Source organism: Arthrobacter jinronghuae (assembly GCF_025244825.1).
Lineage (GTDB): Bacteria > Actinomycetota > Actinomycetes > Actinomycetales > Micrococcaceae > Arthrobacter_B > Arthrobacter_B jinronghuae.
On record NZ_CP104263.1, the window covers coordinates 2,689,616 to 2,745,093 of the forward strand.

Consider the following 55,478-nt stretch of genomic DNA (forward strand, 5'->3'; position numbering starts at 1 on the left):
CACTGGTGAAGACCACCCAGGCGAACCGGCCGGCCTTCAGCGAATTGAGTGCGCGGTCCAGCAGGGCGGTGTCCGCCGGGAACTGGAAATCGATCAGGGGCATCAGCGTCACCGATGCCCCGCAGTCCTGCAGCTCCCGGACCATGGCCGAAGCCCGGTCCGGGGTGCGTGGAAGGACAACGTTCAGTCCGGCGAGGTCCGGACCCTGGTGTCTGGCTGCCATTTCAGCAGCTCCGGAAGCCGGGCATCAGCTGGCAGGAAGATCCGTGAGCTGCGCGGCGCCGGCCGCCAGCAGCTCCTCGGCAACCTGCACGCCCAAGGCGCGGGCGGCATCTTCGTTGCGTTCGCTGACGACGCCGGTGCGGCGCATCAGCCGGGTGCCGTCGTCGCTGCAGACCACGGCTTCGAGCGTGATGCCGTCGGCTCCGACGCTGGCCAGCGCACCGACCGGAGCCGTGCACCCGGCCTCAAGCCTGCCGAGCATGGCCCGTTCGGCTGCCACCGTGAGGCGGCTGTCGAGGTGGTCATACGCGGCAAGTGCGGCCGCGAGCTGCCCTTCGGCGGCGTCGGCCGTGCGGCATTCCACTGCCAGCGCTCCCTGCCCGGGGGCGGGAAGCATCACGGCGGGATCAATGAATTCGGTGACCATGTTCAGCCGGCCCAGCCGGGCCAGGCCGGCGGCCGCCAGCACCACGGCGTCGAGGTCACCGGGCGCGCCTTCCACCAGGCCGGCAACCCGGCCGAGGCGGGTATCCACGTTGCCGCGGATGTCCACGATCTCCAGATCCGGGCGGGCGGCCCGCAGCTGGGCTGCCCGGCGCGGGGAGCCGGTGCCGATCTTCGCACCGGCAGGAAGCTGTGCCAGGGTCAGCCCGTCACGGGCACACAGCACGTCGCGCACATCCACCCGTTCCGGAATGGCGCCCAGGACAAGGCCGTCCGCCGGGGAGGTGGGCAGGTCCTTGAGTGAGTGCACGGCGACGTCGCAGTCTCCGCGCAGCAGCGAGTCGCGCAGCGCGGCAACGAACACGCCGGTTCCGCCGATCTGCGACAGGGCGGCACGGTTGATGTCACCCTCGGTCCGCACGCGGACCAGTTCGACGTCGAAACCGCCGAGCCCGGACAGCGCCTCGGCCACGGTGGTGGTTTGGGTAACGGCCAGGGCGCTGCCGCGGGTGCCGATGAGGACGGGCGACTGCGCCACTACTCGACGCCCACGGTGGAGTCGGCGCCCGCGATGGTCGGCTTTTCGCCGCGCAGGTTCGCGCAGCAGCCGGGGCGGCAGACGTCGTACCACGGACCGAGGTCGGTCATGGCGGGGCGGATGGCAATGTTGTTTTCCAGGGTGCGTTCCTGCAGCAGGTCCACCAGGCCGGACACGAAGGTCTCGTGGATGCCGGGGGTCGGCGTGCGGTCCGCCGCCAGGCCCAGTTCCGTGCAGGTGTCCATGGCCTCGGTGTCGAGGTCCCAGATCACTTCCATGTGGTCGCTGACGAAGCCCAGCGGAACAATGACCACGCCGTTGACGCCCTTGGCGGGCAGTTCGGCGATCGCGTCGTTGATGTCCGGTTCCAGCCAGGGGATGTGCGGTGCACCGGAGCGGGACTGGTAGACCAGCTGCCAGTCCATGCCTGCGGCTTCGGGGACGCGCTCCATGATGGCGCGGGCGTTGGCCAGGTGCTGGGCGACGTAGGCGCTGCCTTCTTCGAACTCGCGGTCGCGCGGGCCGGAGGCTTCGGCGTCGGCGGTGGGAATGGAGTGGGTGGAGAAGAGGATCTCGATCTTCTCGTTGTCCACGCCCTTGGCGGCCAGCTGTGCGCGGACCTTGGCCACGGACTCGCGGACGCCTTCGACGAAGGGCTCCACGAAGCCGGGGTGGTCGAAGTACTGGCGGACCTTGTCCACGTGCAGCTTCTTGTCCAGCCCGGTCTTCAGGAGGTTCATGCCCAGGTCTTCGCGGTACTGGCGGCAGCTCGAGTACGAGGAGTAGACGCTGGTGGTGACCATCAGGATGCGGCGGTAGCCGGTGTCGTACGCCTCCTGGAGGACGTCCTTGATGTAGGGCGCCCAGTTGCGGTTGCCCCAGAGGACGGGCAGTTCGACGCCGCGGCGTGCCAGCTCTGCTTCCAGTGCGGCCTTCAGCGCGCGGTTCTGCTCGTTGATGGGGCTGATGCCGCCGTTGGCGCGGTAGTGGGTGGCCACTTCCTCCAGCCGCTCATCGGGGATGCCGCGGCCGGCGGTGACGTTGCGCAGGAAGGGAATGACGTCTTCCTGGCCTTCCGGGCCGCCGAAGGAGGCCAGCAGGATGGCGTCGTAGTGCTTCGGGGCCATGCGGCCGTTTTCATCGACGCCCTCAAAGGGGTCGAAGGCAGGCTCGTGGGAAACAGCGGATGTCATTTGAGTACCTCGGCAACTTCTGCGGCCGGGATACGCCGGCCGGTATAGAACGGGACTTCTTCACGGACGTGGTTGCGTGCCTCGGTGGCGCGCAGGTGGCGCATCATGTCGACAAGGTCAACCAGGTTGGGAGCTTCCAGGCCCAGGATCCATTCCCAGTCACCCAGGGCGAAGGAGGCCACGGTGTTGGCAAGGACCTGGGGGAATTCGCGGCCGAGCATGCCGTGGTCGCGCAGCATCTTGCCGCGTTCCTCGGCGGGCAGCTGGTACCACTCGTAGGAGCGGACAAACGGGTAAACGCAGATCCAGGTCTCGGGATCGATGCCCCGGGCGAAGGACGGCCAGTGGTTCTTGGAGAACTCGGCGTCGCGGTGCACGCCCATGGCGGACCAGGCGATCTCGGTACCGGCGAACAGTTCCGTCCGGCGGATCTGCCGCAGGGCCGCCTGCAGCGCTTCCGGCGCGCTGCCGTGCAGCCACACCATCACGTCGGCGTCCACGCGCATGGCGGACACGTCGTAGAGGCCGCGGAGCGTGACATTGCTGGCAGCCAGGTCCTTGGTCAGGGCCTCGAAGGCATCAACGGCACCGTTCGAGACAGGCGCTTTCGGCATGGAGGACCGCTTGAAAACGGTCCAAAGGGTAAAGAACTGTTCGTCGTTGCCGGCCGTTCCGGCGGCGCTGCGGTCCATCGTCTCACTCATGTTTAACAGTCTGCCCTTTGCATATAGGTAAGTCGAAACACCGCACTTCTACAAAGTGTAGAAAGTGCGGAACATCACAGCAGTGCGTTGGCCAGCGCTGCCATTCGGGTGCGGGTATCGGCGGTGACCGCGGCCAGACCGGTTCCGGCCAGCCAGGCTCCCACCGCTTCCAGTCCGGGCGATTCGGCCACCGCCGCGCGGACGGCGCCCACCCGGTCCTTATGCCCGACGGCGGCGGAGGGCAATGCGCCCACCCACCGGACTACATCCCACCCGACGACGTCGTCGGCCTTGATTTCCACCTGCAGCAGGCCGGACGCGTCGGCCACGGCCTGCCGGAAGAGGTCATCGTCGGCGCGGTCCACGTGCACCGGTTCCGCGGCGGAGTCCTCCGGATTCAGTGCCCGCCCGTAGGAAAGGCGCAGCACATGGGTTCCGGGGCCGGTGGAATCGGCGAGCCACTGCCACTTGGCGGTGGCGTGCGTCATGGCCTTCGCATCGATGCCTTCCACCTCCCGCGACACCAGGACGCCGGTGCCGCGCGGCATGGCATCCAGTTCCGGCAGGTCCACCACCAGGGTTACCAGGGCGACGCCGGGTCCCGGCTGCGGCCGGTAGTCCGCCACCTCGGGGAGCGCGGTAGCCAGGAGGTCAACAGCTGCGGGGCCTTCGGCGGCAACCACCACGGCGTCGGCTGCCAGTTCCTGCCCGCCGCTGCAGCGGATCCGCCACCCTTCGGCACCGCGGGCCAGGGATTCGGCACGGATGCCGGAGCGCAGGCGTGCACCGGAGGTCTCCAGATCGGAGACCAGCGCCTCGGTCAGCCGGCCCATTCCGCCGTCGAGCCCGGCCACTGCCGAACCTGCAGGTGCTGCTGCGCGCATGGCACCGACGGCGGCGCCCAGGGAACCGTGCCTGGAGATGGCAGCGCGCAGGCCCGGTGCCACGGAGTCGACGTCGAGCACGTCGGGGTCGGCGGAATAGACGCCGCCGACCACCGGAGTCACGAGCCGGCGAAGCACCGCTTCACCCATCCGGGCCCGCACCACGTCGCCCAGGCTCATGGACGGGCGGCGGGGCAGGTTACCCACCGGCAGGACCTTGTCCATGGCTGCCCGGGCTGCTCCCGCGCGGCCCAGGGCGCGGACAATGTCCGGGTGCCGGGGGTCTGCGGGGATGCCGAGCAGGCCGCTGCTCGGCATCTGCTGCGCTCCCGACGGCAGGTCCTCGGCGGCCAGCTGCAGCCATGACCCGGCAGGGTTGGGCTGGACCACCGCGTCCGCCAGTCCGAGCTCCCCAATCAGGTCCGGAACGGCCGGTGATCTCGTGGCGAAGGACTCCGCACCGCTGTCCAGCTGCACGCCGGCAACCTCATGCCGGCCGACGCAGCCGCCGAACCGGGCCGAGGCCTCCACCACGGTCACCTGGACACCTGCCCGCTGCAGGTCCCGGGCAGCGATGAGGCCGGAAATTCCGCCGCCTATAACGACGGCGGTGGGACCGCCCGGGGTCTGGCCGCCGGCTTGGTGAGCCGCGCTTTGAGCAGCGTTTTCGGCTTTTGCGGCTTTCTCCGGCTTCGCGAGGAAACGGTGGGGCATGCCTACGGCTCCACCGAGTGAATCAGTTCAACCACCCGCGTCAGGACGGCTGCGTCGGTTTCCGGCGGCACGCCGTGGCCCAGGTTGACCACGTGGCCCGGAGCGGCTGCGCCTGCGGCAAGGACTTCGCGGACATGTGCTTCCAGGATGTCCCACGGCGCGCTCAGCAGTGCGGGGTCGATGTTGCCCTGCAGCGGCGTCGTGCCGCCGAGTCGGCGGTTGGCTTCGTCCAGCGGCAGCCGGTAATCCACGCCGACAACGTCCACGCCGACGTCGCGCATGGCCACCAGCAGCTCGGACGTGCCGGTGCCGAAATGCACCAGCGGGGCACCGAGGCCGCGCACATGGTCCAAGGCACGGGAGGAGGCCGGTGCTACGTGCTTGACGTAGTCGGCCAGGCCGAGGGAACCGGCCCAGGAATCGAAGAGCTGGCCGGCACTGGCGCCCGCTTCCAGCTGCGCGCGCAGGAACATTCCGGACGCGTCGGCCGCCCAGGCGGTCAGCGCCTGCCAGGCATCGGGGTCAGCATGCATCATGGTGCGCGGGCCGAGGTGGTCGCGGGACGGCTTGCCCTCGACCATGTAGGCGGCCAGGGTGAACGGCGCGCCGGCGAATCCGATCAGCGGCTTGGAACCGAGCTCGGCGACCGTCAGCCGCACGGCTTCCCGGATCGGCTCCAATGCCTCTTCGGTCAGCCGCGGCAGGGCGGCGACGTCGGCGGCGGTACGCACCGGGCTGCCCAGCACGGGTCCGACGCCGGGAACGATGTCCACGTCCACGCCGGCCAGTTTCAGCGGAATAACGATGTCGGAAAAGAAGATGCCGGCATCCACGTCGTGGCGGCGCACCGGCTGCAGGGTGATCTCCGCCGCCAGCTCTGGCCGGAGGCAGGATTCCAGCATCCCGATGCCCTGCCTGGCTTTCAGGTACTCGGGCAGGGAACGGCCGGCCTGACGCATAAACCACACGGGGCGGCGGGCGGGGGTTCCGCCGCGGTACGCGGTGATCAGGGGGGAATCGGCCGTGCGGCCGTCCAGCAGCGGGTGCGTGGCGCTAAGAGTCATACCTTGATTCTCCCCAAAATCCGGGACAAGCCATAACCGGGCCCCTCCCGGCGGCCGCCGTGGCGCTTCTCACACCCCTAAAGGCTGAAATCGGGCAGTCCGATTGAAGGTATCCTCCCCGGCGTGGCTAGTATTGACCTACTGTGGTTCTACTTTCCCTCATTGCTACGCACACCGACGTAGACCTGGAGACTGTCGCCCGGCTGAGTGCCGGCGCATCCGAGGTCTCGTCTTCGCTGGTCGATTCCGGAAGCGCCGTCTCCGGCTCCGTTGTCCTCGCTACCTGCAACCGGCTGGAGGTGTATTGCGAGACCGGCTCGGAAGCGGATATTGAAGCCGCCCGCTCCGCTGTTGTTGCAGAAATCAGCCGGCACTCCGGCATGAGCGAAGACCTTGTATCCCGTTCCTTTGCCACGAACACCGGCGAGTCCGTTCCCCAGCACCTGTTCGCGGTCGGCGCGGGACTGGATTCCGCCGTCGTAGGCGAACGCGAAATCGCCGGCCAGGTCCGCCGGGCCCTCATTGAAGCCCAGGAGAGCGGAACCGCCAGCGGCGGCCTCACCCGCTTATTCCAAACCGCTTCCCGCACCGCCAAGGACGTCGGTGCCCTTACAGCCCTCGGTAAACGGGGGCTTTCCATTGTTTCGGTTGCCCTGGGCCTGGCTACGGACCTGTCCGAGAACCGCGACTGGTCAAAGAAGTCAGTGGTGGTTTTCGGCACCGGCGCCTACGCCGGCGCCACCATGGCCCTGCTCAAGGAGCGCGGCTGCACCGACATCAGCGTCTACTCCTCCTCCAACCGCGCAGAGTCCTTTGCCGCCTCCCGGGGCGGGAAGCCCCTGACCCGTTCGTCCCTGCCCGGGGCCCTGACCCGGGCCGACGTCGTCATCGGCTGCAGCGGCAGCGACAGCCAGGTCAGCGCCGATGATGTCCGCCGCGTCCGCGCCGAAGCAGGCAAGCCGCTGATCATCATCGACCTGGCCCTGACGCACGACTTCGATCCGGCCGTCCGCGAGATCGACGGCGTCGAACTGATCACCCTGGAGTCCGTCCGGTTGGCCGCACCGGCCGAGCAGGCCGAGTCGCTGAAGCAGGCGAGCACCATTGTTGCCGATGCCGCGAAGAACTTTTCCAAGCAGCAGCTCAGCCGTGAAATGGACTCAGCCATCGTGGCCCTGCGCCGGCACACCCTGGACGTACTGGAATCGGAGCTGGAGAAGGTCCGCGCCCAGCACGGATGCACCGGCGCCGCCCAGGAAGTGGAGTTCGCCATGCGCCGCATGGTCAAGCAGTTGCTCCACGTTCCCACCGTCCGCGCCCGGGAACTGGCCGCAAGCGGCCAGCAGGAGGACTACATCCGGGGCCTTGAAGCCCTGTACGGGATCACGGTGGAGCGCAGCGAGCCCGCAGCGCCCGCCAAAGATGCCGGTTCGGCTGCGGACGACGGCGCCGCCGAATCCGACGACGCCGAACCGAAGTCCGCGTAGGGCGTTTCAGTAGACCGGTTTCTCCGGTTCCACCCGGCGCACCCATTCCAGGATCCCGCCGGTGACGTTGTAGACCTCGGGATAGCCGGCGCCGCGCAGGTAGGCCGCGACCTCGGCGGACCGCACCCCTGATTTGCAGTGCACGTATACCGGCCGTCCCGGCTCCGGCCGGAACTCCCCCGCCAGCACGGCGCCCCGCGGCGCCAGCCGGGCCCCCTCGATGCGGACAATGTCGTGTTCCCCCGGCTCCCGGACGTCCAGCAGTTCGAAGTCCCGGAACCCGGCCGAGCGTTCGGCCAGCAGGTCCCGCAGCACGGCCACGTCCACTTCCGCCCCGGCGGGTACAGGCTCCGCCGGCGTAATGCCGCAGAACGCCTGGTAATCGCTCAGCTCAGTCACGGGCAGGGCCTCCGGGTCACGCCGGACCCGAAGTTCGCGCCAGCTCATCTCCAGGGCGTTGAAGACCAGGACCCGGCCCAGCAGGGTCCTGCCGGTTCCGGTGATCAGCTTGATGGCCTCATTGACCATGACCGAGCCGATCTGCGCACAGAGCACCCCGAGCACGCCCCCTTCCGCGCAGGAAGGAACGGAGCCGGCCGGCGGCGCCTGCGGGAACAGATCGCGGTAGGTGGGCCCGTGTTTGCCCCAGAAGACGCTCACCTGCCCGTCGTAGCGGAGGATCGAACCCCAGACGTACGGCTTGCCCAGGATTTCGGCGGCGTCGTTGATCAGGTAGCGGGTGGCGAAATTATCAGTGCCGTCCACAATCAGGTCATAACCGGAAAAGATCGCCAGGACGTTGGAGTTGTCCAGCCGCTCCCGGTGCAGGACCACCTCGACCAGCGGATTCAGCTCCGCCACGGAGCGGGCCGCGGACTCCGCTTTGGGGGTACCGACGTCGGATACGCCGTGGATAACCTGGCGCTGAAGGTTGGAGACATCCACGACGTCGTCGTCGACAACGCCGAGCGTGCCCACTCCCGCCGCAGCCAGATACAGCAGCGCCGGAGAGCCCAGCCCGCCGGCCCCGACCACCAGCACCCTGGCGTTCTTCAGCCGGCGCTGCGCCGTGGACCCGAATCCCGGGATGATGAGGTGCCGTGAGTAGCGTTCGGTTTCGTCGCGGGTGAGGTCCGCGCCGGGCGCCACCAAAGCAGGTAGTTCCCCGACCGGGACGGATGCACTTGCTAAGGTCATGAAGTCCAATCTAAGCCACAGGTATGGCGGTGGGACCTGTCGCTTGGAATACCCGCGGGTAAACTAAGGGTCATTGTCCGTGCAGCTCAGGGCTCCGGAACTGTTGAGAGGTCCACCAGTGAGTAACCAGGCAGCCGGTAAACCGGTTCGGCTCCCCCGGGAGGAACGCCGCCGGCAGCTGCTAAGCGCAGCGCAGGAAGTGTTTGTCAGTAACGGCTTCCACGGTGCAGCCATGGACGAGATCGCCGAAGCGGCGCACGTCAGCAAACCCGTGCTCTATCAGCACTTCCCCGGCAAGCGGGAGCTGTACATGGCCCTGCTGGACAACCACCTGAACACGCTGACGGAGTTCCTGCGGACCGCCTTGAACTCCACCACGGACAATAAGCTTCGGGTCCGCGAGACCATGCGGGCCTATTTCCGCTTCGTCGCGCAGGACAGCCAGGGGCACCGGATGGTTTTTGAATCCGACCTCACCAATGACGCCGAGGTCAGCGCCCGCATTGAGGAATTCAATGCCCGCTTCGCGAACAGCATTGCCGGCGTGATTGCCGAAGACACCAAGCTGTCCCATCTCGAGGCCACCCTGCTCGGCCGCGCCCTGGCCGGAATGGCGCAGGTGAGCGCGCGGTATTGGCTGGAAACCGACGGCGGCCTGGACATCGATGCGGCAAGCGAGCTGGTTTACCGTTTAGCTTGGCGCGGAATCAGCCGGTTCCCCAAGGAGATCTAGAGTAGATTTCGATCAGTTCGTAAATCGTTAATCAGGAGGCACCACGGTGGAAGTAAAAATCGGCATTCAGAATGTAGCCCGCGAAATTGTCTTCGAATCCAGCCAGAGCGCTGATGAGGTTGCCGACGCAGTGGAGCAGTCCCTCGCCAACGGCGCCCTGCTCCGGCTCAAGGACGTCAAGGGCCGGCTGATCGTTGTTCCCGGTGCATCCATCGGCTACGTCGAGATCGGTGCCGAGGAAGTCCGCCGCGTCGGTTTCGGCGCCCTCTGACCCGCCGCTTCCATGCTTAGCCTGATCCTGGTCACGCTGACCGCGGTTGCCGCGGGGTTCGCAGTGTGGGCTGCGGACCGCCACCGTGCCCTATACGGCGCGCTGCTGCTCCCTGGCATCGCCGTGTGCGCTGCGCTCATCACGTGGCTGGCACTGCGCGCAGCCGGAGTTACTGCCTTCGAAGCGGACTGGATCGGCTGGGCCGTCCCGGTGGCAGTGTCCATCCTGGCGCCGCTTGTGGCGGCCGTTCCGATCGGACGCAGCCGCGCCAGGGCGGACACGGCGGAGACGGAACGCATCCTGCGTTTGTAGCTCCCGTTGTTCGGTGTCACCCGGAAACGGCAACAGGATAAGAGAAAAGGGCGGTGCTTCGGCACCGCCCTTTCTTCGTGTCCCATAGGGTCCGTTCCTGGGTTACGGCAACGGGGATTAGGGGACCGCATGATATGGCCGCGCCTGCGGGACGGCAGGCGGCATCATCCGGGCCAGTTCGCGTGCGAAGACGCCGGCCGCTACCCGATGTCCTTCCGGGCTCAGGTGCCTTCCGTCCGGCCGCAGTTGGCCGTTCAGTCCGTACCGCGCCCACCAGTCCCCCGGGGTAAGGAAGTCGATTCCCTGTTCCGCGGCCACGGCGGCGAGCACCCCGTCCACCTCGCTACGCCGTCCCGTGCCGTCACCGATGACCCCCACCATGACAATCCGGACGGACGGGTAGCTTTGCCGCAGGTCGCCGATTAGGCGGAGCGCTTCGGTACGGATGTCTGCGGCTGGATGGGCGGTGTCGTTCCCGCCGCCCTGCAGCACGATCAACCGCGGCGTGCCCCACGGGAGCAGCCACTGGTGTGCTTCCAGCGCCCGGGCATATCCGGCCACTGAGCCGTTCCCTTGGACGTAACCGGTTCCGCCTGCACCCCTGATGATTGCGGGGTATCCGGCCTGCTCCAGCCCCTGCCCCACCCAGGTGTCCGGACCGGCCTGCGAGTCGCCGATCACCAGGGCGGAGTCCTCCACTCCCGGAACTACGGACATCGTCCGGCCGGTCTGGGGCATATAAACCAGCGATCCGGCAGCCGGGGCCGCGGGGGGAGCTGTTTCACTGGGCCGGATCACCGCCGGCTCGGGCGAAGCTTCCGCGGAGGCGGCGCCGCCCGCGGGAAGTACCGACGCCGTCCCGCCGGCTCCGGGGTCCGGCCGGACAGCCGGTGCGGCGGCCAGAAGCAGGACCGCAGAAACCGCTGCGGCCAGGGCACCCCGCGCCCACTTCCGTGTTGCTTTCCCCCGCAAAAGATTCTCCCTGCAGCCGTCTCCGGCCGCAGCCAGCGCTTCCGTACGGGGGAAGCGTACCGCAGGGCTAAGCCGTCAGGCCGAGGAGACTCATCCGCTTGGAGTGGTTTCGCGTCAGCTGCGCCGTGAGCGACTTGATTTCGGCGTCGACGGCGTCCTGGCCGCCGTCGTCGAACAGCCCGCCCAGGAAGGCCCGTTCAATGAGGACCCGCTGGGCCTGGGTCAGGGCTTCGCCCACCAGCCGCCTGCCCCAGAGGGCCAGCCGCGAGGCCAGCCGCGGGTCATCCGCAAGGGCCTCCCGCAACCTGCCGAGCAGGATTTCGCCGGGCTGTTCCGTAGCCTTCAGGCCTTGGAACAGGCTGTTTGTTTCCGCATCGAGCCGGGAGGCCACCGCGGAGTAGAAATCGTCGGAAATGGCGTCCGTGACGTAGAACTTCATCAGCGACTCGTACCAGTCGGCCGGCCGGGTGCGGTCGTGGAACGCGTCCACCGAGGGCTGGAAGGGCCGCATGGCTTCTTCGGGGTCCGCTCCCATGGCACTGAGCCGGGCGCAGATCAACTCGAAATGCGCGTATTCATGCACGGCCAGGCGTCCGAGCGTGGCACGGTCATGCAGCGTGGGGGAAAACCGGGCGTCGGAAGACATCCGTTCAAACGCCGACAGTTCGCCGTAGGCGATCGCGCCGAAGAGATCCGTGAGGAACCGCTGATAGGTCTCGCCGGTGTGCTGCGGGGCCGCCCCGGGAGCGGCCGGATGATCCGAATGGTGCCCGTTAGTCATACCCGCCAGCGTACCTGCCGGCGCCGCCCGGGACCGCGCCGGGCCGCCGGATGCGCAGCGATCAGCGGCTGGCGGGTAGACTGGGGAGGTAGAAACTGGATGCCCGGTCGTCTGTCGTATGAATTGTCATGTGAAGTGCATGAGAAGTGTCATTTTGTTGCTGTATTGACCAGACCCGCAAACCCTACGCGATCTTGAATTATCGGCCGCCGCCGTGGCCAATGGAGCACAGGCGGCCCGCAGTTGTTAGCCCGCGATCGGCTTCCGCTGGACGCACCGCGTGCGTGCCATCCGCTCCGTAATGGGCTGTAACAGCCACTCGTCGAGCCTGGCGCCCCCGCGCTGCCTAAACTGAACGGTATTTAATTGAACACTGAACTTTCCCAGGTTGATGACGATCGTCACCTCACTGCCGATGACAGCACCGAAGAACTGACCGTCGCGGATTCCCTGGCCGTTAAGGCCCGGGCCGAGGAAATCCCCGAACTGACCTTCGCCGATTTCGGTGTCCGGTCAGACATTGTCGAGTCCCTCGCCGACGCCGGCATCACGCATCCCTTCCCCATCCAGTCGATGACCCTGCCCGTTGCCCTCAGCGGCCACGACATCATCGGCCAGGCGAAGACCGGCACCGGCAAGACGCTCGGCTTCGGTATTCCCGCGCTGCAGCGCGTGGTGGGCCCGGAAGACAAGGGCTACGCCGAACTCGCCGTCCCCGGCGCACCGCAGGCCCTGATCGTGGTGCCCACCCGTGAACTGGCCGTCCAGGTGGCGGGCGACCTCACCACCGCTGCCCGCCGGCGCGGTGCCCGCATCGTCACCATCTACGGCGGCCGTGCCTACGAGCCGCAGACGGAGGCCCTGGCCGCCGGCGTCGAAATCGTGGTCGGCACCCCGGGCCGCCTGATCGACCTCTACAACAAGAAGCACCTCTCGCTGAAGAATGTGCGGCTGGTGGTCCTTGACGAGGCCGACGAGATGCTGGACCTCGGCTTCCTGCCCGACGTCGAAACTCTGATGGCCGCCACGCCCGCCGTGCGCCAGACCCTGCTGTTCTCGGCCACCATGCCCGGCGCCGTCGTTTCGATGGCCCGCCGCTACATGACCAAGCCCACCCACATCCGGGCCGCGGATCCCGACGACGAAGGCCTGACCAAGAAGGACATCCGCCAGGTGGTCTACCGGGCCCACAACCTCGATAAGAGCGAAGTGGTTTCCCGCATCCTGCAGGCACGCGGCCGCGGCCGCACCATCATCTTCACCAAGACCAAGCGCACTGCCGCCAAGCTGTCCGAAGAACTCGTGGACCGCGGTTTCGCCGTTGCCGCCATGCACGGCGACCTCGGCCAGGGCGCCCGCGAGCAGGCCATGCGCGCTTTCCGCAATGAAAAGGTGGATGTGCTGGTGGCCACCGACGTCGCCGCGCGCGGCATCGACGTCGACGACGTCACCCACGTAATCAACTACCAGTGCCCCGAAGACGAGAAGACCTACCTGCACCGCGTTGGCCGCACCGGCCGTGCCGGCAACAAGGGCACCGCAGTGACGTTCGTGGACTGGGACGATGTCCCCCGCTGGGGCCTGATCAACAAGGCCCTGGGCCTGGACCAGGCGGAGCCGGTGGAAACCTACTCCTCCTCACCGCACCTGTACACGGACCTCGATATCCCCGAAGGCACCAAGGGACGCCTGCCGCGCAACAAACGCACCCATGCAGGCATTGATGCCGAAAAGATCGAGGACCTCGGGGAAACCGGCAAATCCGGCGGCCGCAGCAGCTCCTCCAGCCGCGACGGCAACCGTTCCGGTTCCGACCGGGGTGCCGGATCCCGCGGCGGCGGAGCACGGGACGGATCGCGGCGCGGCAGCGCCCGCTCCGGCGAGGCACGCACCGGCGAGGCGCGGACCGCTGAATCCCGCCCGGCCGAAACCCGGACCGCGGCACCTGCCGCGGACGGCGCAGCCACGGACCGCCCGCGCCGCAGCCGGACCCGCCGCCGCAACGGCGAGGTTGTTCCCAAGACCGGCCCGGCCGCCGAATAGCGCCGACGTAGGCCTGCATGAGCACCCCTTTGTGGACGTCTGACGGCGGGTCGCTGGTGGTACACGCGGATAACGCGGAGTTCCTCCCGACCCTGCCGGACGGCTCCTTCACCATGATTTACGTGGACCCGCCCTTCAACACCGGGCGGTCCCAGCGCCGGCAGCAGACCACCATGGTCCGCAGCGCCGACGGCAGCGGCGACCGGATCGGATTCAAGGGCCGCAGCTACAGCACGGTCAAGGGCCTGCTCTCCAGCTACGACGACGCCTTCGAGGATTACTGGGCGTTCCTGGAACCCCGGCTCGCGCAGGCCTGGCGCCTGCTGGCCGACGACGGCACCTTGTACGTGCACCTGGATTACCGCGAGGTGCACTATGCGAAGGTCATGCTGGACGCCCTGTTCGGCCGGGACTGCTTCCTGAATGAAATCATCTGGGCCTACGACTATGGCGGCCGGGCGAAGAACCGGTGGCCGGCCAAGCACGACAACATCCTGGTCTACGTAAAGAACCCGGATGCGTACCATTTCGACAACGCCGAAGTGGACCGGGAACCGTACATGGCTCCGGGCCTGGTGACACCCGAAAAGGTGGCCCTGGGCAAGCTGCCGACCGACGTCTGGTGGCACACCATCGTTTCCCCCACCGGCCGGGAAAAGACCGGCTATCCCACCCAGAAACCCGAGGGTTTGCTTCGGCGTGCCGTCGCTGCCAGCAGCCGCGAGGGCGACTGGGTCCTGGATTTCTTTGCCGGGTCCGGAACGCTGGGTGCCGTTGCGGCCAAGCTGGGCCGCAAGTTTGTCTGCGTGGACGCCAATCCGCAGGCGATCGAGGTTATGGCCCGGCGGCTGGGTTCCGCGGCCACCGTGGTCTCCGCCGAAACGGGTTCACCGCTTCCCGCTGCCGGTCCCTAAGCCCTGCTTTCGGAGCGGTCCGCCGCCTGCTGGCGGGTCAGCGCGCCGCGTTGGTCCGCCCCCTGGCGCGGCGGCCCGCCCTACTGCGGCAGGGGGCCGACGACGGCGGCACCGGTCCCGAGCTCGGCTATGCGTTCCAGCACTGCCGGCTCCGTGGTGAATTCGCCCAGGAGATTGGGTTTCCCGGTCCCGTGGTAATCGCTGGAGCCGGTGACCAGCAGGTCATTATCCTTCGCCAGCCTGCGCAGCCATTCCCTGCCCTGCTCGGGATTGTCCCGGTGGTTGACTTCCACGCCCAGCAGCCCGGCGTCGATCATTTCGGTGAAGGTTTCCTCCCCCACCACCCGGCCGCGGGAGGACGCCACCGGGTGCGCGAAGACCGGGACTCCGCCGGCCTGCCGGACCAGTTCCACTGCCCGTGCCGGGTCCGGCGCGTAATGCGCCACGAAGTACGGCGACCGCGCGGTCAGGATGCCGCTGAAGGCCGCCGACCGGTTCGGGACCACACCGGCAGCTACCAGTGCGTCGGCAATGTGCGGCCGGCCGATGGTTGCTCCCGGGGCCACCTGTTCCTGCACCGAGTCCCAGTCGATGGGGAAATCCTCCGCCAAACGCTGCACCATCAGTTCTGCCCGGGTAACCCGGGCCGCGCGGGACCGGGCGATCTCCTCGAGCAGTCCCGGATGGGCCGGATCGTGCAGATAGGACAGCACATGGACGCTGATCCCCTCGCGGCTGCGGCAGGACACCTCCATACCCGGAACGAAGGTGATCCCGTGCTCCTGCGCGGCAGCGGCGGCGTCGGCCCAGCCCGCCGTCGTATCGTGATCGGTCAGTGCAATGGCGTCCAGCCCGGCCTTCGCAGCGGAGGCGATAACATCTGCCGGCTGCTCGGTGCCGTCGGAGACGCAGGAGTGGGTATGCAGGTCAATTCTCACGCTTTCAATCTACGCCCCCGGGCGGCCTACGCCCGTCCGGTGGGGCCGGAAGGGAAAGGCCGGGCATCGGAGGGGTGTTTTGCCCCTCCCGGAGGCAGTGAGACGATGGAGTGGTGACTACTGAAGCGAATTCGACGACATCCCTGCCCGAGCCCTCCGAAGGCCAGCCGCTCGAAGACCGGGTCAACAACCGGTCCCAGCGTCCCTCCTCGGAAGCCTTCAAGAAGTTCATGTCTTCCGGCTGGGCCGCGGAATCCGGTGAGCTGCCCGAAGCCGACGCCGTGGCGCCGTTCGCAGCGCGCCGCCGTCGGGCCCTTTCCAAGCGTTTCCCCGGCGAACGGCTGGTCATTCCGGCCGGCCCGCTGAAGGTGCGGTCCAACGACACCGATTACCGTTTCCGCCCGCACTCCGGCTTTGCGCACCTGACCGGCCTCGGCGTGGACCGCGAACCCGATGCCGTGCTCGTGATGGAGCCCACCGAACCCGGCGCGGGAGACGACGGCGGCAACCACACCGCCGTGCTGTACTTCCGCCCGCTCGCCGGCACGGACAGCGACGAGTTCTACTCCAACGCACGCTACGGCTCCTTCTGGATCGGGAACCGGCTCGGCCTGGCGGAGATCAGCGCGCTGATCGGCCTGCCCACCCGGCACCTCGACGAGGCGGAAACCGCCATCACCAACAACGTCGGAGACCCGCAGTTCGGTGGCATCTCCGTACGCCTGCTCCGCAGTGTCGACGAAATGGTCGACGCCCTGGTGGACACCGTCCGCTACAACACCGCCCTGGACCCGGAGAACGCCGACCTCAGCGCCCTGGATGCCCTCGACGGCGAACTGACCGAAGCCCTGTCGGAACTCCGCCTGGTCAAGGACGAATGGGAGATCGAGCAGATGAAGGCTGCCGTGGCCGCCACGGTCAACGGCTTCACCGAAGTGGTCAAGGCACTCCCCCGCGCCATTTCCCACCCCCGCGGCGAACGCGTCGTCGAAGGCGCCTTCTTTGCCCGCGCCCGGGAGGAGGGCAACGACCTCGGCTACGACACCATTGCCGCCTCCGGCAACAATGCCACGGTCCTGCACTGGATCCGCAACAACGGCGCCGTCCACGCCGGGGACCTGCTGCTGCTGGACGGTGGAGTGGAGGCCGAAAGCCTCTACACCGCGGACGTCACCCGCACCCTGCCCGTCAACGGAACCTACACGGAGGTCCAGCGCCGGGTATACCAGGCAGTACTCGACGCCGCAGACGCCGGATTCGAAGCCGCCAAGCCGGGCGCCAAGTTCCGCGACGTCCACGCTGCAGCCGTAAAGGTCCTGGCCGAACGCCTGGACAGCTGGGGCCTGCTGCCCGTGCCGCTCGAGGAAGCACTGTCCCCCGAAGGCCAGCAGCACCGCCGGTGGATGCCGCACGGCGTCAGCCACCACCTGGGCATGGACGTGCACGACTGTGCCCAGGCCCGGGCCGAGCTGTACCTGGACGGCACCATCACCGAGGGCATGGTCTTCACCATCGAACCGGGTCTCTACTTCAAGGACACCGACCTGTCCGTACCCGAGGAATACCGTGGCATCGGCGTGCGGATTGAGGACGACGTCCTCATCACCGCCGACGGGCCCGTGAACCTCAGCGACGCCCTGCCGCGTAACCCGGGCGACGTCGAAGACTGGATGGCAGGCATCTACGCTGCCGAGTAACCTCCGGTTTCCGGTTTAGGTAAAAAGGTCCGCATCCTCGAAAGGATGCGGACCTTTTTGCGTTCCCGCCGACCGCATGGACATACTCCTGCGGTTTGTCAGATCCCCTGCGGTGTGTCCGGACTCCTGCGGTTTGTCGGGATCCCTGCGGTTTGTCCGGATCCCCTCGCCGCGCGGCGCAGGGAACCGGACATAACGAGGGGCTTTACCCAATCCGAAGCGAAGGCACGAAAAAGGCCCGCACCCCTGGGGGTGCGGGCCTCATAGGATACGCCGGGAGACCTACTGGCGGGGCTGCTCTGAACCCTGAGGAGAACCCGAATCCTGTTCCGGAACGGCGGGCTGCGCAGAATCGGGCTGCACGGATTCAGGCTGCACTGCAGGCTGCGCCGGACGCCGGACGCCGTACTGCGGGCGGCCGTCAGGAAGGTCGGGGAACTGGCCGCGCGGCGTCGTGGGCTTGGCTGCGGCGTCTGCTCCTGCAGGCAGCTGCCGCCCGGCATCGGCCGGGGACTGCCCTGCGGGATCGGAGTCCGGAGCGGGCTGGCCGTAAGGGTTGGCCCAGCCGGAGGGACGTTCCGGGGCCTGAGGTCCGCCTGCGGGCGGGCGCTGGGGGTCCTGGCGCTGGCCGGCCGGCGCCTGCGGGTGCCCTGCCTGTCCGACCATCGGCAGCCGGTGCAGCAGCTGCCGGGCGTCGTTGGCCGCCTCGGGGGCCACAATGACGTCGTAGCTGGTGGCAATGACCTGGCTGGTGGAGGTGAAGTCCCTGCGCCCGCGCTGCAGGGCATAGGCCAGGACCCCGAAGAGTACCCAGAACACGGCACCCAGGGCCATGGACGGAAGGAGGGAGATCGCGGCGGCACTGCCCCCGAACAGCATCAGGGCAAGCCCGACAAAGAGGCCGAACCAGGCGCCCGTGAGTGCGCTCGAAAGCGCCACCCGGGGGTAGGTCAGCCGGCCGGTCACCCGTTCAACGGACTTGAGTTCGTTGCCGACAATGGAGACCAGCTGGACCGGGAACTTGCTGTCGGCAAGGTAGTCCACGGCCTTCTGGGCGTCGAGGTAAGCCGTATACCGGCCCACCGTTTCACCCTTGGGCAAGCTGCGGCCCGCATCACGCGGAGGGGTGGCACCAAATAGGTTCGACATTGCTCCATTCTCGCGCATACCTGCCCCGGACGGTGAACGTATCGCTCGCAGTGAACGGACTCACCTCCCTCGTACCCCGTGATAACGCGTTACCGGCGGGCACAAAGTAGCCTTATAAGGTGAGTACAAATCCAACCCGAGTCTTTATTGCGCGCCTGCTCGGCCTTGACGTCTTCGACCCGCTGGGTGACCGTCTCGGCCGGCTGCGCGATGCGGTCGTGCTGGACCGCGGGCCGGGCCTCCCGCCCCAGGCCGTGGGCATCGTGGTGGAGGTTCCCGGCAAGAAGCGGGTCTTCGTCCCCCTCACCCGCATCACCTCCATGGACCCCGGGCAGATCATCTGCACCGGCCTGGTCAACCTGCGCCGCTTCGAACAGCGTGGAGCAGAGATGCTGGTGGTCGCGGAACTCTTCGACCGCCGGGTACAGCTGCGCGACGGCAGCGGCGAGGCCACCATTGAAGACATCGCCATTGAGCAGAACCGCGCCGGGGACTGGTACGTCTCCAACCTCTTCGTCCGCCGCGGCGGCTCTGCCTCCCGCCTGCGCTCCCTGCGCCGGCGCGGGGAACAGATGATCCTGGACTGGAAGGACATTGCCCACTGGGACGCCACCGGCCCGCAGGCCGCCACGTCCTTCGTCGCCCAGAATGATGACCTCAAGGCAGCCGACTTTGCCGATGCCCTGCATGAGATGAGCGGCAAACGCCGGATCGAAGTGGCCAGCGAGCTGCAGGACGAACGCCTCGCCGACGTCCTGCAGGAACTTCCCGACGACGACCAGGTCCAGATCCTGCAGTCCCTCGACGTGGAACGCGCCGCCGACGTGCTGGAGGAAATGGACCCCGACGACGCCGCGGACCTCCTCAACGAACTGCCCGAAGAGCAGAAGGAAGAGCTCCTTGCCCTCATGGAGCCCGAAGACGCCCGCGACGTCCGGCGCCTGCTGAACTACGAGGAAGACACCGCGGGGTCGCTGATGACCCCCGTGCCGGTCATCCTTCCGCCCGAGGCCACCGTGGCGGAGGCACTGGCACACGTGCGCCGCGAAGAGCTCACCCCCGCCCTTGCCTCTTCCATCTACGTCTGCCGGCCGCCGCTGGAAACCCCCACGGGGAAGTACCTCGGCGTGGTGCACATCCAGCAGCTGCTGCGCTCGGCACCGCCCGAGGCACTGGGCAACATCCTGGATACGGACCTGGAACCGGTCCGCGACTACGCCACCATCAGCGAAGTATCGCGGATGCTGGCCACCTATAACTTGAATTCGCTGCCGGTAATCAACGACGCCGGACGCCTGGTGGGTGCGGTCACGGTGGACGATGTGTTGGACCACCTGCTGCCGGACGACTGGCGCATCTCCGACGAAACCGGCCCGATAACGCAGCAGGGAAGGACAAATGGCTGAAAAGATCAAGTCAACAACCACCGGCCTCGACACTCCCCGCTCTGCACGGACCCGATGGCTGCCGCGGCTCTCCCCGAACCCCGACGCCTTCGGCCATGCCACGGAGAATTTCGCCCGGTTCATGGGCACCCCGCAGTTCCTGGTCTACATGACGGTCTTTTGCCTCGTGTGGCTGGCCTGGAACACCTGGGGGCCGGAATCCGCCCGCTTTGACAGTGCCGCCCTGGGCTTCACCGTCCTGACGCTTATGCTCTCGCTGCAGGCCTCCTACGCCGCTCCCCTGCTGCTGCTGGCGCAGAACCGGCAGGACGACCGGGACCGCGTCTCCGTCCGGCAGGACCGCGAACGCGCCGAGCGCAACCTTATGGATACCGAATACCTCACCCGGGAAATCGCCGAACTGCGGATTGCCCTGCGTGAGGTTGCCACCCGTGACTATGTCCGCTCCGAAATCCGCGGGCTGCTGGAGGAACTCCTCGAGGCCAATGACGACCGCGAGGACGGCGGGACGCGGCGCCGCCGCCGCAGTTCGGACAGCACCGACAGCATGCCCAAACTCAATCCCGGCGGGAGGGAACGCTAAAGCCGTGCCAGTATCCGAACCAGCTTCCGCATTGGAAGCACAGGTGCTCCGTGCCCTGGACACTGTCCAGGACCCGGAACTGCGCCGGCCCATCACCGAACTCGGGATGCTCAAGGACGTACGGCTCGACGCCGAAGGCGGCGTGGTAGTCGACGTACTCCTCACGATCGCCGGCTGTCCGCTGCGGGAGACCATCACGGCCGACGTCGAGCGCGCGCTAGCCGCGGTGCCCGGAGTGAACACTGTGGGCGTGAACCTGGACGTGATGACTCCCGAGCAGCGCAACGCGCTCAAGGACCGGCTGCGCGGCGGCGACCCGGTGCGGACCATCCCCTTCAACCGCCCCGATTCGCTGACCCGCGTGTATGCAGTGGCCAGCGGCAAGGGCGGCGTGGGCAAGTCCAGCGTCACCGTCAACCTCGCGGCGGCCATGGCCTCGCTCGGGCTGCGGGTGGGAATTGTCGACGCCGACGTCCACGGATTCTCGGTTCCCGGCCTCCTTGGAATCACCCGGCCGCCCACCCGCGTGGACGAGATGATCCTGCCGCCGGTGGCCTACGGCATCAAGACCATCTCCATTGGCATGTTCGTGGACGGCAACCAGCCGGTGGCCTGGCGCGGACCCATGCTGCACCGTGCCCTGGAGCAGTTCCTGACCGATGTGTATTTCGGGGACCTGGACGTGCTCTTCCTGGACCTGCCTCCCGGTACCGGAGATATCGCCATTTCCGTAGGGCAGCTCCTGCCGGGGTCGGAGATCCTGCTGGTTACCACGCCGCAGAGCGCCGCGGCGGACGTTGCCGAACGCGCCGGCAGCGTTGCCCGGCAGACCGGGCAGAAGGTCGCCGGCGTGATCGAGAACATGTCCTGGCTCGCACTGCCCGGCGGTGAGCGCCTGGAGATCTTCGGCTCCGGCGGAGGCGCCGCGGTGTCCGGCCGGCTGGGCGACACGCTGGGCTATCCGGTTCCGCTGCTGGGCAGCATCCCCCTCGACGTTGCCCTCCGTGAAGGCGGCGACGGCGGCCTGCCGGTAGTGCTGGCCGACGCTGCCGCCACGGTGGCGGATACAGGTGCGGTCAGTGCTGCTGACGGCGGTGTCGGCGCCGAGGGAACCACCCGGGAGGACGCAGAAACGGCCGCAGCCGAACTGCGGCGGATTGCCCGGGAGCTGGCACACCGGCCGCGCGGCCTGGCCGGACGCAGCCTCGGGGTCAGCCCGGTCTAGGCAGCGGGCGTGACGGTTTAGCGGTGGCCGCTACGTTGCTTCGATGTCGAACGGTGCAGGCTGGCCCTCGGCGAGGCGTTCCAGCGGTTTCACCGCAGGCGGCCGGCTCGCTGCTGCTGACGCGGCAGCAGCTGCGGGTGCGGCAGAAGCCGCTGCCGGCTGGGCCGCCGGAACCGGAGGGGCGGGCGCTGCGGACGGCCGTCCGCTCACCGCTTTGGCGGCGTCGTCGAAATCATCCAGCAACGCTTCCTTAATGATGCGTCGCGGGTCGTACTGCCGTGGATCCAGCTTCCGCCAGTCCACTTCGTCAATCTCGGGGCCCACTTCTTCACGCAATTGCTCACGGGCGCCGGAGGCCATCCGACGCACTTCCCGCACCAGCCGGGCCAACTGCGAAGCGTATTCGGGCAGGCGTTCGGGACCTAGTATCACCACGGCGATTATTGCCAGAAGGATGAACTCGTAACCGTTGATTCCTACCACTCTTGAAGACTACCTTTTCCCGGGAGCGGGGAGCCACTCGCTGCTCCCCTAGAGGCTCCAGCCCGTACGTGTGAACATGGAAAGGCCGCGGACAATGCGTTCCATCGGCTCGGAATCGCCGCCGGTGCGGGCGAGGCGGGCGGATTCGAGCAGGGAAAGCTCCTCCACCGCCCGGGGCAGCGATTTCTCCGGCTGGCTGGACTCGAAGGTGTAGGTGACGCTGCCGGCTGCCACGACCTTCTGGCCGGGATGCTCATCGGAACCGAAGACAGCCGGGCCGGCCTGCGACCCCGCAACCGAGAACCCGTCTTCCGAGACGGTCCGGCCGGTCACGCCGTTGATCACGGGCTGGTGGTCCTCTCCCGGCAGCGGATGCTGTTCCACCAGCCGGAGTTGTTCCCCGTCAGCAGCAGCGAAGGTCATTTCGACGGCGGGACGCCCCTGGACCCGGAGGGAGCGGGCGGACTCCAGTTTCAAGCCCAGATCCGCCAGTTCGGGGCAGGTCCAGCCATGCGCACGAAGCAGCTGCAGCTGGTCCGCTCCAAGGTCGCCGCTTTGGGCAACTTCCTCCCAGCCGTCGGCCATGGCGGCACGCGCACCGGTCTGCGCCGGAACCTCGAGGATGCTGCCGGCAAAATAGGCACCGCCGAGCAGCACCGCCCCGGCTGCTGCTACCGCCCCGGCTGCGGCCAAGGCATGGCTGCGCCGGTCAAGGGTCTTGGCCGCCGCCCCGGACTGACGTCCTTCGGGTTCCGGGCAGCCGGACTGCAGTGCCGTCACCCGTCCCGCAATCCGGGCGGAAAGTTCAGGACCGGCATCGGGCACCCGGAAGGCACGCAGGCGGCTGCGCAGCCGGCGTTCCTCCGCGACCGCGGCGCGGCACGAGGCGCAGCGGGACAAGTGAGCGTCAATGGCCTGCTCGCGCTGCGGGGTTGTTTCGCCGTCGATGTAGTTCCGTAAATGCCGTGTGGGGTGTCGCACTATTCAGCTGGCTCCCGCAACTCGGGGCAGTTTGAGCAGTGAACGGGCGGCCGGGGGCACCTGCGGGTCCCGGTGGGCGAGCTTTTCCTTCAGCATTGCCCGGCCGCGGTGGATCCGGGACCGGACGGTGCCCAGCTTGACGTCCAATACGCGGGCAACCTCGTCGTAGGAAAGCCCCTCCAGATCGCACAGGACAACCGCGGCGCGGAAGTCCGGCGGCAGCTCCTCCAGGGCGCGGGCGATGTCCACGTCGAGGTTATTGAATTCGAAGCTTCGTTCGGGGCCTGGCCCGTTGCTGGGCAGCTTGCTGGAGGTTTCCTCGGTCATGCCGTCGAAACGGATCCGGCTGCGCCGCCGGGCCTGGTCCAGGAATAGGTTGGTGGTGATGCGGTGCAGCCAGCCGTCGAGGGTGCCGGGCTGGAAGTTGGCCAGCGAGCGGAAAACCCGGACGAAGACTTCCTGGGTCAGGTCCTCGGCATCATGTTTGTTTCCGGTCAGCCGATAGGCCAGCCGGTATACCTTCGCCGAGTGTGCCTGGACCACTTCCTCCCAAGTGGGACGTACCCACTCCCCAGCCATGTCCGCGGCTGCTGTGTCCGGCGTCGTTGCCATAGTCTTCCTCCTTCCTTCCAACCTGCGTGCCATCAGTGCAGCCGGTGCAGTCCCGGTGTGCCCCGAGCATTTCCCGTAGGGTGCAAGGAATCCGGGTGGGCCCAAAGTTGTCCGGAGGGCCATTTATCACCGATTAACAATGTTTACGCATCAATCTGGGAGTTGGCTGTTAGCACGCCTTTAGTACTGGGACAAGGCAGCACTGCAGTGCGTACCCGGTTATGCCTCCGTTGGCCTTAAGCTTGACTGAGCAGGAATTCCTCCGGACCGAAAGTGAAACCCCATGCGCGCCGACAAGCAGACCAGTTGGTCCTACACGGAGGCCCTGCCTACCGAGGATGAGGTCCTGATCCGTGCGCGCGAACGGTCCTACGAGCTGGGCGTCAGTGCCGTATCCAGCGGCGTAGGCGCCGCGTTGACCGTACTGGCGGCTGCGAGCAAGGCCACCACGGTAGTGGAAGTCGGCACCGGAGCAGGTGTTTCGGGCGTCTGCCTGCTGCGCGGCCTGGGCCGCAACGCGGTGCTCACCACCATCGATTCCGACGTCGACCACCTCCGTGCGGCCCGCGAGGCCTATGCGGAGGCCGGCATTCCGGGCAACCGGACCCGCACCATCTCCGGCCGGGCGGCCGAGGTACTCCCCCGCCTCACGGACGCCGCCTACGACATGGTGTTCATCGACGCAGACAAGCCCTCCTTCCCGCTCTACGTGAACCAGGCGGTGCGGCTCCTCAAGCGCGGCGGCCTGCTGGTGGTCAATGACGCACTGGACCACGGCAAGGTCGCGGATCCGGCTGTCCGGGAAGCCACCACCAACACCATGCGCAAGGTAGGCAAGGCCATCCGGGAGAACGAAGACCTCGCCTCGGCCCTGCTGCCCACCGGTGACGGCCTTCTGCTGGCCGTGAAAACCGCTTAGCCAACCTCACCAAAGCGGCCCGCACCCAGGGCTCCCAGGAAAGGTGCCACATGATCGAGATCCTCAACCCTGACGAGTTGTCCCGTGCAAGGCAGACGGGTGCCCTGGTCGCTGACATCCTGCAGTCGATCAAGGCCCGCAGCACGGTGGGAACCAACCTGTTGGACATCGACAGGTGGGCCAGGGCCATGATCACCGAGGCCGGTGCCAAGTCCTGTTACGTCGACTATGCGCCGTCCTTCGGGCGCGGGCCGTTTGGCCACTACATCTGCACCTCCGTCAACGACGCCGTGCTGCACGGGCTTCCGCACGACTACGCGCTGGCCGACGGCGACCTGCTGACACTGGACCTCGCGGTATCACTCAGGGGAATCGTTGCCGACTCCGCCATCACGTTCATCGTCGGCAATGCCCCGTCCCCGGAGAGCGCCGCGATGATCGCCGTGACCGAACGGGCCCTTGCCGCCGGAATTGCGACGGCCCGTCCCGGCGCCCGCATCGGGGACATTTCCTTTGCCATTGGAACAGTCCTCACCGATGCGGGATATCCGGTCAATACCGAGTTCGGCGGGCACGGCGTCGGTTCCACGATGCACCAGGACCCGCACATCGCGAACTCCGGGCGGCCGGGCCGCGGCTACAAGCTGCGCCCCGGACTGCTGCTGGCCCTGGAACCGTGGGTCATGGCGGACACCGCAGAATTAGTGACCGACGCCGACGGGTGGACCCTGCGCAGCGCAACAGGCTGCCGGACGGCGCACAGCGAGCACACGATCGCCATCACCGATGACGGGGCCGAGATCCTCACACTGCCGAAGTAACGGCTATACCGCTGCTGCTGTCAGGCGGTCCGGCCCAAGCCGGCAAGATAGGACAGCAGCAGACGCACGCCGAAGCCCGTCGCTCCCTTGGTGAGTTCCCGGCTGTCCTTGTTGGCACGTGCAGGTCCGGCGATGTCGATATGTGCCCACGGGACGCCGCCGGTGAATTTCTCCAGGAACAGGGCGGCAACAATCGCACCGGCGCCGAATTTTGCCTGCACCGGCGCAATGTGGGAAACGTCGGCAATGTCGGAGTCCAGCACAAAGCCGTACTCCGCCACCAGCGGCAGCTGCCACACGGCGTCGCCGGAGGCCTTCCCTGCCGCCTCCAACCGGGTGAGCAGCCCCGGCGCGTTGCCGAACAGCGCTGCGTGGTGCATGCCGAGTCCCAGGGCCGCCGCACCGGTAAGGGTGGCGACGTCCACCAGCACGTCCGGGGCCAGCTCGGCGGCGGCATAGGCCATCGCATCGGCCAGGACCATCCGGCCCTCGGCATCGGTGTTGCCCACTTCGACAGTGGTCCCGTTGTAGGTGGTCACGACGTCGGCAGGCCGGTAGGAGGCTGCACCGATGGCGTTCTCAGCCAAAGCCAGCACCACGGTGACCTTTACGGGCAGCTTCAACGCGGCTGCAGCCTCGGCCACGGCCAGGACCGCTGCCGCACCGGCCATGTCCGTCTTCATGGTCATCATGGCATCCCGCGGCTTAAGCGAGATTCCACCGGAATCGAACGTAATGCCCTTGCCCACCAGGACAACGTGCGGCACGTCCCCGCCGTCGGGCTGGTAGGTGGCCTCGACCAGCCGCGGCGGATGCTCGGATCCGCCGCCTACTGCCAGCAGCCCGCCGAATCCTTCGGCGCGCAGCTCGAACTCGCCGCGGACCCGAACCGTGAGCCCGCTGCGCCCGGCAATCGCCCGTGCCTGCTCCGCCATCCAGTCCGGCGTAGCCGTCTCGGCCGGCGTGTTGGTCAGGTCGCGGGCCATCCACACTGCCTGTGCGGTAACCGTGGCACGTTCGGCTGCGGCAGCATCCAGTCCGGTCAGTTCAAGGTGTGCCGCAATCGGTGCCGGCGGTTCGGTGATACCCGCACGCGGCGGCCGGTAACCGCCGAGCAGGAAGCCCTCAAGGAAAGCTTCCTGCGCGGACGGTTTCAGCCCGTCCACCACGCTTCCGCGTACCCGCTTGGCGCCCATGGTGGCACGGGCCAACGCGGCACCGGCACGCCGCAGGGCAGGCTCCGACTCGTCGCCGGCACCCACGTAAATCAGTTTTCCGGGCAGGTCCGCAGCATCGCGGGGCGGCTCGATCACAAGGATCTCCCCTGCCCTGCCGGTAACTTTCGCGCTGCGTGCCCGGTCGGCGATGTCGGCGCCGTACCGCAGCGCCGCTTCGACGGCGCCGCGCCGCGGCTGGGGAACCGGGTTTACTGCCTCGTCGGCGTCTTCGGGACCGGAGCCGGCCGGCGCAGGGGTCATGGCCACTGCCAGGACGTCGACGCCTTCAGCCGGGACCGGATGCAGTCCGCTTCCCGACTCCGCCTTTCCAGTCCGTGCATTCAACGCGGCCAGGGCAGTGACTCCCGGCAGCGTTGCGGTGACGTAAGGCGACGCCGGAGCGGATCCGGTCCGGTCTGATGGCTTCGGAGGCAGCTGCATGAATTAAAGGCTAGCCCGTAACGCCCAGAAGGCAGTCTTTCAGCTTGCCTGCTTCTTCCACATTCAGCTCAACCACCAGGCGTCCGCCGCCGTCTATCGGCACCCTCAAGATGAGGCTGCGCCCCTCCTTTGTAACCTCCATGGGACCGTCGCCCGTCCTTGGTTTCATCGCAGCCATTTCGAGATTCCCCTTTCACAGCGCCCGGTTTAACCGGATCACCTGTAATCCGCTGCCGATGGAAGTAAAATATCCGCCCGGCAATTGCTGTCATTATTCCGTACAAGTACCGGGCAAACGAAATTTCGTGTGTCGCGGGCCACAAATCAGGGTGGATAGTCCCCTCCGCCGGGTAATTGCGTCCACCGCCAAAGCCACACCACCCAGACGATCTGCAGGACTGCGAACGCAACCGCGACGGTCCCCCGGTAGGCCCTGGACCGGCTAAGCCAGGCGGTGGCAAGCGCCAGCGGAAACAGCGGCAGCAGAAGGCGGAACGTGCTGGTCTGCGGGTTCAGGAACACCAGCAGGTAAAGCAGATAGCTTGCACACCACAGCTGCAGTTCCAGCCCGAGCCGCCGGACGGGCGGGGACATCAGGTAGAGCGCGGCGCCTGCCACCAGCACCACCAGCGCCACGGGTCCGAACAGCGGCCCCAGGAGGTGCTGGGACATGGTGAGCCAGGGTTTGAAGGGAACCAGGTCCCCGAAGCGCCAGGCGCTCTCCGTGTCCGTGTAGGCGCGGATGTCCGAGGTGGCAGCCCATGCGATGACCGGCCAGGCCAGCGCGGAGAAACCGGCCGCCGCAGTCAGGACGGTCAGCCGCCACGCCTGACCGGCTGGGAACGGCACCTGCCCGCGTCGCAGGAACCGCACAACCAGCACCAGCCCGACCGCGAGCGCGAAGGGAACGCCCACCGGCCGGGAGAGACACATCAGGGCCACCACCGGGATGGCGGTGAGGTAGCGCCCCGACAGGAAGAGGTACAGGGCCCCGGCAAGAAGCAGCAGGTTCAGTGACTCGGCGTAGGGGATCTGCAGGATCGGGGACACGGGGAAGACCGCCACGAAGAGCACTCCCCACATGGCGGTGCCTTTCCCTGCCCGCAGCCGGAAGAGCCGGTAAATGACAAGTGCTGCGGCAAAGCCCGCCAACGTGGCCGCCACGGGGGCCAGGACGTTCCAGCCCAGGCCCGTTACGGCGTCGAGCGCCCGCACCAGCATCGGGAACAGAGCATAGAAGGCCCACTCGTTCTCCACGGCATTGCCCGCCGCATCCCGCGGAACGCTGTCGGGATAACCGTCGGAGAAGATCCGGAAGTACCACTCGGCGTCCCAGATGTTGATGAAGTCCCAGTACGCCGGCGATGCGTCCCACCACGGGCCCGCCGGCTGGAACCGGGCGGTGGCGGCGAGCACGGCGTAGGAGAAGAGGCGGGCCGCCAACCACAAGGCGAGGACCTGGAGGTACCACGGCCACCGCTGGACGGCGGCAGCGGCACGGCCCGGCGCCGTCTTTGCCCGGAGGTTCACGGAGGACCTTTCAGCTGATTCAGTTTCCATGGCGCACCCAGCAGGAGTCGAGGTGGTCATTGACGTAGCCGGTCGCCTGCATCATCGCGTAGGCGGTGATGGGCCCGACAAACCGGAAGCCCCGTTTTTTCAGCTCCTTGGCCAGCGCGGCGGACTCCGTCGTAGCGGACGGGACCTCGGCCAGTGTCTGCGGCGCGGGCCGGTCGGCCGGAGCGCGGTACCGGTCCAGCAGGCTGCCGAGGCCTTCATTCTCCGGCAGCTTCACCAGTGCACGGGCGTTGTTGATCACCGCATCGATTTTGGCGGCGTTTCGCACAATGCCGGCATCGGACATCAGCCGCGCCCGGTCGGCGTCGTCAAAGGCCGCCACCGCCTCCGGGTCGAAACCGGCGAACGCGGCGCGGAACGCCTCACGCTTGCGCAGGATGGTGATCCAGCTGAGGCCGGATTGGAAGGCTTCCAGGCTCAGGCGCTCGAAGAGGGCAGCCTCGCCCTCCACGGCACGCCCCCATTCCGTGTCGTGATAGTGCTGGTAGTCCTCGCTGGCCAGCGCCCAGCCGCAGCGCAGCCGCCCGTCCGCGCCCAGCACGGCAGTCAATTCCCGTCTCCGTCAGCAATGTTGCTCCGGCCCGCTGCTTCAAGCGTGCGGATCCGGTCATCGCGTTCCTCGAGTGCTTCGGCGAACCGGTCCAGTACCGTGTCCACCTCGTCCATGCGGTAGCCGCGCAGGGCCACGGAGAACCGGAGCCGGGAAACGTCGCCGGCCACAGGGTGCTCAGGCAGCAAAACGGGCGGCAGCCGGGGATCCGGCTCCGGCAGGCCCTGTACGGTCGCCGGCATGGTGCCGGCGGGTCCCGGGCGCAGCCGGCCGATGCCGAATACGGCAGCCAGGCCCAGCACGGCGATGGCGAGGAAAACCAAGAGGAATGTCACAGGACCATGGTGCCAGATGGCGCCGGTCCCGGGCGGGGGCCGGCCGGCTAGGGGGAAACGTGTCCTGCGCTGTCCGCGATCATCAGCCGTACCGCGTCCGCCGGGTCATCCACTACGTGCAGGAGCTTGAGGTCCGCCTCGCCGACCATGCCCTCCGCCAACAGGGTCTCGCGGATCCAGCCCAGCAGCGGATTCCAGAACTCGGTGCCGATCAGCACAATCGGGAAGGAGGTCACCTTCTGCGTCTGCACCAGGGTCATGGCCTCGAAAAGCTCATCCAGGGTGCCGAACCCGCCGGGCAGGACAATGAACCCCTGCGCGTACTTGACGAACATGGTCTTGCGTACGAAGAAGTACCGGAAGTTGACCCCCAGATCCACCCACTCGTTCAGGCCGGTCTCGAAGGGCAGTTCGATCCCGAGGCCCACGGACAGGCCGTCCGCCCCCACGGCCCCCTTGTTGGCAGCCTCCATGGAGCCGGGCCCTCCCCCGGTGATCACGGCGAGGCCCGCTTCAGCCAGCAGCCTGCCCACCTCTTCCCCGAGCTTGTAATAGCGCGATCCGGGAACACTGCGGGCCGAACCAAACACGCTCACGGCAGGACCCAGCTCGGACAGCGTGCCGAAGCCTTCCACGAACTCGCTCTGGATCCGCAGCACCCGCCAGGGGTCGGTATGCGTGAAATGGGTGGCATCCGACGAGTCCAGCAGGAAACGGTCCGACTGCGGGGTCAGGGCAGCGCCCCGGCGCAGCTCCACCGGCCCCCGCTTGCGCGGACGGTCGGACATGGGACTTGAGGCATCGCTGATAGGCATTCTTCTAGGCTAGCCGTGATGGCGCCGCTGGCAACGCGGCGGGCTCCATCGACGAGGTTAGCTCCGGGCAGGTTGCGCTTACGTCACAATTACGTGCCCGAATGGCCCCTGACACACGCCGGCAATAATCAATGGTTAGATTTTCCTTATGACCAGTGACACATCCCCAGGTAAATCCGTGCCTGAATCCGCTGCACCGCTCGTTTCGCTGAAGAACGTGAACAAGCATTTCGGGGACCTCCATGTCCTGCAGAACATCAATCTCGACATTGCCCGCGGCGAGGTAGTGGTGGTGATCGGACCCTCCGGGTCCGGCAAGTCGACCCTGTGCCGTGCCATCAACCGCCTCGAGACCATCGACGACGGCGAAATCACCGTTGACGGCGCCGTCCTGCCGGCCGAAGGCAAGGCCCTTGCCAAGCTGCGCGCCGACGTCGGCATGGTTTTCCAGTCGTTCAACCTTTTCGCGCATAAGTCCATCGTGGACAACGTTTCCCTCGGACCGGTCAAGGTCCGCAAGTCCAAGCCTGCCGAGGCCAAGAAACTGGCCATGGAACTGCTTGAGCGTGTGGGCGTGGCCAACCAGGCGAACAAGCTTCCGGCGCAGCTTTCCGGCGGCCAGCAGCAGCGCGTAGCCATTGCCCGCGCGCTGGCCATGAAGCCGAAGGTCATGCTCTTCGACGAGCCCACCTCCGCCCTCGATCCGGAAATGATCAATGAGGTGCTGGACACCATGGTGGGCCTGGCGAAGGACGGCATGACCATGGTGGTCGTCACCCACGAGATGGGCTTCGCCCGCAAGGCGGCGGACCGGGTGATCTTCATGGCCGACGGACAGATTGTCGAAGAAGCCACTCCCGAGGAGTTCTTCACGAACCCGAAGAGCGACCGCGCCAAGGACTTCCTGGGCAAGATCCTCTCCCACTAGAACCGTTCCAAGCACTACACGCTCCACCAGCAGTACCGGGGTTTCACCAGTTGGGGGCAACCCTTATGAGGCTAGGTCCTCCGCTTTTGCGCGGAGGACCGCAATGCAAGGAGAAAACATGCGCAAGACCCGTTACGCCGCTGCGGCCATCGCCGCCGTGGCAGCACTGACCCTGTCCGCCTGCGGCGGCGATTCCGGTTCCGAATCCGGCAGCAGCGAAGCCGCCACCGAGGGCTCCGGCGAGCAGATCCGTATCGGCATCAAGTTCGACCAGCCCGGCCTGGGCTTCGACGAGGGCGGCAACTACGCCGGCTTCGACGTCGACGTCGCCAAATACGTCGCCAACGAACTGGGCTACCCCGAGGACCAGATCAAGTTCATTTCCAGCCCCTCCGCCCAGCGCGAGAACATGCTGGAAAATGACCAGCTGGACATGATCTTCGCAACCTACTCCATCACCGATGCCCGTAAGGAAAAGGTTGCTTTCGCAGGACCGTACTTCGTGGCCGGCCAGGACCTTCTGGTTCCCGTCGACAGCGACATCAGCGGCCCCGAGGATCTGGACGGCAAGAACCTCTGCTCCGTCACCGGCTCCACCTCGGCACAGAAGATCAAGGACAACTACGCCGCCGGCGTGAACCTGCTGGAGCAGCCGAGCTACGCCGAGTGCGTGACCGCCATGCAGGGCGGCTCCATTGACGCCGTCACCACTGACGACATCATCCTTGCCGGCCTGGCCTCCACTGACGCCAACAAGGGCCAGTTCAAGGTTGTCGGCAACACCTTCTCGGAGGAGAAGTACGGTGTCGGCCTGCCGAAGGAAGGCGGCATCGTCAAGTGCGAGGACATCAACGCAGCCATCACCAAGATGGTCCAGGACGGTGCGTGGGAGGAAGCCATCAAGAAGAACACCGAAGGCGCCGACTACACCTTCAATGAAGACCTGAACCCGCCGACGCCTGACGCCTGCGCCTAGTTCCTGCACGTTCCACCCCCGCGGGGAAGCCGGCGATAACCTCCGGCTTCCCCGTTGCGGGTTTTCTTCCACCGTAAAGAGGTGAAACATGGAGGGTTTTACTGCCCTCTTCGAGCAGTACGACGTCCTCGGCGCTTTCTGGGTCAATATCCAGCTCGCGTTCTGGGCCGCGCTCTGGTCGCTGATACTCGGTACCGTACTGGCACTGATGCGGATCTCACCGATCCCCAGCCTGCAGTGGTTCGGTGCCGCCTACGTCAACATTTTCCGCAACACCCCGCTGACCATCATCATGGTGTTCGGCTCACTGGCGCTGTGGTCGCAGCTGAACGTCAGCCTGTCCAGCGACTTCACCACCAACTTCTTCCGCCTTGCCGTGCTGTCGCTGACCGTCTACCACGCAGCGTTCTTCTGCGAGGCCATCCGCAGCGGCGTCAACACGGTTCCGCTGGGACAGGCTGAGGCCGCCCGCGCCATCGGCCTTGGGTTCCTGGAAGCAGCCCGGCTGGTCATCATGCCGCAGGCCTTCCGCGGCGCCATCGCCCCGATGGGCAATGTGCTGATCGCCCTGGTCAAGAACACCACCGTGGCCGCCACGGCCGGCGTCGCCCTGGAGACCTCGAGCATGATGAAAACCATGATCGAGTTCAATCCGAACCTGATGACGCAGATCTTCCTGACCTTTGCCATCGGCTACGTCATCATCGTTATCCCCATCGGCCTGCTCACCACCTGGGCCTCGAAGAAACTGGCGGTCGCACGATGAGCGCACAGAATGTCCTGTTTGATGCCCCCGGGCCCAAGGCCCGCCGGAACATCATGGTCGGCAACATCCTGGGCGTGCTGCTGATCGCAGCGCTGCTCTGGGTGGCGATCTCCGGGCTGGCGGACAAGGGCCAGTTCGACGCCGCCAAGTGGACGCCCTTCCTGGAGTGGCGGACCTGGGAGTACTTCATGCTCCCGGGACTGCTCTCCACGCTGAAGGCTGCCGCCGTGGCCGTGGTGACGTCGATTGTCTTCGGCCTGCTCTTCGGCATCGGGCGCCTTTCGGCTTTCAAGCCGATCAGCTGGGTCTGCGGGCTCGTGGTGGAGTTCTTCCGCGCGGTTCCCGTGCTGCTGATGATGGTGTTCTTCTACCAGTTCCTCTCCAAGTCCACTTCGGTGAATCCGGAACAGGTCCCCTTCTACGCCGTTGTCATAGCCCTCACCCTGTACAACGGTTCGGTGATCGCGGAACTGGTCCGCTCCGGCGTCTTCGGTCTCCCGAAGGGCCAGCGCGAGGCCGGCCTCGCCATCGGCCTGACACCGGGCCAGTCGCTCCGCAGCATCGAGATGCCGCAGGCGCTGGTGGCCATGCTGCCGGCGCTGCTGAGCCAGTTCGTGGTCATCCTGAAGGACTCCGCGCTGGGTACCTTCATCGGCTATACCGAACTGCTGGACTACGCACGCCGCCTGGCCGCGGGTGAAGGCAACATCCTGCCCGCACTGCTGGTTACCGCCGCGATCTTCATCGCCCTGAACTGGCTGCTCACGTTTGCCGCGCAGCGCCTCTCCCGGCGCCTAGGCGCACGTGCCGGCAAGGTGCTGAAGATCGAAGACACGATCGAGCCCGAGGGCATCGAAGCTCCGGTTCCGGCTGCTGCGCCGGCAAAGGGCGCGGCCAAATAGGCGCACCAGCCCCGGACAGCTAACGAAAAAAGGAGAGGACCGGCACTATGCCTGTCCTCTCCTTTTTTGCTGCCCTTAGGCTCTTGTCGACGCGGGAACCGCGGCCGGCCTAGCTCAGCCAGGACCTCAGCGCCGCCAAGCAGTCCCGGATGGCGGCGGCGTGTACATGTTCGTCATCGGTGTGCGCCAGCAGGGCGTCCCCGGGGCCGAAGTTCACGGCGGGAATCCCCAGCGCACTGAACCGGGCGACGTCGGTCCAGCCGTATTTCGGTTTCGGTTCGGCGCCCACGGCGGCCACGAAGGACGCGGCAGCCGGCAGGGTCAGTCCCGGCCGGGCGCCGGCCGCGGCATCGGTCCGCACGACGTCGAACCCTGAAAGCAGCTTCCGGACGTAGGCTTCGGCTTCCTCGATGCCTTTGTCCGGGGCAAAGCGGTAGTTGATTTCGACGGTGGCGGCATCCGGAATTACATTGCCCGCTGTCCCGCCCCAGATCCGGACGGCGTTCAGGGACTCACGGAAATCCAGGCCCTCAACGTTCACCGTGGCCGGTGAGTGGTCCCGCAGCCGCACCAGGATGTCCGCCGCTGCGTGGATGGCGTTCTCCCCCATCCAGGCCCGCGCGGAGTGCGCGGCGCGGCCGGTGGTGGTGGCGTGGAAGCGCATGGTGCCGTTGCAGCCGCCCTCCACGGTCCCGTTGGTCGGCTCCAGGAGGACGGCGAAGTCCGCCTTCAGCCAGTCCGGATGGCTGCGCTCCAACCGGCCGAGTCCGCTGAGGGAAGCGTCGACCTCTTCGTGGTCGTAGAAAACGTAGGTGATGTCCCGGGCGGGCTCGGTGAGAGCGGCAGCCAGGGCCAGCTGGACCGCCACACCGCCCTTCATATCGGTGGCACCGCGGCCGTAGAGCACGTCCCCGTCCCACGTCGACGGTACGGTTCCGCGCGACCCCGGCACCGTCGGCAGCGGCACGGTGTCCAGGTGGCCGGCAAGGATGATCCGCTCCGCCCGGCCGAGCCGGGTCCGAGCCACCACGGAGTCCCCGTCGCGGGACACTTCGAGGTGGGGGCAGGCACGGAGAGCGGTCTCGACGGCGTCCGCCAGGGCGGTCTCGTTTCCGGAAACGCTCTCGAAATCCATCAGGGCCGCGGTCAGGTCCGCGACATCGCCGAAAAGATCCAAGGAAGGCACAGATGCATCAGTCACCCTCCCACAGTACCGCTCGGTAGACTGGGAACCATGACTGTAAGCGCTGCCCCCACACCCGCTGGAACCCCCGATACCCGTACTGCCGCAGGCCTCGGCCTGGCCACCGTCACCTCCGACGGCGTCGTGCTCGATGTCTGGTTCCCCAGCCCCGCCCTCGGTGATGCCGCTTTCGACGCGGCCCTGAAAGACGATCTCGATGCCGCCGCCGAAGCAATGGCCGACGGTATCCGCGGCACCCACGGCGAAGTGCTGGAAACCCGGATCGACCTCGACGCCGCCCCCGCCGACACCGCCGACGCCTACCTCCGCCTGCACCTGCTCTCGGCCCGCCTGGTCCAGCCCAACACCATCAACCTTGACGGCATCTTCGCTGCCCTGCCCAACGTGGTCTGGACCAACCACGGACCGTGCGCGGTGGCCGACTTCGAGGCGGTCCGCCTGCGGCTGCGCAGCCGCGGCACCGTGACCGTCTACGGCGTGGACAAGTTCCCCCGCATGACCGACTACGTACTGCCCTCAGGCGTCCGCATTGCCGACGCCGGTCGGGTCCGCCTCGGCGCCCACCTCGCCGCAGGCACCACCGTGATGCACGAAGGGTTCGTCAACTTCAACGCCGGCACCCTCGGCACGTCCATGGTCGAGGGCCGCATCTCCGCCGGAGTAGTCGTGGGCGACGGGACGGATGTCGGCGGCGGCGCCTCCATCATGGGCACCCTCTCCGGCGGCGGCAAGGAAAAGATCACCCTGGGCGAACGTGTCCTCCTGGGCGCGAACTCCGGCGTCGGCATCAGCATCGGTGACGACAGCGTGGTTGAGGCCGGGCTGTACGTGACGGCCGGGACCCGGGTCACCGTCCTCGACGGCGACGAGCCCCGCCTGGTGAAGGCCGCTGAACTCTCGGGCGTGCCCAACCTGCTGTTCCGCCGCAATTCCGCCACCGGCGCGGTGGAGGCACTGCCCCGCAACGGACGCACCGTGGAACTGAACTCCGCGCTGCACGCGAACTAGCGGCCGGACACCATGCAACTGCTCCAGCAGCATGAAACCCGTTCCTTCCGGGTGCTGGTCCTGCTGCTGGCGCTGTGCGTGGCGGCGTTCGCTGCCTTGTTCGCTGTTTCCGCGCTCTCGGGAAAGAAGCAGGCACCGGTGATCACTGAACGGTGCGTGGCCGTTGTGGGCGGCGCGGAATACTGGCTGACGCTGGAACAGGCGGCGAACGCCTCAATCATTTCCGGGGTGGCGGTGGCCCGCGGGCTGCCGCCGCGGGCCGTCTCCATTGCCCTTGCCACTGCCCTGCAGGAATCGGGGCTGCGCAACGTGGACTACGGCGACGACGCCGGTCCGGACTCCCGCGGCCTCTTCCAGCAGCGCCCGTCGCAGGGATGGGGCAGCGAGGAACAGGTGATGGACCCCGCCTATGCCGCCACCGCCTTCTACAACGGCTTGGAGCAGGTCCCGGGCTACCTGGAGCTTCCGATCACGGAGGCGGCGCAGGCGGTCCAGCGCAGTGCCTTCCCGGACGCGTACGCCAAGCATGAGGGTCCTGCCCGGGCCTTCGCTTCCGCCCTGACCGGGCAGACCCCTACAGCTCTCTCCTGCACCCTGCGGGCTCCGGTTGAGTCCGCCGATCCCGCGGTGAGCGCTGCCGCCGTCGAGGAAATCTACGGACCGCTGAACGGGTCCGTGCTGGGCCCGCTCTATCTGGCCGACGTCGAGGGTGCCTACGGCTGGTCCGTGGCCCAGTGGTTCGTCGCCAATGCCAAGGCGCTCGGGATCGAGTCCGTCGCCTATGACGGCCGGACCTGGCACCGGGGTACCGCCGTCTGGTCCGAATCGGACGCCGCACCCGGGCAGGTGGCCGTGACGGCGTTCAGTCTCCCCGCGGAATAAAGGGGTCCGCCGCGGGACCGCCGCCGCGGATACGGACGAGCGAGCGTTTAGGCTTAGAACCATGCGCATTTTAGTTACCGGTGGCACCGGTTATATCGGATCCCACACCACTCTGGCCCTCCTCGAAGCGGGCCACGACGTGGTGGTCCTGGACAACCTCCTGAATTCAAACGAGGAATCGCTGCGGCGGGTCCAGGAGCTTACCGGCCGCAAGGCGGAATTCATCAAGGCCGACCTGCTGGATACAGCGGCGCTGGAAGCGGCATTCGACGGCCGCTCCATCGACGCGGTCATCCACTTCGCCGGGCTGAAGGCAGTGGGTGAATCGGTGGCTAAACCGCTGTACTACTACACCAACAACGTAGTCGGCACCATCAACCTGCTGCACGCCATGGACCGGCATAACGTCCGGACCATCGTCTTCAGCTCGTCAGCCACCGTCTACGGAGCATCCGAGGAGGTCCCCCTCACCGAGGACTCCCCCATGGACGCCGTGAACCCCTACGGGCGCACCAAGGAGCAGATCGAGGACATCCTCAGCGATCTCGGTGCCGCCGATGAACGCTGGAGCGTTGCGCTGCTGCGGTACTTCAACCCCGCCGGCGCCCACGAGTCCGGCCGGATCGGCGAGGATCCCACCGGTGTGCCGAACAACCTGCTGCCGTTCGTGGCGCAGGTTGCCGTTGGCCGCCGCGAAAAGGTGATGGTCTTCGGCAACGACTACCCCACACCGGACGGCACCGGCGTCCGCGACTACATCCATGTAGTGGACCTTGCCGCAGGCCACCTCGCCGCACTCAACTATTTGAGCGAGGCCCCCGGCGTACACCGCTGGAACCTGGGCACGGGCAACGGCTCGTCCGTCCTGGAAGTCCTCTCGGCCTTCTCCGCCGCCGCAGGCAAGGAAATCCCCTACGAGTTCGCCGAGCGGCGCCCGGGAGATGCCGCTGTCAGCTACGCCGACCCTGCCGCCGCGCACGCGGACCTCGGCTGGCGGGCCGAACGCTCCCTGGCGAGCATGTGCGAGGACCACTGGCGCTGGCAGAAGAACAACCCCGAGGGCTACGCCGCCCCGTAGGGATTAGAAAAGGGAAGGTCCCCGGAATTTTCCGGGGACCTTCCCTTTTCTGTTTTTACAAAACCGATCAGCGCTGCGGGTAGTTGCGCTCCGGGGCGCCCGTGTAGAGCTGGCGCGGGCGGCCGATCTTCGTCTGCGGGTCCTGCATCATTTCACGCCACTGGGCAATCCAGCCCGGCAGGCGGCCAATGGCGAACAGGACCGTGAACATCTTCTCCGGGAAGCCCATGGCCTTGTAGATCAGGCCCGTGTAGAAGTCCACGTTCGGGTACAGCTTGCGCTCGATGAAGTAATCGTCCGCCAGTGCCTTCTCTTCCAGGCGCATGGCGATGTCCAGCAGCTCATCGTTGCCGCCGAGCTTGGCGAGGATGTCATGGGCAGTGGCCTTGACGATCTTGGCGCGCGGGTCGTAATTCTTGTAGACGCGGTGCCCGAAGCCCATGAGCTTCACGCCGTCTTCCTTGTTCTTGACCTTTTCCATGAAGGTCTCCGGCTGCATGCCGGTGGCCTGGATGTCGCGCAGCATGTTCAGCACTGCTTCGTTGGCCCCGCCGTGCAGCGGGCCGAAGAGGGCGCTGATGCCGGCCGAAACCGAAGCGAACATGTTGGCGTTGGAGCTGCCCACCAGACGGACGGTGGAGGTGGAGCAGTTCTGCTCGTGGTCCGCGTGCAGGATCAGCAGCAGGTCCAGGGCCTTGACCAGGTCCGGATCGATTTCGTACGGCTCGGCCGGCAGGCCGAAGGACAGCCGCATGAAGTTCTCCACCAGGTTCATGGAGTTGTCCGGGTAGAGCATCGGCTGGCCGATGGACTTCTTGTGCGCGTAGGCCGCGATCACGGGCAGCTTCGCCATCAGGCGGACCGTGGAGAGCTCCACCTGTTCTTCGTCGAACGGGTCCAGGGAGTCCTGGTAGAAGGTGGACAACGCACTGACCGCCGAGGACAGTACCGGCATCGGGTGCGCGTCGCGCGGGAAGCCGCCGAAGAAGCCCTTCAGGTCCTCATGGAGCAGGGTATGGCGCCGGATCCGCTGGTCGAAGTTCTCCAGCTCGGTGGGCGTCGGCAGTTCCCCGTAAATCAGCAGGTACGAGGTCTCGAGGAAGCTCGAGTGCTTTGCCAGCTGCTCAATGGGGTACCCGCGGTAGCGCAGGATACCCTGGTCGCCGTCGATGTAGGTGATCGCGGAGGTGGTGGCCGCCGTGTTCATGAAGCCGGGGTCAAAAGTGACGGTGCCGGTCTGCTTCAGCAGCTTGGAAACGTCGAAACCGTTGTTTCCTTCAGCTGCGGCAACACGGGGCAGTACAAGCTCGTCTTCCGGGTTCGGCCCGTACTGGAGCTTGGCACTTGGTTGCTCAGTCATTAATTCTCCTTTAGGAGTTTTCGAAACCGCCGCTATGTACATCCGCTTCCGACGGACATAGTGCATTCCACTAAACTATTTCGCTAAAACGCTACCGGTTTCAGTGCCCTTACCACTAATCGAGGCGGGCACTGTTGTACAAGCGCAACATGGCTGGGCGCAGTATTACGGTGCAGTGCCCAATACTATTCCTGCGAACCCGCGTGCAGGCGCTCGGCGGCTGCACGGATGCCCTCGTCCGTGCCGGTGAGGGCAATCCGCACGTAGCCGGCACCGGCGTCGCCGTAGAAAACGCCGGGACCCACTACTATTCCCAGCTCCGCGAAACGGGCCACGGTGGACCAGGTGTCCTCGCCCGCACTCGCCCACAGGTACAACCCGGCTTCCGAGTGCTCAATCTTCAGGCCGAACGCCTCGAGTGCCGGAACGAGCAGGTTGCGGCGGGAGCGGTAGAGGTCCTTCTGCGCCGCCACGTGTGCGTCGTCGCGCAGCGCAGCGGCCATGGCGGCCTGTACGGGCGCGGGGACGATCATTCCGGCGTGCTTGCGGCTGTTGACCAGGTTGGCGATCAATGCCGGATCTCCCGCCGTGAATGCAGCGCGGTAACCGGCCATGTTGGACTGCTTGCTCAAGGAGTACACCGCGAGCAGGGAGTCGGTGCTTCCGCCACTGATCCGCGGATCCAGGATGCTGGGGACGGGTTCACCGCCCTCAGCGGGATCCCACTGTCCCCAGCCGAGTTCGGCATAGCATTCGTCCGAGGCAACCACTGCGCCCAGGGCACGGGCTTCTTCGACGAGGGTGCGCAGCGACTCGGCTGAACGCACAATGCCGGTGGGGTTGCCCGGGGAGTTCACCCAGACCAGCCGTACGCGCGAACGCGTCTGCTCGTCCAGATCGGAGAGGTGGTCCGCGGCTACCGCCGTGGCGCCGGCGAAGACCGCACCCATGTCGTAGGTGGGGTAAGCCACCACGGGCCGGACGACGACGTCGCCCTCCCCCAGCCCGAGCAGCAGCGGCAGCCAGGCAACGAGTTCCTTCGAGCCCACGGTGGGCAGCACGGCCGCCGGATCCAGCCCGGACACGTTCCGGCGTCTGGCAAACCAGTCGACGACGGCGGCACGCAGGTCCGCGGTGCCGTGCGTTGTGGGATAGCCCGGGGCATCCGAAGCAGCTGCCAGCGCGTCGCGGACGACGGCGGGCGTTGGATCCACGGGGGTGCCGATGGACAGGTTCACCGCTCCATCAGGATGCTCTGCTGCCCGGCGCTGGTAGGGCGCCATGGCGTCCCAGGGGTACTCCGGCAGGTCCAGCCCGAAGGCCCGGGACGCCGCGGCGCTCATGCCTGGTTCTGCGGCGGCAGGGCCGCGATGATCGGGTGGTCCGTGTGCGTGTTGCCTACCTTGGCAGCGCCGCCGGGAGAGCCCAGGACGTCGAAGAACTCGACATTGGCCTTGTAGTACTCGGCCCATTCCTCGGGAGTGTCGTCTTCGTAGTAGATGGCCTCTACCGGGCAGACGGGTTCACAGGCCCCGCAGTCGACGCATTCGTCCGGGTGGATGTAGAGGGAGCGTTCGCCTTCATAGATGCAGTCCACGGGGCATTCTTCGATACATGCCTTGTCTTTTACATCCACGCACGGCTGCGCAATTACGTACGTCACGTCCCTTGCCTTCCTGATCTGCGGACCGTCGGCCGGTAGGACGGCGGGTCGCTGGGTGTTGGTTCCACGTTAGTAGCCTTGTCCATTATCTCCCAGCCGGAGCGTCCCGGTGACGCCGGCCCCTCCGTAGGATGGAAGGATGACGCACGAAGAACCTGCCGCCCTGCTGCGCGGCCTGCGGCCCGGAGTGCGCGTCGTCGTCCGCTACCGGATCGACGGCGGCTTCACGGACGCTCTGGGCACCCTCAGCGACGTCGGGACGGACGGGTGCACGGTCTCCACCCGGCGCGGCGAGGTCCTTATCGCCTATCCGCTGGTCACCGCGGCCAAAACCGTCCCGCCCGCTCCCCCGCGCCGCGCTGCGCGGACACGTCCGCTGTAACCCGCGAAAACCGCATGAAAAAGGCCGCCGGAACTTTTGTTCCAGCGGCCTTTTACGTGATCTTGAATTCTGCGGATGCCTAGGCGGCGGTCCCGGCGGCTCGGTCCCGGCCAAGCACGCGTGCGCAGACCAGCACAGCTGCCACGGTCGCGACAGCCTGCCCGAAGAGCCAGACCAGTCCGGCAGTCACTACCGGCGGCTGCTCCGGGGCGGAGGAACCGGTCACGATCAGGGGTACCTCACTGACGAGGTCCAGGGAAAAGAGTCCCAGCACCAGGTAGGTGATCACGCCGGTGACGGCGCTCAACAGCGCACTGCGCTGCCAGAGGCCGACCAGCAAGGCCAGGGCACCGCTGAACACTACGGCCAGCAGGGCACCGACGGGCAATCCCTCGTCGCCCGCATACACCACGTGGCCGTGCAGGGAGGTACCCAGCAGAGCCGCCAGGATCCCCCCGATCACAGCCACAAGAGGCCCCCGCCAGCGCGGGGACCTCTTGCCGGTTTCAGCCGTGGCGGAAATGACTAGGCCTTGGCGCGGGCGCGGTTGGCCTTGGCACGGTCGTTCGCGTTCAGGACCAGCTTCCGGATACGGATGGACTCCGGAGTGACCTCCACGCATTCGTCCTCACGGGCGAATTCGAGCGACTCTTCCAGCGTGAGCTTCCGCGGCGGGGTCAGGTTCTCGAAGGTGTCCGAGGAAGCGGCACGCATGTTGGTGAGCTGCTTTTCCTTGGTGATGTTCACGTCCATGTCATCGGCGCGGGAGTTCTCGCCGACGATCATGCCCTCGTAGACCTCGGAGGTGGGCTCCACGAAGAAGGAGCCGCGTTCCTGCAGCTTGATCATCGCGAACGGGGTGACGACGCCGGAGCGGTCGGAGATCAGCGAACCGTTGGTGCGGTACTCGATCGGACCGGCCCAGGGCTCGTAGCCCTCGGCGATGGAGGAGGAGATGCCGGCGCCGTGGGTTTCCGTAAGGAACTTGGTGCGGAAGCCGATCAGGCCACGGGCGGGAACGATGAATTCCATGCGGACCCAGCCGGTGCCGTGGTTGGCCATGTTGACCATGCGGCCCTTGCGGACAGCCATCAGCTGCGTCACGGCACCCAGGTATTCCTCGGGTACGTCGATGGTCATGTGCTCCATCGGCTCGTTGACCTTGCCGTCGATGATCTTGGTGACCACCTGCGGCTTGCCGACCGTCAGCTCGAAGCCTTCGCGGCGCATCTGCTCCACGAGGATGGCCAGGGCGAGCTCGCCGCGGCCCTGGACTTCCCAGGCATCCGGACGCTCGGTCGGAAGGACCTTCAGCGACACGTTGCCGATCAGTTCCTTGTCGAGGCGGTCCTTGACCTGGCGGGCCGTAACCTTGGCACCCTTGACCCGGCCGGCCAGCGGCGAGGTGTTGATACCGATGGTCATGGAGATCGCGGGATCGTCCACGGTGATCAGCGGCAGCGGCTTGGGGTTGTCGACGTCGGTCAGGGTTTCACCAATGGTGATGTCCTCGATACCGGCAACAGCAACGATCTCGCCCGGTCCGGCGGACTCAGTCGGAACGCGGTCCAGTGCCTTGGTGGCCAGCAGTTCGGTGATCTTGACGGTCTTCATGGTGCCGTCGTGACGTGCCCAGGCAACGGTCTGGCCCTTGCGCAGGGTGCCGTTGAAGATACGCAGCAGGGCGAGGCGGCCCAGGAACGGGGAAGCGTCAAGGTTGGTGACGTGCGCCTGGAGGACACCTTCGGGGTCGTACGTCGGAGCCGGGATGTGCTCGATGATCGTCTGGAACAGCGGTTCCAGGTTGTCGTTCGCGGGGGCTGAACCGTCAGCCGGCTGCTCCAGGGAGGCTGCACCGACGCGGGCGGCGGCGTAGACAACGGGGACGTTTAGGATCAGGTCAAGGTCGAGGTCCGGAACTTCGTCGGCCAGGTCGGAGGCCAGGCCGAGCAGCAGGTCCATGGACTCGCTGACGACTTCGTCGATCCGGGCATCGGGACGGTCGGTCTTGTTGACCAGGAGGACTACCGGCAGCTTCGCGGCCAGAGCCTTGCGCAGCACGAAGCGGGTCTGGGGCAGCGGGCCTTCGGAAGCGTCAACCAGCAGCACAACGCCGTCGACCATGGACAGGCCGCGCTCGACCTCGCCGCCGAAGTCGGCGTGGCCGGGGGTGTCGATGACGTTGATGGTGATGGTTTCGCCCTTGGCGGCCGGACCGTTGTAGAACACGGTGGTGTTCTTGGCCAGGATGGTGATGCCCTTTTCGCGCTCCAGGTCACCGGAGTCCATCACGCGGTCTTCCACGTCACCGTGGGCGGCAAACGAGTTCGTCTGCTTCAGCATGGCGTCGACGAGAGTCGTCTTACCGTGGTCAACGTGGGCCACAATCGCAACGTTGCGGAGATCGCTTCGTACTGCGGTATTTACAGCCGTGTTGGTTTCTGACATGCGTGAGGACTCAATTCATAGGAGATCAGTTCGGGGTGTATCTTTTTCGGCCGGATGGGTACCGGCGTTTCCGGCTGTTCTGTACGAATGCTGATTCAATCGCTTGCTCAATCACCAGTCAGAATCCACCGAAGGCCCCGCCGTCAGCGGGCACGCTAACATTCTAGTCGCAATACCATACGATCCCTAATGCACGCCTTTGCGGGGCGAACCAAACCCCGCTGTTTCGAGGCGCGGACAGGGCGTGGGGCAGGCGCTGTCTCGGGCCGTGCCGGACACACTGAAGGCGGGGAACCTGTCCGGTTCCCCGCCTTCAGTGCATGTGCTGCCAGGCCGCTAGGCGACTTCGGGCGGCAGTTCCAGGCGTGAGCCCGGGATGGCCGCCAGCAGTGCCTGCGTGTAGGCCTGCTGCGGGGCGTCGAACACCTCGTCCGTGGTGCCGGTCTCCACGAGCTTGCCCTTTTCCATCACGCAGACGAAGTCCGCGATCTGCCGGACCACCGCCAGGTCATGGGTAATGAACAGGTAGCTCAGTCCCAGCTCCGACTGCAGGTCCGCCAGCAGGTTCAGGATCTGGGCCTGCACCAGGACGTCCAGCGCCGAAACCGCTTCGTCGCAGATGACCACCTCGGGATCCAGCGCCAGGGCCCGCGCAATCGCGACGCGCTGGCGCTGGCCGCCGGAGAGCTCGTTCGGGAAGCGGCGCATCACCGATGACGGCAGGGCCACCTGGTCAAGGAGCTCGCGCACCTTGGCCTCCCGGCTCTTGGACGTGCCGATCTTATGCACCCGAAGCGGCTCTTCGATGGTGCGGAAGATGTTGTACATCGGGTCCAGGGAACCGTACGGATCCTGGAAAATCGGCTGCACCCGGCGGCGGAACTCGAACATCCGCTTGCTGTTCAGCGTGGTCATATCCACCCCGTTGAACAGGATGGAGCCGCTGGTGGGAGTCTCCAGGTTCAGCACCATGCGGGCCACAGTGGACTTGCCCGAGCCGGACTCGCCCACGACGGCGGTGGTGGTGCCGCGCTTGATGTCGAAGGAGACGTTGTCCACGGCGGTGAAATCCGTCGACTTGCCGAGTCCGCTGCGGAGCTTGAAGACCTTCGTCAGGTCCTTCACCTCAATGACGTTATCCGCAGCCTTCAGCTTGGCATCGTCTTCGGAGGTCAGCAGGTCTGCGCTCTCGAGGCCGCGGCTCTTCGCAGAGTCGATGCGCTTGGAGGCCAGGGAGGGTGCCGATTCCACGAGCTTACGCGTGTAGGGGTGACGGGGGTTGGTAAGGATTTCCAAGGCCGGCCCGGATTCCACCACGCGTCCCTTGTACATGACGACGACCTTCTGGGCACGTTCCGCGGCCAGGCCGAGGTCGTGAGTGATCAGCAGCACCGCGGTGCCCAGTTCCTCCGTGAGGGTGCCCAGGTGGTCCAGGATCTGCCGCTGGACGGTGACGTCCAGCGCCGACGTCGGCTCATCGGCGATGAGTAGTCGGGGCCGGCAGGACAGGCCAATGGCAATCAGTGCACGCTGGCGCATGCCGCCGGAGAACTCGTGCGGGTACTGCTTGGCGCGGCTTGCCGCATCCGGCAGGCCGGCCTGCTCCAGGACCTTAGCGATGTCCGCCGCGGAGTGGGGCAGCCCATTGGCGCGCAGGGTTTCCTTGACCTGGAAGCCGATCTTCCACACCGGGTTCAGGTTGGACATCGGATCCTGCGGAACCATGCCGATCGAGTTGCCGCGCAGCTCCTGGATCCGCTTGGCGCTGGCATTGGAAATGTCCTCGCCGTCAAAGAGGATCTGGCCTGCGCTGACCCGGCCGTTGCCGGGAAGCAGGCCGATGGCCGCCAGCGCCGTCGTCGACTTGCCGGAACCGGACTCGCCCACGATAGCCACGGTTTCGCCGGGCATGATCGTCAGGTGTGCGTCACGGACTGCTTCCACGTCGCCGTTTGCGGTGGCAAAGGTGATTGCCAGGTCGCGGACTTCCAACAGGGGCTTCACAGCCGCGTTTTGTGTATTGATGGTCATCGTTTGCGCGCCTTCGGATCAAGAGCATCACGGACCGCGTCGCCGAGCATGATGAAGCTCAGCACGGTGATGGAGAGGGCGGCCGCAGGCCAGAGCAGCGTTGAGGGGTTGGACCGCAACGAAGACTGGGCGGCCGAAATGTCGTTGCCCCAGGACATGATGCCCGGCGGGAGCCCGATGCCCAGGAAGGACAGCGTGGCTTCCGCAACGATGAACGTGCCCAGCGAAATGGTGGCGATCACGATCACGGGGGCGGTGGAGTTGGGAATAACGTGCTTCACCAGTGCCGAGAACCGCGAAACGCCGAGGGAGCGGGACGCCACCACGAAGTCCGCGTTGCGGACCGAGATCACGGCGCTGCGGGTGATGCGGGCGACCTGGGGCCACCCGAAGATCAGCAGCGTGAAGACCACCGTCATGACCGTGCGGTTCTCGCGGAAGGTCGGCAGCTGCATGATGATGATGGCGCCGAGGATCAGCGGCAGGGCGAAGAAGATGTCGCCGACCCGGGCGAGGATGGCGTCGAGCCATCCGCCGTAGTAGCCGGCCAGTGCTCCTGCGATGCCGCCGATGATTACGACGGCCAGCGTGGTCAGCACTCCCACCATCAGGGACGCCCGTGTGCCGTAAATGACGCGGGCGTAAACGTCGCAGCCCTGGAAGGTGAAGCCCAGCGGGTGCCCCGCCGTGGGTGCACCGTTGGAGTTGGCCAACAGGCAGTTTTCATCCGGTGACGCATTCGTGAATAGGCCCGGGAAAGCCGCGACCGTGAGGATCAGCAGGATAAGCAGGGCGGAAATGATGAACAGCGGCTGGGTACGCAGGTTGCGCCAGGCCTCCCCCCAGAGGCTCAGCGGCTGGACGTCGTCCTTGACGCTGTCGGTCGCCGCCAGAGGGGTTTCCTCCAGCGGAGCGACGTAGTGCTCGATGTTTGTGGTGTCTTTATGCATAACGGATCCTCGGATCAAGCCAGGCGTACAGGAGGTCTACCAGGAGGTTGGCGATGACGTAGACGAAGACGAGGACACTCACGATCGACACGATCGTCGGCCCCTCTCCCCTGATGACTGACTGGTAAAGTCGCTGTCCCACTCCGGGGACGTTAAAGATGCCTTCGGTGACGATGGCGCCGCCCATCAGCGCACCCAGGTCCGCCCCGAGGAAGGTCACCACGGGAATCAGGGAGTTGCGCAGGATGTGCACGGTGACCACGCGCGGCCGGGAAAGCCCCTTGGCGGTGGCGGTGCGGACGTAGTCGGCGTTCATGTTCTCGATAACCGAGGTGCGCGTCAGGCGCAGGACGTAGGCGAAGGACGCCAGGCCCAGGACCACTGCCGGCAGTATCAGGTCCGCCCAGCTGGCGTCGCCGCCAACCGTTGGGCTGGTCCATTGGAGCTTGACGCCCACCAGGAACTGCAGCAGGAAGCCGAGCACGAACACCGGGATCGCGATCACGATCAGGGAGACAACCAGGACTGTGCTGTCGAAGATCTTGCCCTTCTTCAGGCCGGCGATCAGGCCGAAGGCAATACCGAAGACCGCTTCGAAAAGCAGGGCCAGCACGGCGAGGCGCATAGTCACGGGGAAGGCCTGGGCCAGGACGGCCGAAACCTCGCGGCCGGAGAAGTCGACCCCCAGGTTAAAGGTGACCAGGTTCTTCAGGTACAGCAGGTACTGGACGATGAAGGGCTGGTCCAGGTTGTACTGGCTGCGCAGCTGTGCGGCGACGGCCTCGTTAACCGGCTTATCGCCGAAGAGTGCGGCAATGGGGTCTCCCGGGAGGGAGAACACGAGGAAGTAAACGAGGAAGGTTGCCCCGAAGAAAACGGGGATCATTTGGAGGAAGCGTCGAATGACGTAGCCGGCCATTAGGGGTGGCCTCCTGCCAGCTGTGGGGGATTGAAGTCTCGCATTTTTTTCTATGCCTGTTCTTGATAGAACCCGAAATACAAGCCGGGGCCCGGCCTTCTGGCCGGGCCCCGGATCGGTCGGTCTAGATACTGCTACTTGGCCGTGACGTTGTAGTACACCGGGACACCGTTCCAGCCGGTTTCCACGTTGTCCACGTTTTCACTCCAGCCGGACTGTGCCACCTGGTACCACAGCGGGATAACGGGGAGGTCCTTCAGCAGGACTTCCTGGGCCTGGTTGAAGATTTCGGCTCCGTCTTCCGGGGTGGCAGCGGCAAGGCCTTCGCCCAGGAGGTTGTCGAACTCTTCACTCGAGTATTCGCCGTCGTTGGAACCTGCCCCGGTGCCGTACAGCGGGCCGAGGAAGTTGTTCAGCGACGGGTAGTCGGCCTGCCAGCCGGTGCGGATGGCACCGGTCAGGGTCTTGGCGGTAGCGTCTGCGCGCAGTTCCTTGAACGTTGCGTAGGGCTTGCCTTCGGCCTGGATACCAAGGTTGTTCTTCAGGCCGTTGGCTACGGCGTCAACCCATTCCTTGTGGTTGGCGTCGGCGTTGTAGCCGATGGTGAAGGCCTGGTCGGCGGGCCACGGCGAAACCTTCTCGGCTTCTTCCCAGAGTTCCTTGGCCTTCTCGGGGTTGAACTCGAGCACCTCGTTGCCGGGGATGCTGTCGTTGTAGCCCTCGATGACCGGAGCGGTGAATTCAGTGGCCGGTTCACGGGATCCCGAGAAGACGACGTCGGTGATTTCGTCCCGGTCGATGGCCATGGAGATGGCCTGGCGGCGCAGCTCTCCGGCTTCGCCCGAGAACTCCGGCAGGTAGCCGGGGATCGTGATGGTCTGGTTGCCTGCGTACGCCTTTTCGGAGAAGCGGCCCTCACCCAGATCGGTCTTGAACGTCTTCAACGCCATATTGGGAATGGTGTCGAGGATGTCCAGTTCGTTCGACTGCAGGTCTGCGTAGGCTGCGTCGAAGGAGGAGTAGAACTTGAAGGTTACTCCGCCGTTCTGCGGTACACGGGTTCCGGTGTAATCCGGGTTGGTGACCAGGTCGATCTGGATCTCGTGCTGCCAGGCGTCGTCGCCGGCCAGCATGTACGGTCCGTTGCCGACCGGGTTCTCGCCGAACGCGGCGGGATCTTCCAGTGCACCGGCGGGCAGCGGGAAGAAGGCGGTGTAGCCAAGTCGCTGCGGGAAGTCGGATTCCGGCTGGCTGAGCTTGACGGTGAACGTGGTGTCATCCACCACGGTCAGTCCGCTCATGGTGTCGGCCGTGGCACCTTCTGCACTGACTTCGTCGTAGCCTTCGATGCTCTCGAAGAAGTACGAGTTCAGCTGCGCATTCTTGGCGGCTGCACCGAAGTTCCAGGCGTCAACGAAGGACTTGGCCGTGATGGCCTCGCCGTTGGTGAACTTCTGGTCCGCCTTCACCTTGATGGTGTAGGTCTGGGAATCTTCGGTCTCGATGGACTCGGCGAGTTCGTTGACCGTATTGCCGTCAGCGTCGTAGCTGACCAGGCCTTCGAAGAGCAGGTCCATGATGCGTCCGCCGCCAACTTCGTTGGTATTGACGGGCATCAGCGGGTTCTGCGGTTCGGTGCCGTTAGCGGTGATGATCGCGGCGTTGTTGCTGCCTTCGGTCTCACCCGAACCTTCGGCCGATTCGTCGGATCCTCCACCGCAGGCGCTCAGCGTAAGTGCGGCAAGTGCCGCTACGCTCAGCATTTTGGAAGTGCGTGTGACGCGCATTCCGCCTCCTAGTTCTATTCGGTGCCGGCGATGATGACGCCGGCGTTGCGGCTCTGCCAAATGGTGAACCGACTCACAAAGCCAAAAGCATAAGCCCACTTTGTTGCCGTCAGGTAACTAAGTCCGGCATGTGGCGCCGGCATGGGCACGGTGGTGTGGTTCACACTGCGCAAAAGGGCGCGATGACGTGGGGAAAGGCCGGCCTGTACCGTCTGGTAACGATTTGGCATACGGAGGCTGTATTACATGCAATGACATGTCATATTGCTCGGTTTTGTGTCTTGCCCGGGCAGGAACGGAGCCTGCTCCAGAGATTGGTGGGATGCTCGTGGGGTACCAACCGCAGGCAAACACGAAGTAGAGGGTTCAGTGAAGATTACGGTTATCGGCGGGTCCCAGGGCACCGGCGCGCAGCTGGCTTCCCTCGCGCAGGCCGCCGGACATCAGGTCAAGGTTCTCTCCCGGTCCGGCCGCGCACCATCCGGGGTTTCGACCCTCGCCGGAGACGCAACGAATCCTGAAACAGTGTCCGCAGCGGTGTCCGGCGCCGACGCCGTGGCCGTCACTGTGGGCGGAGCCAAGGGAGTCCCCCACCAGCGGGCTGCAGTCACCCGGGCCGTCGTCAAGGCGATGCAGGCACAGGGCGTGCGCCGGCTAATTGTGCAGTCCTCTTTGGGAGCAGGAGATTCCTCCTCGCAGCTGCCCGGCCCGCTCGGACTGATCACCCGGGTTGCGCTGGCCAAACCCCTGGCAGATCACAACGAGCAGGAGTCCGCCGTGACCGGCTCCGGGCTGGACTGGACGCTCATCCGCCCAACCGGTCTCACGGACAAGGACCCGGCCGGTACGTGGCGTGCCTTGGAGGTAGGCAGTGCGGGGAAGCTGCGAGGTTCAATCCCCCGCCGCGACCTGGCGGCCTGCATGCTGGAGATCCTCTCGGACGGCTCCACTGTCGGCAAGGCCCTGGGCGTCAGCAGCTAGGCGCCGGAGCCAGCGGTTTCACCATGATCAGGCACGGTGTCGCTTCTCCCCAGAGATCCGTTTCCTCCAGGGGAAGGAATCCCCACTTCTCGTAGAAGTGTCGAGTTCGCGCGTAGCCGGAGTCCGGATGCGAAGGACCGAGCGTCTTCACCTCAAGGAGGCGCACCCCGCGCCTGACCGCGTCCGCCTCGATCGCCGCCAGCATTGCGGTCCCGGCTCCGGAGCCGTGCGCTGCACGGTCAACCACTGTCAGGTGAATCTCGGCCACATGCGGAAAGTGCCGGTCGACCAGGGTGACTCCGACGACGGATCCGCCGTCGTCGCGCACGGTCCACGTTTCCTTGGTTTGGGCAGCCTCGATGTACTCGGCGTTTGAGTCCGGCTGTCCGAACCATTCGGGCCCGGTGGCGAGTAGGCGGGCGACGTCGTCGGGGACGGGGTGGTCTTGGGCTGCCGTCCAGCACGTGGCTCTAACTTCGCCTTGTGCCGTGTGGCCGGCTCCGCCACCCGGACGATCAACCCTAGGCAATCTCGGCCTGAATCTCACGGATCGCCGTTCCCAGGATGCCGCGGAACAACAGTCCCTCCCCCAGCGGACCGGCGGAGTCAGTACCTACGGGCGGCAGCAACCGCAGCACCTCTCGCTCGCCGTCGCTCAGGTTGGCCAGCTGCCACCGGATCTCCCGCCGGACCGCCTCCGGTTGATCCACGTTCGAGAGCGAGACCGCCTTCGCCGCGTAGGCGGCCGCACCCAGAGCATGGGCGCCCATGTGGGCGACCGCGGCTGCCTGAGCGACGGCGCGCGCTGCTGCGGCGCCGGCCGGCGTCGTCGCAGCATTCGCGATTTTTACAACGATGAGCCGCTTGCTGATTTCTTCGCCAGCGGTGCCTGAACCTGCGCTGTACGCACGGGTGCGGGCGAGTGCATCCCGTGCTGTTTCTTCCGCGGTTTCATCTGCTTCGTAGAGCGGCAGGACACGTTCAGCGCATGCTGCGGCCCAGCGCGCGATGACGCGCCGGTCCGGATCGCTGAGGGTCTGGGGTGATCCCATCTGAAAGATGATGCCACACCGACTTGCGGACCTACTCAGGCCATCGGGAGTGCTGCCTCTTTCCGAGCCTTCGCGGCCGCGATGCGCGGGCCGCTAAACCACAGCACGATCCCCGCCAGAACCCAAGCACCCAAGGTCAGGGCCGCAGCGCCTCCGCCGGCGCCGTCGAAATAGGCCACGGCGCGGACGAGGGTGCCGGCAGCACCGGGAGGAAGGAGCTGGCCGATCATCGCAATTCCGCCGGGAAGCCACTGGGCGCTGGTGGAGATACCGGCAAAGGGATTGCCCACAAACATCATGGACATGGCGGCGATGGTGAAGCCCTTGGTGCCGAAACACTCATAGAGGCCGGCCAGGGGCAGGGCCAATGCTGCAATGCCCAGCGCAACACTTGCCGCAACCGGGACCAGCGGACCCTCAATACTGCCGAACAGGTACCTGAGGACGACGGCGACGACGAACCCGCCGGCGACTGAAAAGCCGGTGAGCCCGGCGAAGATCCACCAGCGTTTCCCGGACAGCATGGAGCGGAACGCCACGGCGGGCACAATACCGCCGAAGACCAGGGGGAACGCCAGGCCTCCGATGCCCACCCCTGTCGGGTCGCCCGCGGGAAGCGGAACCACGTCCACAATCTCGGCCGTCTGCCCCATGCTGCCCGCCATCGTGGCGCCGACGTTGCTGACCGTCCCGGACACCGCGGTTGAGCCGGCGCTCGCCCCGTACACCTGCATGTCTTCCGGATCCGAGAAGTCGAAGCCGCCGACGATGTCCCGGTCCCGGATTCCCTGCTCCAGGTCGTCGGCACTTTCATAGGCCTCGACAACAAAGGCGCCCGGTGACTGGGACTCGAGGGTTTCCGAGACCGACTCTGCCTTCTCCTGCGTTCCGACTACGCCCAGTCCTAGGTCCCGCGGTCCGGAAAGGAGCGAGGGTGAGATGAAGAGCATCAGAAGGGCCAGCAGAATGACCGAGAGCCCGACGGTCAGGCCGGCCCAGATGGCTGCGTGCTTTCGATGGGAGCCGGATGCCGGCGCTTGAGCTGTCATGAATCCTTCGTTTGCGGAGGAACTTCCTCCACTTCTACGGATGATATTCCTCCGGTTTAGACTGAAGGTCAATTTGAAGGGAGCCCGGATGAGAGCTGACGCGGCGCGGCGAAGAGAAGCCATCATCAGCCATGCGAGGCACCTTTTTGCCGAGCGGGGCGGCGACGTTGCGCTGGAGGCGGTAGCCGCTGCGAGCGGCGTCGGCATCGCGACCCTGTACCGGAACTTCCCCTCCCGTGATGACCTGATCCGAGCCGTGGTTCAGGACACTGTCGAGGGCATCCTGGAAGCCGCGGTCGAGGCCCGTGCCGGGCTGGAAAAGGACGCTGCAGGGTCATGGGAGCGCCTGCTAGCCCAGCTGATGTCCATGGAGCTGGGTGCGCTGACCGATGGCCTCGCCCTGCAGGCAGGTGCTGCCCGCGATTTGAACACCACTCCCCTGGCGCAGGTGCAGCAGCCTGCAGTTAAAGCCCTTGACGAGGTGCTCGCCGAGCTCAAGCGGCGCGGGGCCGTACGGGAAGCCATCACAGCTCTTGACGTGATTGTTGCGGTTGCGACGATCACGCGGCCACAGATCTCTCCCATCCGTGAAGCGGCGCCGGAGGTGCAGGCCCAGCTGGCGCAGGCGTACCTGCTGTGGAGCCGGGTTTCGTAGGGCGGCCTGAAAACAAAAAGCGCTTTTCGGACCGAAATCCGGGAAGCACTTTTCGGAGCACGACTAGACGTTGAAACGGAACTCCACCACGTTCCGAAACCGAACAACGTGTGACCACACCAACGGTCCGGCGGACGGCCAGCACTCAGCGCCGGGGCAGGCTGGGATTGCTTCGTGGAGTTACAGCGGAGGCTCTTCCTGAAGCACGAGGCCTTCGTCTCCCGGGAGTACTTTGCCTTGATCCCGCTCTGCACTGTCCTCCTCATTCAAGGTCCAAGCATCGCCCGGCGAGCAGGGAGCAGTAGCCCCGATACTGTACGACTCGTCGGACGCATAAGTATCGAATTCAGCCCGAAGGACGGGACCACCCTCGCCAAACACGACCGGGTCTTTTGTCGGGTTTATGGTGCGTACGGTCATGCCAAGGGACTCCCAATACTCGGCGACGCGTTTGGCATCCTCAACATGGTCCGTTCCTTGAGGGGCCCAGCGGTCGTAGCTGTAACTGGCGGTGGCATCCTCCCGTCCGTGGCTGCTTTCGGGGGTGCACTCCTGCGCCCACGCTGCGCCATTGCGGGGCCACCACCCCGTGACATCGAGCTGTTCGGCAGTATTGAACACGAGTTCGACCACCCGGTCCCGGCCTTCCCTGACACTGATTGCCGTACTGGGCTCCTTCTCGGCGCAGGCCGTTATTGTCATTCCCATCATGAGCGCGGAAGCCGCTGCCATGAGGATCCTTATCTGTGGCTTAGCGGCGGACAATTCATTCCTTCGGTTAAGGGCTTTAGAAGACCAGCCGGTCCCACCGGAACCTGCGGGCGGGGCGCCGGGAGGGGTAATTGCTTCGTGGAGTTACTGCGGAGGCTCTTCCTGAAGCACGAGGCCTTCATCTCCGGGAAGTACTTTGCCTTGATCCCGCTCTGCACTGTCCTCCTCATTCAAGGTCCAAGCATCGCCCGGCGAGCAGGGAGCAGTAGCCCCGATACTGTATGACTTCTCAGGTGCATCAGTATCGAATACAGCCCGGAGGACGGGACCGCCCTCGGCGAAGACGGTCGGGGTCGTTGTCGGATTCACCGTGCGTACGCTCATCCCAAGGGACTCCCAATACTCGGCGACGCGTTTGGCGTCCCCAATATGGTCGGTTCCCTGAGGCGCCCAACGGTCATAGCTGTAACTGGCGGTGGCATCCTCTCGTCCGTGGCTGCTTTCGGGGGTGCACTCCCGCGCCCCCGCTGACCCGTTGCGGGGCCACCACCCGTTGACGTCGAGCTGTTCGGCGGTATTGAACACGAGTTCGACCACCCGGTCCCGGCCTTCCCTGACACTGATTGTCGTAGTGGGCTCCTTCTCGGCGCAGGCGGTTATTCCCACTAGGAGCACAGCAGCCGCGGCCGTAAACATCCACATACGTGTCCTAAAGGCGGGCACTGTTCATTCCTTCCAGTAACGCCTTCTGCAGCTCAGCCGGCCCCAACGGGGCATACTCGGTGATCTTCTCCGGTAGTCCCATGATCGCCCAGGCTGTGTCTTTCAGGGATTCTGTTCTCTTGTCCAAGTATCCGGCCTGCCCAACGCACTTCTGGACCAAGGAGTTCTGCCCGGATAGGTCAGCGTAAACCTATCGACCCCGGTTACAAAAAAATGCCGCCCTCAGCGTTTCCGGCGAGGGCGGCATTTCTTATTGTTTCAGACGAAAAACCTATACATTAAACCTAAACTCCACCACGTTCGGTAGCCGAATACCCTCTGGAAGCTGCCAGTCGAGTCCGACGCCCGGGACCGACCATCCTGCCTCCATAGTCGTGCGCGCTCCGAGACGCGGAGCAGCAGGTTCGGCCCGGCAGCATCCTGAGCGACCAGTCGGACCCCAGCGCTGCTGCCGCCCGGATCAGCCGGCCATTGGACACGTACGAGCAATGCGAGGCGAGGGACCGCCCGCCTCCGGCTTCGAGACCCGACACGTGCGCATCGGCTCGCAGCAGCATATCCAGGTCGGAAGGCGCTCCTGCTTGCGTATATGGTTCTAAAGGACTTTCCCCGGCGACCTGTTGTGACCGTTCAACACCGCGGAATCCGACGGCGTTTCGACGTCGCACGAAACTGGAGAGTGAATCGTAATGCACTTTTTTAAAAAACGGGTTCTGCTTTGGCCTTTCCTGGTGATCAACTTCTTCGTTCTCGCGGGAATGGGCGCCGCTTTCGTATTCGGTGGATTCAACGCTCTCGCT

At 66.1% G+C, this 55,478-nt stretch carries 58 protein-coding genes (2 of these 58 running past the window's edge); 23 read left to right on the forward strand and 35 right to left on the reverse strand.

Annotated elements, in window-relative coordinates:
- The 6 genes from N2K98_RS12545 to hemE form a co-directional block, all read right to left on the reverse strand.
- Positions 1-223, reverse strand: the beginning of a protein-coding gene (locus N2K98_RS12545; protein WP_255797126.1) for a uroporphyrinogen-III synthase. 641 nt of this gene lie to the left of the window's left edge; 223 of the gene's 864 nt are visible here — the first part of the coding sequence; the start codon lies at positions 221-223; the stop codon falls past the left edge of the window.
- Between the two features lie 24 nt (positions 224-247).
- Positions 248-1,204 carry a hydroxymethylbilane synthase gene (hemC, locus tag N2K98_RS12550; protein ID WP_255797125.1) on the reverse strand — a complete coding sequence of 319 codons (957 nt, stop codon included), beginning with the start codon at positions 1,202-1,204 and terminating at the stop codon, positions 248-250.
- Positions 1,204-2,397 (reverse strand): ferrochelatase, encoded by a 1,194-nt coding sequence (locus tag N2K98_RS12555; RefSeq protein WP_255797124.1) that lies wholly within the window; start codon positions 2,395-2,397, stop codon positions 1,204-1,206. Before N2K98_RS12555 ends, hemC begins: the two co-directional genes overlap by 1 nt.
- Positions 2,394-3,101: a hydrogen peroxide-dependent heme synthase gene (hemQ, locus tag N2K98_RS12560; protein ID WP_229949769.1), complete on the reverse strand. Its 708-nt coding sequence runs from the start codon at positions 3,099-3,101 to the stop codon at positions 2,394-2,396. The genes N2K98_RS12555 and hemQ overlap by 4 nt, the downstream gene beginning before the upstream one ends.
- Before the next feature lie 74 nt (positions 3,102-3,175).
- Positions 3,176-4,699 (reverse strand): protoporphyrinogen oxidase, encoded by a 1,524-nt coding sequence (gene hemG, locus N2K98_RS12565; RefSeq protein ID WP_255865104.1) that lies wholly within the window; start codon positions 4,697-4,699, stop codon positions 3,176-3,178.
- A gap of 2 nt (positions 4,700-4,701) precedes the next feature.
- On the reverse strand, positions 4,702-5,763 hold the full coding sequence (gene hemE / locus N2K98_RS12570) for a uroporphyrinogen decarboxylase (RefSeq protein ID WP_255797122.1): 1,062 nt from the start codon (positions 5,761-5,763) through the stop codon (positions 4,702-4,704).
- 143 nt (positions 5,764-5,906) lie between these two features.
- Between hemE and N2K98_RS12575 the strand changes: the two genes are divergently transcribed.
- Complete coding sequence (locus N2K98_RS12575; protein WP_255865103.1) at positions 5,907-7,250, forward strand: glutamyl-tRNA reductase; 1,344 nt, start codon at positions 5,907-5,909, stop codon at positions 7,248-7,250.
- A gap of 6 nt (positions 7,251-7,256) precedes the next feature.
- On the opposite strand, the gene moeB is transcribed toward N2K98_RS12575, so the two are convergent.
- On the reverse strand, positions 7,257-8,447 hold the full coding sequence (gene moeB / locus N2K98_RS12580) for a molybdopterin-synthase adenylyltransferase MoeB (RefSeq protein ID WP_255865102.1): 1,191 nt from the start codon (positions 8,445-8,447) through the stop codon (positions 7,257-7,259).
- A gap of 118 nt (positions 8,448-8,565) precedes the next feature.
- Between moeB and N2K98_RS12585 the strand changes: the two genes are divergently transcribed.
- Genes N2K98_RS12585 through N2K98_RS12595 form a run of 3 tightly spaced genes read left to right on the forward strand, consistent with a single transcriptional unit; the run spans position 8,566 to position 9,763 of the window.
- Positions 8,566-9,180 carry a TetR/AcrR family transcriptional regulator gene (locus tag N2K98_RS12585; protein ID WP_229949779.1) on the forward strand — a complete coding sequence of 205 codons (615 nt, stop codon included), beginning with the start codon at positions 8,566-8,568 and terminating at the stop codon, positions 9,178-9,180.
- A 46-nt stretch (positions 9,181-9,226) separates the two neighbouring features.
- Entirely contained in the window at positions 9,227-9,451 is a 225-nt protein-coding gene (locus N2K98_RS12590; protein ID WP_255797119.1) for a DUF3107 domain-containing protein, read from the forward strand.
- A gap of 12 nt (positions 9,452-9,463) precedes the next feature.
- Entirely contained in the window at positions 9,464-9,763 is a 300-nt protein-coding gene (locus N2K98_RS12595; RefSeq protein WP_255797118.1) for a hypothetical protein, read from the forward strand.
- Between the two features lie 117 nt (positions 9,764-9,880).
- On the opposite strand, the gene N2K98_RS12600 is transcribed toward N2K98_RS12595, so the two are convergent.
- Positions 9,881-10,735 carry an SGNH/GDSL hydrolase family protein gene (locus N2K98_RS12600; RefSeq protein ID WP_255865101.1) on the reverse strand — a complete coding sequence of 285 codons (855 nt, stop codon included), beginning with the start codon at positions 10,733-10,735 and terminating at the stop codon, positions 9,881-9,883.
- A gap of 67 nt (positions 10,736-10,802) precedes the next feature.
- Positions 10,803-11,516 carry a ferritin-like fold-containing protein gene (locus N2K98_RS12605; RefSeq protein ID WP_255865100.1) on the reverse strand — a complete coding sequence of 238 codons (714 nt, stop codon included), beginning with the start codon at positions 11,514-11,516 and terminating at the stop codon, positions 10,803-10,805.
- A gap of 366 nt (positions 11,517-11,882) precedes the next feature.
- Between N2K98_RS12605 and N2K98_RS12610 the strand changes: the two genes are divergently transcribed.
- Together N2K98_RS12610 and N2K98_RS12615 are read left to right on the forward strand one after the other, a co-directional pair.
- Entirely contained in the window at positions 11,883-13,559 is a 1,677-nt protein-coding gene (locus tag N2K98_RS12610) for a DEAD/DEAH box helicase (RefSeq protein ID WP_407079987.1), read from the forward strand.
- Positions 13,560-13,576: 17 nt separating this feature from the next.
- Positions 13,577-14,473: a DNA-methyltransferase gene (locus N2K98_RS12615; RefSeq protein WP_255797115.1), complete on the forward strand. Its 897-nt coding sequence runs from the start codon at positions 13,577-13,579 to the stop codon at positions 14,471-14,473.
- Positions 14,474-14,553: 80 nt separating this feature from the next.
- Here N2K98_RS12615 and N2K98_RS12620 read toward each other — a convergent pair whose 3' ends face one another.
- Positions 14,554-15,411, reverse strand: a complete 858-nt coding sequence (locus tag N2K98_RS12620) for a PHP domain-containing protein (RefSeq protein ID WP_255865099.1) — start codon at positions 15,409-15,411, stop codon at positions 14,554-14,556.
- A 113-nt stretch (positions 15,412-15,524) separates the two neighbouring features.
- On the opposite strand from N2K98_RS12620, the gene N2K98_RS12625 reads away from it, so the two are divergent.
- Positions 15,525-17,108: an aminopeptidase P family protein gene (locus N2K98_RS12625; protein WP_255865098.1), complete on the forward strand. Its 1,584-nt coding sequence runs from the start codon at positions 15,525-15,527 to the stop codon at positions 17,106-17,108.
- A gap of 282 nt (positions 17,109-17,390) precedes the next feature.
- Here N2K98_RS12625 and N2K98_RS12630 read toward each other — a convergent pair whose 3' ends face one another.
- Positions 17,391-18,257: a general stress protein gene (locus N2K98_RS12630; protein ID WP_255865097.1), complete on the reverse strand. Its 867-nt coding sequence runs from the start codon at positions 18,255-18,257 to the stop codon at positions 17,391-17,393.
- Between the two features lie 119 nt (positions 18,258-18,376).
- On the opposite strand from N2K98_RS12630, the gene N2K98_RS12635 reads away from it, so the two are divergent.
- Genes N2K98_RS12635 through N2K98_RS12645 form a run of 3 tightly spaced genes read left to right on the forward strand, consistent with a single transcriptional unit; the run spans position 18,377 to position 21,471 of the window.
- Positions 18,377-19,663, forward strand: a complete 1,287-nt coding sequence (locus N2K98_RS12635; protein ID WP_255797111.1) for a magnesium transporter — start codon at positions 18,377-18,379, stop codon at positions 19,661-19,663.
- Positions 19,656-20,246 carry a DUF1003 domain-containing protein gene (locus N2K98_RS12640; RefSeq protein ID WP_255797110.1) on the forward strand — a complete coding sequence of 197 codons (591 nt, stop codon included), beginning with the start codon at positions 19,656-19,658 and terminating at the stop codon, positions 20,244-20,246. Before N2K98_RS12635 ends, N2K98_RS12640 begins: the two co-directional genes overlap by 8 nt.
- 4 nt (positions 20,247-20,250) lie before the next feature.
- Positions 20,251-21,471, forward strand: coding sequence for an Mrp/NBP35 family ATP-binding protein (locus N2K98_RS12645; protein ID WP_255865096.1), 1,221 nt, complete (start codon positions 20,251-20,253; stop codon positions 21,469-21,471).
- A gap of 30 nt (positions 21,472-21,501) precedes the next feature.
- On the opposite strand, the gene N2K98_RS12650 is transcribed toward N2K98_RS12645, so the two are convergent.
- Genes N2K98_RS12650 through sigE form a run of 3 tightly spaced genes read right to left on the reverse strand, consistent with a single transcriptional unit; the run spans position 21,502 to position 23,547 of the window.
- Positions 21,502-21,954, reverse strand: a complete 453-nt coding sequence (locus tag N2K98_RS12650) for a Sec-independent protein translocase family protein (protein ID WP_255865095.1) — start codon at positions 21,952-21,954, stop codon at positions 21,502-21,504.
- 48 nt (positions 21,955-22,002) lie between these two features.
- Positions 22,003-22,935, reverse strand: a complete 933-nt coding sequence (locus tag N2K98_RS12655) for an anti-sigma factor family protein (protein ID WP_255865094.1) — start codon at positions 22,933-22,935, stop codon at positions 22,003-22,005.
- Positions 22,936-22,938: 3 nt separating this feature from the next.
- Positions 22,939-23,547, reverse strand: a complete 609-nt coding sequence (gene sigE, locus N2K98_RS12660; protein WP_255797105.1) for an RNA polymerase sigma factor SigE — start codon at positions 23,545-23,547, stop codon at positions 22,939-22,941.
- Positions 23,548-23,830: 283 nt separating this feature from the next.
- Here sigE and N2K98_RS12665 point away from each other — a divergent pair, with 283 nt between their 5' ends.
- Positions 23,831-24,466, forward strand: coding sequence for an O-methyltransferase (locus N2K98_RS12665; RefSeq protein WP_227918438.1), 636 nt, complete (start codon positions 23,831-23,833; stop codon positions 24,464-24,466).
- 50 nt (positions 24,467-24,516) lie between these two features.
- A complete protein-coding gene (gene map / locus N2K98_RS12670) occupies positions 24,517-25,287 on the forward strand; it encodes a type I methionyl aminopeptidase (RefSeq protein ID WP_255797104.1) in 771 nt (256 codons plus the stop codon).
- 20 nt (positions 25,288-25,307) lie between these two features.
- On the opposite strand, the gene N2K98_RS12675 is transcribed toward map, so the two are convergent.
- The 6 genes from N2K98_RS12675 to N2K98_RS12700 all read right to left on the reverse strand — a co-directional run bounded on the left by N2K98_RS12675 (position 25,308) and on the right by N2K98_RS12700 (position 30,223).
- Positions 25,308-26,945, reverse strand: coding sequence for a leucyl aminopeptidase family protein (locus tag N2K98_RS12675; protein WP_255865093.1), 1,638 nt, complete (start codon positions 26,943-26,945; stop codon positions 25,308-25,310).
- A 10-nt stretch (positions 26,946-26,955) separates the two neighbouring features.
- Positions 26,956-27,123, reverse strand: a complete 168-nt coding sequence (locus tag N2K98_RS12680; protein ID WP_146361313.1) for a DUF3117 domain-containing protein — start codon at positions 27,121-27,123, stop codon at positions 26,956-26,958.
- A 146-nt stretch (positions 27,124-27,269) separates the two neighbouring features.
- Positions 27,270-28,505 carry a hypothetical protein gene (locus N2K98_RS12685; protein WP_255865092.1) on the reverse strand — a complete coding sequence of 412 codons (1,236 nt, stop codon included), beginning with the start codon at positions 28,503-28,505 and terminating at the stop codon, positions 27,270-27,272.
- Entirely contained in the window at positions 28,495-29,073 is a 579-nt protein-coding gene (locus tag N2K98_RS12690) for a DNA-3-methyladenine glycosylase I (protein ID WP_255865091.1), read from the reverse strand. The genes N2K98_RS12685 and N2K98_RS12690 overlap by 11 nt, the downstream gene beginning before the upstream one ends.
- The gene (locus tag N2K98_RS12695; RefSeq protein WP_255865090.1) at positions 29,070-29,408 is read right to left on the reverse strand and encodes a DivIVA domain-containing protein; all 339 of its coding nucleotides are present in this window, start codon (positions 29,406-29,408) and stop codon (positions 29,070-29,072) included. The genes N2K98_RS12690 and N2K98_RS12695 overlap by 4 nt, the downstream gene beginning before the upstream one ends.
- 47 nt (positions 29,409-29,455) lie before the next feature.
- Entirely contained in the window at positions 29,456-30,223 is a 768-nt protein-coding gene (locus N2K98_RS12700; protein WP_255797100.1) for an LOG family protein, read from the reverse strand.
- Between the two features lie 148 nt (positions 30,224-30,371).
- On the opposite strand from N2K98_RS12700, the gene N2K98_RS12705 reads away from it, so the two are divergent.
- From N2K98_RS12705 to N2K98_RS12720, 4 genes are all read left to right on the forward strand, one after another.
- Positions 30,372-31,151, forward strand: a complete 780-nt coding sequence (locus tag N2K98_RS12705; RefSeq protein WP_229949810.1) for an amino acid ABC transporter ATP-binding protein — start codon at positions 30,372-30,374, stop codon at positions 31,149-31,151.
- A gap of 118 nt (positions 31,152-31,269) precedes the next feature.
- Entirely contained in the window at positions 31,270-32,127 is an 858-nt protein-coding gene (locus tag N2K98_RS12710; RefSeq protein ID WP_255797099.1) for a glutamate ABC transporter substrate-binding protein, read from the forward strand.
- An 88-nt stretch (positions 32,128-32,215) separates the two neighbouring features.
- Positions 32,216-32,893, forward strand: a complete 678-nt coding sequence (locus tag N2K98_RS12715; RefSeq protein ID WP_227918455.1) for an amino acid ABC transporter permease — start codon at positions 32,216-32,218, stop codon at positions 32,891-32,893.
- The gene (locus N2K98_RS12720) at positions 32,890-33,795 is read left to right on the forward strand and encodes an amino acid ABC transporter permease (protein WP_255865089.1); all 906 of its coding nucleotides are present in this window, start codon (positions 32,890-32,892) and stop codon (positions 33,793-33,795) included. The genes N2K98_RS12715 and N2K98_RS12720 overlap by 4 nt, the downstream gene beginning before the upstream one ends.
- 109 nt (positions 33,796-33,904) lie before the next feature.
- Here N2K98_RS12720 and dapE read toward each other — a convergent pair whose 3' ends face one another.
- Positions 33,905-34,996, reverse strand: coding sequence for a succinyl-diaminopimelate desuccinylase (gene dapE, locus N2K98_RS12725; protein ID WP_255865088.1), 1,092 nt, complete (start codon positions 34,994-34,996; stop codon positions 33,905-33,907).
- Between the two features lie 33 nt (positions 34,997-35,029).
- On the opposite strand from dapE, the gene dapD reads away from it, so the two are divergent.
- The 3 genes from dapD to galE all read left to right on the forward strand — a co-directional run bounded on the left by dapD (position 35,030) and on the right by galE (position 37,967).
- Entirely contained in the window at positions 35,030-36,007 is a 978-nt protein-coding gene (gene dapD, locus N2K98_RS12730) for a 2,3,4,5-tetrahydropyridine-2,6-dicarboxylate N-succinyltransferase (RefSeq protein WP_255865087.1), read from the forward strand.
- A 12-nt stretch (positions 36,008-36,019) separates the two neighbouring features.
- Positions 36,020-36,889 carry a hypothetical protein gene (locus tag N2K98_RS12735; RefSeq protein ID WP_255865086.1) on the forward strand — a complete coding sequence of 290 codons (870 nt, stop codon included), beginning with the start codon at positions 36,020-36,022 and terminating at the stop codon, positions 36,887-36,889.
- 61 nt (positions 36,890-36,950) lie between these two features.
- Positions 36,951-37,967 carry a UDP-glucose 4-epimerase GalE gene (gene galE / locus N2K98_RS12740; RefSeq protein WP_255865085.1) on the forward strand — a complete coding sequence of 339 codons (1,017 nt, stop codon included), beginning with the start codon at positions 36,951-36,953 and terminating at the stop codon, positions 37,965-37,967.
- Between the two features lie 67 nt (positions 37,968-38,034).
- Here galE and N2K98_RS12745 read toward each other — a convergent pair whose 3' ends face one another.
- The 3 genes from N2K98_RS12745 to fdxA all read right to left on the reverse strand — a co-directional run bounded on the left by N2K98_RS12745 (position 38,035) and on the right by fdxA (position 40,990).
- Positions 38,035-39,327: a citrate synthase gene (locus tag N2K98_RS12745; RefSeq protein WP_229949818.1), complete on the reverse strand. Its 1,293-nt coding sequence runs from the start codon at positions 39,325-39,327 to the stop codon at positions 38,035-38,037.
- Between the two features lie 185 nt (positions 39,328-39,512).
- Complete coding sequence (gene dapC / locus N2K98_RS12750) at positions 39,513-40,670, reverse strand: succinyldiaminopimelate transaminase (protein ID WP_255865084.1); 1,158 nt, start codon at positions 40,668-40,670, stop codon at positions 39,513-39,515.
- The gene (gene fdxA, locus N2K98_RS12755; protein WP_227918473.1) at positions 40,667-40,990 is read right to left on the reverse strand and encodes a ferredoxin; all 324 of its coding nucleotides are present in this window, start codon (positions 40,988-40,990) and stop codon (positions 40,667-40,669) included. The genes dapC and fdxA overlap by 4 nt, the downstream gene beginning before the upstream one ends.
- A gap of 139 nt (positions 40,991-41,129) precedes the next feature.
- Here fdxA and N2K98_RS12760 point away from each other — a divergent pair, with 139 nt between their 5' ends.
- On the forward strand, positions 41,130-41,372 hold the full coding sequence (locus tag N2K98_RS12760) for a putative acetyltransferase (protein ID WP_255865083.1): 243 nt from the start codon (positions 41,130-41,132) through the stop codon (positions 41,370-41,372).
- 79 nt (positions 41,373-41,451) lie between these two features.
- Here N2K98_RS12760 and N2K98_RS12765 read toward each other — a convergent pair whose 3' ends face one another.
- The 6 genes from N2K98_RS12765 to N2K98_RS12790 all read right to left on the reverse strand — a co-directional run bounded on the left by N2K98_RS12765 (position 41,452) and on the right by N2K98_RS12790 (position 49,507).
- Positions 41,452-41,841, reverse strand: coding sequence for a hypothetical protein (locus N2K98_RS12765; protein ID WP_255865081.1), 390 nt, complete (start codon positions 41,839-41,841; stop codon positions 41,452-41,454).
- Positions 41,842-41,897: 56 nt separating this feature from the next.
- Positions 41,898-43,820, reverse strand: a complete 1,923-nt coding sequence (typA, locus tag N2K98_RS12770) for a translational GTPase TypA (RefSeq protein WP_229949826.1) — start codon at positions 43,818-43,820, stop codon at positions 41,898-41,900.
- A gap of 336 nt (positions 43,821-44,156) precedes the next feature.
- The gene (locus N2K98_RS12775) at positions 44,157-45,851 is read right to left on the reverse strand and encodes an ABC transporter ATP-binding protein (RefSeq protein ID WP_255797090.1); all 1,695 of its coding nucleotides are present in this window, start codon (positions 45,849-45,851) and stop codon (positions 44,157-44,159) included.
- Positions 45,848-46,801, reverse strand: a complete 954-nt coding sequence (locus N2K98_RS12780) for an ABC transporter permease (RefSeq protein WP_229949830.1) — start codon at positions 46,799-46,801, stop codon at positions 45,848-45,850. The genes N2K98_RS12775 and N2K98_RS12780 overlap by 4 nt, the downstream gene beginning before the upstream one ends.
- On the reverse strand, positions 46,794-47,720 hold the full coding sequence (locus N2K98_RS12785) for an ABC transporter permease (protein WP_255797089.1): 927 nt from the start codon (positions 47,718-47,720) through the stop codon (positions 46,794-46,796). Before N2K98_RS12785 ends, N2K98_RS12780 begins: the two co-directional genes overlap by 8 nt.
- A 134-nt stretch (positions 47,721-47,854) precedes the next feature.
- Entirely contained in the window at positions 47,855-49,507 is a 1,653-nt protein-coding gene (locus N2K98_RS12790; protein WP_255865080.1) for a peptide ABC transporter substrate-binding protein, read from the reverse strand.
- 369 nt (positions 49,508-49,876) lie between these two features.
- Between N2K98_RS12790 and N2K98_RS12795 the strand changes: the two genes are divergently transcribed.
- A complete protein-coding gene (locus tag N2K98_RS12795) occupies positions 49,877-50,488 on the forward strand; it encodes an NAD(P)-dependent oxidoreductase (RefSeq protein WP_255865079.1) in 612 nt (203 codons plus the stop codon).
- On the opposite strand, the gene N2K98_RS12800 is transcribed toward N2K98_RS12795, so the two are convergent.
- From N2K98_RS12800 to N2K98_RS12810, 3 genes are read right to left on the reverse strand one after another with little or no spacing between them, the layout of a single operon-like run.
- A complete protein-coding gene (locus N2K98_RS12800; RefSeq protein ID WP_255865078.1) occupies positions 50,478-51,017 on the reverse strand; it encodes a GNAT family N-acetyltransferase in 540 nt (179 codons plus the stop codon). The two genes, N2K98_RS12795 and N2K98_RS12800, sit on opposite strands and share 11 nt — an antisense overlap.
- Complete coding sequence (locus tag N2K98_RS12805) at positions 51,010-51,540, reverse strand: putative immunity protein (RefSeq protein WP_255865077.1); 531 nt, start codon at positions 51,538-51,540, stop codon at positions 51,010-51,012. The genes N2K98_RS12800 and N2K98_RS12805 overlap by 8 nt, the downstream gene beginning before the upstream one ends.
- A gap of 35 nt (positions 51,541-51,575) precedes the next feature.
- Positions 51,576-52,589: a hypothetical protein gene (locus tag N2K98_RS12810; protein WP_255865076.1), complete on the reverse strand. Its 1,014-nt coding sequence runs from the start codon at positions 52,587-52,589 to the stop codon at positions 51,576-51,578.
- A gap of 88 nt (positions 52,590-52,677) precedes the next feature.
- Between N2K98_RS12810 and N2K98_RS12815 the strand changes: the two genes are divergently transcribed.
- Positions 52,678-53,244, forward strand: coding sequence for a TetR/AcrR family transcriptional regulator (locus N2K98_RS12815; RefSeq protein ID WP_255865075.1), 567 nt, complete (start codon positions 52,678-52,680; stop codon positions 53,242-53,244).
- A gap of 180 nt (positions 53,245-53,424) precedes the next feature.
- Here the strand turns inward: N2K98_RS12815 and N2K98_RS12820 are convergent, their stop codons facing one another.
- Both N2K98_RS12820 and N2K98_RS12825 read right to left on the reverse strand, forming a co-directional pair.
- A complete protein-coding gene (locus tag N2K98_RS12820) occupies positions 53,425-53,976 on the reverse strand; it encodes a hypothetical protein (RefSeq protein WP_255865074.1) in 552 nt (183 codons plus the stop codon).
- A 123-nt stretch (positions 53,977-54,099) separates the two neighbouring features.
- The gene (locus N2K98_RS12825) at positions 54,100-54,678 is read right to left on the reverse strand and encodes a hypothetical protein (RefSeq protein ID WP_255865073.1); all 579 of its coding nucleotides are present in this window, start codon (positions 54,676-54,678) and stop codon (positions 54,100-54,102) included.
- A gap of 689 nt (positions 54,679-55,367) precedes the next feature.
- Here N2K98_RS12825 and N2K98_RS12830 point away from each other — a divergent pair.
- On the forward strand, positions 55,368-55,478 hold the beginning of the coding sequence (locus N2K98_RS12830; RefSeq protein WP_255865072.1) for a hypothetical protein. 516 nt of this gene lie beyond the right edge of the window; the window shows 111 of its 627 coding nt (coding positions 1-111); the start codon lies at positions 55,368-55,370; its stop codon lies off the right edge, out of view.

Coding starts and splice junctions, on each gene's coding strand:
- N2K98_RS12555 (WP_255797124.1), bottom strand. CDS start 2,397: ATGACATCCGCTGTTTCCCACGAGCCTGCCTTCGACCCCTTTGAGGGC.
- hemQ (WP_229949769.1), bottom strand. CDS start 3,101: ATGAGTGAGACGATGGACCGCAGCGCCGCCGGAACGGCCGGCAACGAC.
- hemG (WP_255865104.1), bottom strand. CDS start 4,699: ATGCCCCACCGTTTCCTCGCGAAGCCGGAGAAAGCCGCAAAAGCCGAA.
- hemE (WP_255797122.1), bottom strand. CDS start 5,763: ATGACTCTTAGCGCCACGCACCCGCTGCTGGACGGCCGCACGGCCGAT.
- moeB (WP_255865102.1), bottom strand. CDS start 8,447: ATGACCTTAGCAAGTGCATCCGTCCCGGTCGGGGAACTACCTGCTTTG.
- N2K98_RS12595 (WP_255797118.1), top strand. CDS start 9,464: ATGCTTAGCCTGATCCTGGTCACGCTGACCGCGGTTGCCGCGGGGTTC.
- N2K98_RS12605 (WP_255865100.1), bottom strand. CDS start 11,516: ATGACTAACGGGCACCATTCGGATCATCCGGCCGCTCCCGGGGCGGCC.
- N2K98_RS12615 (WP_255797115.1), top strand. CDS start 13,577: ATGAGCACCCCTTTGTGGACGTCTGACGGCGGGTCGCTGGTGGTACAC.
- N2K98_RS12630 (WP_255865097.1), bottom strand. CDS start 18,257: ATGTCGAACCTATTTGGTGCCACCCCTCCGCGTGATGCGGGCCGCAGC.
- N2K98_RS12640 (WP_255797110.1), top strand. CDS start 19,656: ATGGCTGAAAAGATCAAGTCAACAACCACCGGCCTCGACACTCCCCGC.
- sigE (WP_255797105.1), bottom strand. CDS start 23,547: ATGGCAACGACGCCGGACACAGCAGCCGCGGACATGGCTGGGGAGTGG.
- N2K98_RS12665 (WP_227918438.1), top strand. CDS start 23,831: ATGCGCGCCGACAAGCAGACCAGTTGGTCCTACACGGAGGCCCTGCCT.
- map (WP_255797104.1), top strand. CDS start 24,517: ATGATCGAGATCCTCAACCCTGACGAGTTGTCCCGTGCAAGGCAGACG.
- N2K98_RS12675 (WP_255865093.1), bottom strand. CDS start 26,945: ATGCAGCTGCCTCCGAAGCCATCAGACCGGACCGGATCCGCTCCGGCG.
- N2K98_RS12680 (WP_146361313.1), bottom strand. CDS start 27,123: ATGGCTGCGATGAAACCAAGGACGGGCGACGGTCCCATGGAGGTTACA.
- N2K98_RS12685 (WP_255865092.1), bottom strand. CDS start 28,505: ATGGAAACTGAATCAGCTGAAAGGTCCTCCGTGAACCTCCGGGCAAAG.
- N2K98_RS12700 (WP_255797100.1), bottom strand. CDS start 30,223: ATGCCTATCAGCGATGCCTCAAGTCCCATGTCCGACCGTCCGCGCAAG.
- N2K98_RS12705 (WP_229949810.1), top strand. CDS start 30,372: ATGACCAGTGACACATCCCCAGGTAAATCCGTGCCTGAATCCGCTGCA.
- N2K98_RS12710 (WP_255797099.1), top strand. CDS start 31,270: ATGCGCAAGACCCGTTACGCCGCTGCGGCCATCGCCGCCGTGGCAGCA.
- N2K98_RS12715 (WP_227918455.1), top strand. CDS start 32,216: ATGGAGGGTTTTACTGCCCTCTTCGAGCAGTACGACGTCCTCGGCGCT.
- N2K98_RS12720 (WP_255865089.1), top strand. CDS start 32,890: ATGAGCGCACAGAATGTCCTGTTTGATGCCCCCGGGCCCAAGGCCCGC.
- dapD (WP_255865087.1), top strand. CDS start 35,030: ATGACTGTAAGCGCTGCCCCCACACCCGCTGGAACCCCCGATACCCGT.
- N2K98_RS12735 (WP_255865086.1), top strand. CDS start 36,020: ATGCAACTGCTCCAGCAGCATGAAACCCGTTCCTTCCGGGTGCTGGTC.
- galE (WP_255865085.1), top strand. CDS start 36,951: ATGCGCATTTTAGTTACCGGTGGCACCGGTTATATCGGATCCCACACC.
- N2K98_RS12745 (WP_229949818.1), bottom strand. CDS start 39,327: ATGACTGAGCAACCAAGTGCCAAGCTCCAGTACGGGCCGAACCCGGAA.
- dapC (WP_255865084.1), bottom strand. CDS start 40,670: ATGAGCGCCGCGGCGTCCCGGGCCTTCGGGCTGGACCTGCCGGAGTAC.
- N2K98_RS12760 (WP_255865083.1), top strand. CDS start 41,130: ATGACGCACGAAGAACCTGCCGCCCTGCTGCGCGGCCTGCGGCCCGGA.
- typA (WP_229949826.1), bottom strand. CDS start 43,820: ATGTCAGAAACCAACACGGCTGTAAATACCGCAGTACGAAGCGATCTC.
- N2K98_RS12775 (WP_255797090.1), bottom strand. CDS start 45,851: ATGACCATCAATACACAAAACGCGGCTGTGAAGCCCCTGTTGGAAGTC.
- N2K98_RS12780 (WP_229949830.1), bottom strand. CDS start 46,801: ATGCATAAAGACACCACAAACATCGAGCACTACGTCGCTCCGCTGGAG.
- N2K98_RS12785 (WP_255797089.1), bottom strand. CDS start 47,720: ATGGCCGGCTACGTCATTCGACGCTTCCTCCAAATGATCCCCGTTTTC.
- N2K98_RS12790 (WP_255865080.1), bottom strand. CDS start 49,507: ATGCGCGTCACACGCACTTCCAAAATGCTGAGCGTAGCGGCACTTGCC.
- N2K98_RS12805 (WP_255865077.1), bottom strand. CDS start 51,540: ATGGGATCACCCCAGACCCTCAGCGATCCGGACCGGCGCGTCATCGCG.
- N2K98_RS12810 (WP_255865076.1), bottom strand. CDS start 52,589: ATGACAGCTCAAGCGCCGGCATCCGGCTCCCATCGAAAGCACGCAGCC.
- N2K98_RS12815 (WP_255865075.1), top strand. CDS start 52,678: ATGAGAGCTGACGCGGCGCGGCGAAGAGAAGCCATCATCAGCCATGCG.
- N2K98_RS12820 (WP_255865074.1), bottom strand. CDS start 53,976: ATGGCAGCGGCTTCCGCGCTCATGATGGGAATGACAATAACGGCCTGC.